The sequence below is a fragment of the Spongiactinospora sp. 9N601 genome (assembly GCF_044326295.1).
GTDB lineage: Bacteria > Actinomycetota > Actinomycetes > Streptosporangiales > Streptosporangiaceae > Spongiactinospora > Spongiactinospora gelatinilytica.
Window position 1 is genome coordinate 111451 of sequence record NZ_JBIRBB010000010.1, and the last position, 57671, is coordinate 169121.

Annotated in this window: 47 protein-coding genes and 1 tRNA gene; 15 read left to right on the top strand and 33 right to left on the bottom strand. The window is 72.3% G+C overall.

Annotation, left to right across the window (positions count from 1 at the left end; all coding sequences use genetic code 11):
- Nucleotides 1–150: 150 nt before the first annotated feature.
- Nucleotides 151–1452, top strand: coding sequence for an L-lysine 6-transaminase (gene lat / locus ACH34R_RS24520; RefSeq protein WP_397563853.1), 1302 nt, complete (start codon nt 151–153; stop codon nt 1450–1452).
- Between the two features lie 30 nt (nt 1453–1482).
- On the opposite strand, the gene ACH34R_RS24525 is transcribed toward lat, so the two are convergent.
- From ACH34R_RS24525 to ACH34R_RS24560, 8 genes are all read right to left on the bottom strand, one after another.
- Nucleotides 1483–1740, bottom strand: a complete 258-nt coding sequence (locus ACH34R_RS24525; protein WP_397563854.1) for a LuxR C-terminal-related transcriptional regulator — start codon at nt 1738–1740, stop codon at nt 1483–1485.
- Between the two features lie 151 nt (nt 1741–1891).
- Nucleotides 1892–1969: transfer RNA gene (locus ACH34R_RS24530), tRNA-His, on the bottom strand.
- Between the two features lie 135 nt (nt 1970–2104).
- Nucleotides 2105–2701 carry an oligoribonuclease gene (gene orn, locus ACH34R_RS24535; protein ID WP_397563855.1) on the bottom strand — a complete coding sequence of 199 codons (597 nt, stop codon included), beginning with the start codon at nt 2699–2701 and terminating at the stop codon, nt 2105–2107.
- Between the two features lie 22 nt (nt 2702–2723).
- Nucleotides 2724–4136 carry a DUF2510 domain-containing protein gene (locus ACH34R_RS24540; RefSeq protein WP_397563856.1) on the bottom strand — a complete coding sequence of 471 codons (1413 nt, stop codon included), beginning with the start codon at nt 4134–4136 and terminating at the stop codon, nt 2724–2726.
- Nucleotides 4137–4219: 83 nt separating this feature from the next.
- Nucleotides 4220–5650, bottom strand: a complete 1431-nt coding sequence (locus ACH34R_RS24545; protein WP_397563857.1) for a hypothetical protein — start codon at nt 5648–5650, stop codon at nt 4220–4222.
- Between the two features lie 129 nt (nt 5651–5779).
- Complete coding sequence (locus tag ACH34R_RS24550; protein ID WP_397563858.1) at nt 5780–7639, bottom strand: protein kinase; 1860 nt, start codon at nt 7637–7639, stop codon at nt 5780–5782.
- A 110-nt stretch (nt 7640–7749) separates the two neighbouring features.
- Entirely contained in the window at nt 7750–9780 is a 2031-nt protein-coding gene (locus ACH34R_RS24555; protein ID WP_397563859.1) for a serine/threonine-protein kinase, read from the bottom strand.
- Between the two features lie 79 nt (nt 9781–9859).
- Nucleotides 9860–10534 carry a pyridoxamine 5'-phosphate oxidase family protein gene (locus tag ACH34R_RS24560; RefSeq protein WP_397563860.1) on the bottom strand — a complete coding sequence of 225 codons (675 nt, stop codon included), beginning with the start codon at nt 10532–10534 and terminating at the stop codon, nt 9860–9862.
- Between the two features lie 59 nt (nt 10535–10593).
- Between ACH34R_RS24560 and ACH34R_RS24565 the strand changes: the two genes are divergently transcribed.
- Nucleotides 10594–12063 carry a PLP-dependent aminotransferase family protein gene (locus ACH34R_RS24565; RefSeq protein WP_397563861.1) on the top strand — a complete coding sequence of 490 codons (1470 nt, stop codon included), beginning with the start codon at nt 10594–10596 and terminating at the stop codon, nt 12061–12063.
- Here the strand turns inward: ACH34R_RS24565 and ACH34R_RS24570 are convergent.
- From ACH34R_RS24570 to ACH34R_RS24585, 4 genes are all read right to left on the bottom strand, one after another.
- Nucleotides 11996–12382 (bottom strand): hypothetical protein, encoded by a 387-nt coding sequence (locus ACH34R_RS24570; protein WP_397563862.1) that lies wholly within the window; start codon nt 12380–12382, stop codon nt 11996–11998. The two genes, ACH34R_RS24565 and ACH34R_RS24570, sit on opposite strands and share 68 nt — an antisense overlap.
- Nucleotides 12382–16410 (bottom strand): glycosyltransferase, encoded by a 4029-nt coding sequence (locus tag ACH34R_RS24575; RefSeq protein WP_397563863.1) that lies wholly within the window; start codon nt 16408–16410, stop codon nt 12382–12384. The genes ACH34R_RS24570 and ACH34R_RS24575 overlap by 1 nt, the downstream gene beginning before the upstream one ends.
- 53 nt (nt 16411–16463) lie before the next feature.
- Nucleotides 16464–17579 (bottom strand): glycoside hydrolase family 26 protein, encoded by a 1116-nt coding sequence (locus tag ACH34R_RS24580; protein ID WP_397563864.1) that lies wholly within the window; start codon nt 17577–17579, stop codon nt 16464–16466.
- 92 nt (nt 17580–17671) lie between these two features.
- Nucleotides 17672–18895, bottom strand: coding sequence for a DegT/DnrJ/EryC1/StrS family aminotransferase (locus ACH34R_RS24585; protein ID WP_397563865.1), 1224 nt, complete (start codon nt 18893–18895; stop codon nt 17672–17674).
- Between the two features lie 146 nt (nt 18896–19041).
- On the opposite strand from ACH34R_RS24585, the gene ACH34R_RS24590 reads away from it, so the two are divergent.
- A complete protein-coding gene (locus ACH34R_RS24590; protein ID WP_397563866.1) occupies nt 19042–19983 on the top strand; it encodes a glycosyltransferase family 2 protein in 942 nt (313 codons plus the stop codon).
- Between the two features lie 2290 nt (nt 19984–22273).
- Here the strand turns inward: ACH34R_RS24590 and ACH34R_RS24595 are convergent.
- From ACH34R_RS24595 to ACH34R_RS24625, 7 genes are all read right to left on the bottom strand, one after another.
- Entirely contained in the window at nt 22274–23083 is an 810-nt protein-coding gene (locus tag ACH34R_RS24595; protein ID WP_397563867.1) for a polysaccharide deacetylase family protein, read from the bottom strand.
- Nucleotides 23080–24027 (bottom strand): glycosyltransferase family 2 protein, encoded by a 948-nt coding sequence (locus ACH34R_RS24600; RefSeq protein ID WP_397563868.1) that lies wholly within the window; start codon nt 24025–24027, stop codon nt 23080–23082. Before ACH34R_RS24600 ends, ACH34R_RS24595 begins: the two co-directional genes overlap by 4 nt.
- A 4-nt stretch (nt 24028–24031) precedes the next feature.
- Entirely contained in the window at nt 24032–24859 is an 828-nt protein-coding gene (locus ACH34R_RS24605; protein ID WP_397563869.1) for a glycosyltransferase family 2 protein, read from the bottom strand.
- Between the two features lie 242 nt (nt 24860–25101).
- Nucleotides 25102–26217, bottom strand: coding sequence for a GNAT family N-acetyltransferase (locus ACH34R_RS24610; protein WP_397563870.1), 1116 nt, complete (start codon nt 26215–26217; stop codon nt 25102–25104).
- Nucleotides 26218–26219: 2 nt separating this feature from the next.
- Nucleotides 26220–26603, bottom strand: coding sequence for a hypothetical protein (locus tag ACH34R_RS24615; RefSeq protein ID WP_397563871.1), 384 nt, complete (start codon nt 26601–26603; stop codon nt 26220–26222).
- Between the two features lie 253 nt (nt 26604–26856).
- On the bottom strand, nt 26857–28449 hold the full coding sequence (locus ACH34R_RS24620) for an RNA polymerase sigma factor (RefSeq protein ID WP_397563872.1): 1593 nt from the start codon (nt 28447–28449) through the stop codon (nt 26857–26859).
- Between the two features lie 183 nt (nt 28450–28632).
- Complete coding sequence (locus ACH34R_RS24625; RefSeq protein WP_397563873.1) at nt 28633–30435, bottom strand: substrate-binding and VWA domain-containing protein; 1803 nt, start codon at nt 30433–30435, stop codon at nt 28633–28635.
- Nucleotides 30436–30873: 438 nt separating this feature from the next.
- Between ACH34R_RS24625 and ACH34R_RS24630 the strand changes: the two genes are divergently transcribed.
- Nucleotides 30874–31695: a TrmH family RNA methyltransferase gene (locus tag ACH34R_RS24630; RefSeq protein WP_397563874.1), complete on the top strand. Its 822-nt coding sequence runs from the start codon at nt 30874–30876 to the stop codon at nt 31693–31695.
- Between the two features lie 41 nt (nt 31696–31736).
- Here ACH34R_RS24630 and ACH34R_RS24635 read toward each other — a convergent pair whose 3' ends face one another.
- The 4 genes from ACH34R_RS24635 to ACH34R_RS24650 all read right to left on the bottom strand — a co-directional run bounded on the left by ACH34R_RS24635 (nt 31737) and on the right by ACH34R_RS24650 (nt 35315).
- A complete protein-coding gene (locus ACH34R_RS24635; protein WP_397563875.1) occupies nt 31737–33308 on the bottom strand; it encodes a carbohydrate binding domain-containing protein in 1572 nt (523 codons plus the stop codon).
- A 79-nt stretch (nt 33309–33387) separates the two neighbouring features.
- Entirely contained in the window at nt 33388–33696 is a 309-nt protein-coding gene (locus ACH34R_RS24640) for a hypothetical protein (RefSeq protein WP_397563876.1), read from the bottom strand.
- Nucleotides 33697–33727: 31 nt separating this feature from the next.
- Nucleotides 33728–34714 carry a D-alanyl-D-alanine carboxypeptidase family protein gene (locus ACH34R_RS24645; RefSeq protein ID WP_397563877.1) on the bottom strand — a complete coding sequence of 329 codons (987 nt, stop codon included), beginning with the start codon at nt 34712–34714 and terminating at the stop codon, nt 33728–33730.
- A gap of 58 nt (nt 34715–34772) precedes the next feature.
- Complete coding sequence (locus tag ACH34R_RS24650; RefSeq protein ID WP_397563878.1) at nt 34773–35315, bottom strand: DedA family protein; 543 nt, start codon at nt 35313–35315, stop codon at nt 34773–34775.
- Between the two features lie 199 nt (nt 35316–35514).
- On the opposite strand from ACH34R_RS24650, the gene ACH34R_RS24655 reads away from it, so the two are divergent.
- Entirely contained in the window at nt 35515–36222 is a 708-nt protein-coding gene (locus ACH34R_RS24655; protein WP_397563879.1) for a hypothetical protein, read from the top strand.
- Between the two features lie 59 nt (nt 36223–36281).
- Here ACH34R_RS24655 and ACH34R_RS24660 read toward each other — a convergent pair whose 3' ends face one another.
- The 3 genes from ACH34R_RS24660 to ACH34R_RS24670 all read right to left on the bottom strand — a co-directional run bounded on the left by ACH34R_RS24660 (nt 36282) and on the right by ACH34R_RS24670 (nt 41830).
- Complete coding sequence (locus ACH34R_RS24660) at nt 36282–39674, bottom strand: BTAD domain-containing putative transcriptional regulator (protein WP_397563880.1); 3393 nt, start codon at nt 39672–39674, stop codon at nt 36282–36284.
- Between the two features lie 122 nt (nt 39675–39796).
- On the bottom strand, nt 39797–40939 hold the full coding sequence (locus ACH34R_RS24665) for a lysylphosphatidylglycerol synthase domain-containing protein (protein ID WP_397563881.1): 1143 nt from the start codon (nt 40937–40939) through the stop codon (nt 39797–39799).
- A gap of 66 nt (nt 40940–41005) precedes the next feature.
- Complete coding sequence (locus ACH34R_RS24670; RefSeq protein WP_397563882.1) at nt 41006–41830, bottom strand: PIG-L deacetylase family protein; 825 nt, start codon at nt 41828–41830, stop codon at nt 41006–41008.
- A 101-nt stretch (nt 41831–41931) separates the two neighbouring features.
- Between ACH34R_RS24670 and ACH34R_RS24675 the strand changes: the two genes are divergently transcribed.
- The gene (locus tag ACH34R_RS24675) at nt 41932–43038 is read left to right on the top strand and encodes a glycosyltransferase family 4 protein (RefSeq protein ID WP_397563883.1); all 1107 of its coding nucleotides are present in this window, start codon (nt 41932–41934) and stop codon (nt 43036–43038) included.
- Between the two features lie 3 nt (nt 43039–43041).
- Here ACH34R_RS24675 and ACH34R_RS24680 read toward each other — a convergent pair whose 3' ends face one another.
- The 3 genes from ACH34R_RS24680 to ACH34R_RS24690 form a co-directional block, all read right to left on the bottom strand.
- Entirely contained in the window at nt 43042–44547 is a 1506-nt protein-coding gene (locus ACH34R_RS24680) for a DUF2079 domain-containing protein (RefSeq protein WP_397564072.1), read from the bottom strand.
- 190 nt (nt 44548–44737) lie between these two features.
- On the bottom strand, nt 44738–45202 hold the full coding sequence (locus tag ACH34R_RS24685) for a hypothetical protein (RefSeq protein WP_397563884.1): 465 nt from the start codon (nt 45200–45202) through the stop codon (nt 44738–44740).
- 135 nt (nt 45203–45337) lie between these two features.
- Nucleotides 45338–46426 carry a M12 family metallopeptidase gene (locus ACH34R_RS24690; protein WP_397563885.1) on the bottom strand — a complete coding sequence of 363 codons (1089 nt, stop codon included), beginning with the start codon at nt 46424–46426 and terminating at the stop codon, nt 45338–45340.
- Between the two features lie 128 nt (nt 46427–46554).
- Between ACH34R_RS24690 and ACH34R_RS24695 the strand changes: the two genes are divergently transcribed.
- Entirely contained in the window at nt 46555–47286 is a 732-nt protein-coding gene (locus ACH34R_RS24695; RefSeq protein ID WP_397563886.1) for a DUF427 domain-containing protein, read from the top strand.
- Between the two features lie 183 nt (nt 47287–47469).
- Here the strand turns inward: ACH34R_RS24695 and ACH34R_RS24700 are convergent, their stop codons facing one another.
- Complete coding sequence (locus ACH34R_RS24700) at nt 47470–47775, bottom strand: hypothetical protein (RefSeq protein WP_111165955.1); 306 nt, start codon at nt 47773–47775, stop codon at nt 47470–47472.
- Nucleotides 47776–48008: 233 nt separating this feature from the next.
- Between ACH34R_RS24700 and ACH34R_RS24705 the strand changes: the two genes are divergently transcribed.
- The 8 genes from ACH34R_RS24705 (at nt 48009) to ACH34R_RS24740 (ending at nt 54942) form a co-directional block, all read left to right on the top strand.
- Nucleotides 48009–49508 carry a helix-turn-helix domain-containing protein gene (locus tag ACH34R_RS24705; RefSeq protein WP_397563887.1) on the top strand — a complete coding sequence of 500 codons (1500 nt, stop codon included), beginning with the start codon at nt 48009–48011 and terminating at the stop codon, nt 49506–49508.
- Nucleotides 49505–50446 carry a phosphotransferase enzyme family protein gene (locus tag ACH34R_RS24710; protein ID WP_397563888.1) on the top strand — a complete coding sequence of 314 codons (942 nt, stop codon included), beginning with the start codon at nt 49505–49507 and terminating at the stop codon, nt 50444–50446. The genes ACH34R_RS24705 and ACH34R_RS24710 overlap by 4 nt, the downstream gene beginning before the upstream one ends.
- Nucleotides 50447–50473: 27 nt before the next feature.
- Nucleotides 50474–51208, top strand: coding sequence for an IclR family transcriptional regulator (locus ACH34R_RS24715; RefSeq protein WP_397564073.1), 735 nt, complete (start codon nt 50474–50476; stop codon nt 51206–51208).
- A 77-nt stretch (nt 51209–51285) separates the two neighbouring features.
- Nucleotides 51286–52443, top strand: a complete 1158-nt coding sequence (locus ACH34R_RS24720; RefSeq protein ID WP_397563889.1) for a 4-hydroxybenzoate 3-monooxygenase — start codon at nt 51286–51288, stop codon at nt 52441–52443.
- Nucleotides 52437–53189, top strand: a complete 753-nt coding sequence (locus ACH34R_RS24725; protein ID WP_397563890.1) for a CoA transferase subunit A — start codon at nt 52437–52439, stop codon at nt 53187–53189. The genes ACH34R_RS24720 and ACH34R_RS24725 overlap by 7 nt, the downstream gene beginning before the upstream one ends.
- Complete coding sequence (locus tag ACH34R_RS24730) at nt 53173–53796, top strand: CoA transferase subunit B (RefSeq protein ID WP_397563891.1); 624 nt, start codon at nt 53173–53175, stop codon at nt 53794–53796. Before ACH34R_RS24725 ends, ACH34R_RS24730 begins: the two co-directional genes overlap by 17 nt.
- Before the next feature lie 19 nt (nt 53797–53815).
- Nucleotides 53816–54472 carry a protocatechuate 3,4-dioxygenase subunit beta gene (gene pcaH, locus ACH34R_RS24735; protein ID WP_113983126.1) on the top strand — a complete coding sequence of 219 codons (657 nt, stop codon included), beginning with the start codon at nt 53816–53818 and terminating at the stop codon, nt 54470–54472.
- On the top strand, nt 54472–54942 hold the full coding sequence (locus ACH34R_RS24740) for a protocatechuate 3,4-dioxygenase subunit alpha (protein WP_397563892.1): 471 nt from the start codon (nt 54472–54474) through the stop codon (nt 54940–54942). Before pcaH ends, ACH34R_RS24740 begins: the two co-directional genes overlap by 1 nt.
- A gap of 812 nt (nt 54943–55754) precedes the next feature.
- Here ACH34R_RS24740 and ACH34R_RS24745 read toward each other — a convergent pair.
- The 3 genes from ACH34R_RS24745 to ACH34R_RS24755 all read right to left on the bottom strand — a co-directional run bounded on the left by ACH34R_RS24745 (nt 55755) and on the right by ACH34R_RS24755 (nt 57415).
- Nucleotides 55755–56222 (bottom strand): NUDIX domain-containing protein, encoded by a 468-nt coding sequence (locus ACH34R_RS24745; protein WP_397563893.1) that lies wholly within the window; start codon nt 56220–56222, stop codon nt 55755–55757.
- Between the two features lie 233 nt (nt 56223–56455).
- Entirely contained in the window at nt 56456–56662 is a 207-nt protein-coding gene (locus tag ACH34R_RS24750; RefSeq protein ID WP_397563894.1) for a DUF397 domain-containing protein, read from the bottom strand.
- A 291-nt stretch (nt 56663–56953) separates the two neighbouring features.
- Nucleotides 56954–57415 carry an ATP-binding protein gene (locus ACH34R_RS24755; protein WP_397563895.1) on the bottom strand — a complete coding sequence of 154 codons (462 nt, stop codon included), beginning with the start codon at nt 57413–57415 and terminating at the stop codon, nt 56954–56956.
- Between the last annotated feature and the right edge of the window lie 256 nt (nt 57416–57671).

A 57671-nucleotide genomic window follows, 5' to 3' on the forward strand; every position in this document is an offset into this window, starting at 1 on the left:
CTTCCGGGGTAGTGGGCACCCCCGGTGTCGATCGGAGGGTAGCCGAATATCTTCCTACTCATGGGCTCGTCAACCGTAAATTTTCCGCATATGGTCGTATGTACCCGGGAATCATAAGGATCGCCGCCAAGGCGTGCTTCTGGAGGGGACATGGATCTACGCGACCGGCTATCCCGCCACCTGCTCACCGACGGGTTCCACCTGGAACCCGACCTCGACCGCAGCCAGGGCTCCTGGCTGCACGACGGCCGGACCGGCCGGCGGTTCCTCGACTTCTACACGTTCTTCGCCTCCGCGCCGCTCGGGATCAACCCCTTCGACGACGATCCGGAGTTCCTTGCGCTGCTCGGCAAGGTCGCGGCCAACAAGCCGGCCAACTCCGACCTCTACACCAGCTACCTGGCCGACTTCGCCGACACCTTCGCCCGCGTGCTGGGCGACCCTGAACTGCCGCACCTGTTCTTCGTCGAGGGTGGCGCGCTCGCCGTGGAGAACGCGCTCAAGACCGCCTTCGACTGGAAGAGCAGGCACAACGAGGCGCACGGGCGCTCACCGGCGCTCGGTACCAAGGTGCTGCACCTCACCCGCGCCTTCCACGGGCGCAGCGGCTACACCCTCTCGCTCACCAACACCGACCCGGTCAAGACCGAGCGGTTCCCCATCTTCGACTGGCCGCGCATCGAGGTGCCCGCGACCAACCTGTACCGGGACGCCCCCGGCGGAGTGGAGGCCGCCGAGCAGCGGGCGCTGGCCCAGGCGCGGGCCGCGTTCGAGGCCCACCCGCACGACATCGCCTGCTTCATCGCCGAGCCCATCCAGGGCGAGGGCGGCGACAACCACATGCGGGCCGAGTTCCTGCGCGCGATGCAGGACCTCTGCCATCGGCACGACGCGCTGTTCGTGCTCGACGAGGTGCAGACCGGGGCGGGCCTCACCGGCACGCCGTGGGCCTACCAGCAGCTCGGCCTCGCCCCCGACATCGTGGCCTTCGCCAAGAAGATCCAGGTCGGCGGGATCATGGCGGGCCGCAGGGTGGACGAGGTGACGGGGAACGTCTTCCAGATCAGCGGGCGGATCAACTCCACCTGGGGCGGCGGGCTGATCGACATGGTCAGGTCGCGGCGCATGCTGGAGATCATCGAGCGGGACGGCCTCATCCAGCGCGCCGCCGAACTCGGCGAACGCCTGCTGGCCGGCCTGCACAAGATCCAGGCCGACCGCCCCGACCTGGTCTCGGCGGCCCGAGGGCGCGGCCTGATGTGCGCCTTCGACCTGCCCGACACCGAGACCAGGAACACCGTGCTGGCCCGCGTGCGCGACGAGGGCGGCGTCCTGCTGCTCCCCTGCGGGGAGCGCTCGCTGCGCCTGCGCCCGGCGCTGTCGGTCACCGCGGCCGAGATCGAGCAGGGCCTGACCGCGATCTCCGGCGTCGTGGCGACCCACCCCTCCTGAAGGGGCGTCACGCCACCGGGACCGTGGGCGTCAGGATCGCTCCTCGCTGGACGTGGTACCGCGCCACAGGCCGATCGCGGTGCCCCGGGAGTCCACCCCGAGCTTGGCGTAGATGCGGTTGACGTGGTTCTTGACCGTTTTCTCGCTCAGGAACAGCCGCTGGGCGATCTCGCCGTTGGAGTGACCGGTCGCGATCAGCTCCATGACCTCTGTCTCACGCTTGCTCAAACCCGCGACGAGCCGCACGTCGGCGCGTTCGGCTCCGAAAGCGGGGTCTTCGACTCTCATCCGGCCTCCGGTGGCTCATCGGTCGCCGCGGCCCCCGCCCTTCCGGCGTATTAGTTGACAGCGAGCATAACTCCCAATATCAAACTTTGGGGGCGAAGTCGGTCAGGTAGCCCAAAAAACATTGGCGGCCGGTCCACCGGACCGGCCGCCATGGGGGTGAGCGATGGGACTTGAACCCACGACATCCAGGACCACAACCTGGCGCTCTGCCAACTGAGCTACGCCCACCATGTACGCCGCGGCGGGATCAGGCCCGCCGCGAAGGCACGCTAGAAGTGTAGCGGTTTTTCCCGGCGTTTCGTCCCGCCCGTTCCGGCGCGCCCGCACGGGCCTCCCGGAAGCGGTGGCCGGCCGGGAGCGGCGATCAGCGGGACATGATGATCTCGGCCACCTCGCGGGCGGTGCTGGAGTCGGGGCCGGGCTGCGGGACGAACACGGCGGCCCGGTAGTAGCGCAGCTCACGGATGCTCTCGGTGATGTCGGCCAAGGCCCGGTGGCCGCCCTGCTTCTCCGGTGAGGCGAAGTAGACCCGTGGGTACCAGCGCCGGACCAGTTCCTTGACCGAGGAGACGTCGATCATGCGATAGTGCAGGTACGCGTCCACCGCGGGCATGTCGCGCACCAGGAACGACCGGTCCGTCGCGATCGAGTTGCCGCACAGCGGAGCCCGTTTGGGCTCGGGCACGTGCCCCTTGATGTAGTCGAGCACCATGGCCTCCGCCTCGGCCAGCGTCACGCCCCCGCCCAGCTCCGGCAGCAGGCCGGAGGCGGTGTGCATCTCGCGCACGATCTCCGACATCTGCTCGACGGCCTCGGGCGGGGGTTTGATGACCACGTCGACGCCCTCGTCAAGCTGGTTGAGCTCACTGTCGGTGACGACACAGGCCACCTCGACGAGCGCGTCACGGCCGAGGTTGAGCCCGGTCATCTCACAGTCGATCCAGACCAGCAGCTCACTCATAGAGACAGACTAGTGCCCCCATTCAGGAGATCTTGAGCGAGTCGAGGACGTTCTTCACAACCGATGTGTCCAGGTTGTCCGGAATGGAGGTGTAGAGCAGGGACGGCGGGCCGCCGTTCCCCCGATCCACCAGCACCAGCGCGCCGCGTTCCTTCTTCCACTTCCAGCCCTGCGTCTTGGACTGCTCGGAGAAGTCCAGCTCGAACTCCAGCACCCAGCCCTGCTTGCCGCCGACCTCCATGGCCTCGCTGCGGATGACCTTCGTCTTGTGCGGGGGCTCGTAGAAGTTCTGGTGGAAGTACTGCCAGAGGGTTTCGGCCGAGAGCTTGAGCGTCGCCGGGCCCTGATAGGGGAAGTCCTTGTGCAGCACGCCCGCGTAGATGTTGCCGACCCAGTCCTTGCTGGCCTCGTAGCCCTTGTGCGACATCGCCTGGATGCCGCTGGACCACTTCTGCGCGTCGGGGTTGTCGGGGTTGTTGAGCTGCTCGGGGACCGTCCAGTCGGAGCCCTCGGGCACCTTGTAGGTGAATCCGGAGCCGGGATCGACGATCTCGCCGTTCTGCGGCTGAGGCAGCTCCTCGGAGCTGGTGGTGGGGCTGGGCGAGGGCGGCGGGCTCGGCGTGGTCTCCGAGGGGGAGGGCGTGGGCTCGACGGTCTCGGTGGGCGCGGTCGTCTCGTCTGCGACGGGACGACCGGCGCCGTTGTTCACGACCAGCACGACCACGGCGACGATGGCGATCACCACGAGCAGCGCGCCGCCGGCCGCGAACCACGGCCACGCCTTCCGCCCGGGCGGCGGGCCGCCGGGCGGCCCGAAGTCGGGGGAGGGGAGCTGGACGGTGGTGCCCCCCTGCGGGTTCCACGGCTGGGACCACGGGCCTGCCGAAGGCGCGGGTGAGACCCGGTCGGTCGGGGCGTCGGGGCCGTCGACCGGCGCGTACTGCGGTTGCGTGCCGTAGGAGGGCTGCCCGGCGTACGTGCCGTAGAGCGGCTGGGGTCCGCCCTGCGGCGGCTGGCCGGGCGGGCGGACCTCACCGCCGGTGAACGGCGGGGGCGGGCCGCCCCCGGGCCCCGGCTGCGGCCCGGACGGCCCACCGGCCCCCGGCCCCGGCTGGAACCCGCCCGGCGGCGCGTCCTGCGGCTCGGGCCGCTGCGGGCCGGACTGGGGGGCCGGCTGCGGGCCGGACTGAGGGGCGGACTGGGGCCCCGTGCCGGGCTGGAACGCCTCCTGAGGCGCGCCCTGGGGGCCGGTGCCCACCCCGGGCCCGGGCCCCGGCTGCGCCGTCTGAGGCCCGGTGTGCGTGCCCGCCGGAGCCCCCTGCGACGGAGGTTCCAGCGGGTGTGTCGCGTCGGTCCACTGGTTCCCGTCCCACCACCGGAGATTCGGTGACCCATAAGGGTCGGGGTACCAGCCTGCGGGGGTTTGCGTGGTCATGGCCGCCAGATTAGTCAGATCGCGGCCGGCCGCGCAGTGGCGGCGGCCTCCGGGTTGGCTCCGAACAGTGTCATCGGCACCTGTCACCGGCACCGGTAGGTGAAGGTCGCCTTGTCCTCCACACGTCCGCCCTCGGGCAACGGGGAGATCACCCGCAGGGTCGCGGTGCCCTTGAACGACCCCTCGCCCTTGACCGTCCACTTCAGGCTCACCGGGTAGGACGAGGTGCCCGACCGTACGTTCTCCAGTTGCTCGATCGGCTCGTCCCGGTCACTGCGCCGCCATTCGTACCGGACCTCGCCCGCGGACCCGTTGGTGACGATCGTGGCGTTGATCGTCACCGTCGTGTCGCAGCCCTGGGTCTTCTTGGGGGCCTTGACGTTCACCCCCTCCACCACGAGCGCGGGCCCGCCGGTGAACTGGAGCCAGGCCAGCACCGCCGCCGCGACGACCAGCGCGAACACCGACGTGCTCAGCGCCAGCCTGCGGCGTCTGCGCCCGGCCGCCGCCCGCTGGGCGCCGCGGCGTTCGGCGCCGTGCACGGTCTGCTGCCCGGACTGCCAGATCTTCTCGGCGGCGTTGCGGGGCGGCACGCCGGGCCCGAAGCGCACCTCGCTCCTGGCGTGCGTGCCGGCGGTCGGCTGGGCCGGATCATGCGTCTCCGGGGTGGGGAAGGCGTCGGCGGCGACGGGCGTCGGGACGCGCAGGAGGGTGACGATCTCGCCCTCGTCCCGCTCGGCCGAGCCGTACGGCCCGGTGCCCATGACGCCTTCGTCTCGCGCGAACCGCCACCGCCGTACCGCCTCGGCCAGCCGCTCGCGGCCCGCGTGCCCGCCGGGCAGGTGCTCAAGGCCGCTCAGCAGCACATCACGCCCCGCCGCGAGGCCCTGCGCGGTCGCGGTCGCCGCGGCCCGGTCCAGCAGCGCCGCGCCCGGCGCGGAGTGCGCCGCCCACACCGCCGCCAGCCCGCGCGCCAGCGCCGCCCACGCCATGACGTCCTGGGCGGGCGAGGGAGAACGGCCGCGCAGCGCGTCGGCGAGGCCGCGTTCGGCCAGCAGGGGCGCGCCGTCCTCGGCGATCACCACCGCGCCGGGCCGCACCGAGCCGTGCGCCAGCCCCGCCGCGTGTACGGCCAGCAGCGTCGCGGCCGACTCCACCAGCACCGCAGCCGCGCTCGCCGTGTCGAGCCCCGTCTCCATGGCGGGCTCGATCAGGTCGGTGAGGGTCGGACCGGCCGGATGCCCGGCCAGCAGCCACACCTCGTCGCCCGCCGCGACCAGGTCCAGCACCGGCATCAGCCCGCTCAGCCCGCCGGCGACCAGCCGCTGGTCGGAGGTGACCACGCTGACCAGCCGCTGCCGGGCCCAGCCCGCCGCCACCAGCCCGGCGTCGAACCGCAGCGCGCTCACCCGCCGCCCGTCCGGCGCGACGGCCTCCCAGAAGGTGCCGACCTCGCCCGGCCGCCCGCCCCCCGCCAGGCGGTGGCCGGCGATCTCATCCCTGTGCACGCTCATCGCCGAGTCCCCTTGCGTGTACCTTTCGCAACCCTCGAACCGCCCGGCACCGGCTCCGCTCCGAAGACGGTGGACCACCCTGGCGACCGGTCGGGAGAACGTCCGGCGACCACCGTCTCGGACGGGCGTCTACCGCCGCCTCCGATGCCGGCCCGCCACACCTCGCTTCACCGCAAGTGTGACCGGTACCGCGCCGGACGTCACCAGGCCGAGCGCCAGCAGGCCGCCCGGAAGCACGGCCAGGGCGCTCGCGGGGCTCTCGTCGGACGGGCCCGGCTCCTCGGTGGGCTCTTCGGTCGGCTTCGGCGGTTCACTGGTCTCGCCGTTGGAGGGGCCTTCGCCATCGTCGGTCCGCGTCGGCGGCGTCTGGGTCGGCGGAGTGCGCGTGGGCGGCGTCCGGGTCGGGGCCTGGCTGGTCGGCGTGGGGGTCGGCCGCGGCGACAGGCCGGGGCCGCGTGGGTTGGAACTGGCCGACGGGTCGAGGGTCGGCTCCCCATCGCCGGTCGGCTTGGCCGACGGCTTGGCGGTGGGCTTGCGCGTGGGTTTGGCGGTCGGCTTGGCCGACGGCTTGGGCTTGGCGGCCGGCGTCTTGGACCTGGCCGGCGAGGGGGACGCCTGCGGGGCCCGGCTCGGCGGCGGGGGCGGTACGGCGGAGCGGGTGTTCGCCGTGGGGGTCGGCTCGGGCGACGGCGTCTCCGCCTGCGGCTCCTCGGTGACCTCCTCGGTCGGTTCGGCGCTCGTCGTCTCCTCGGTCGGCACGGCGACCGGGCTGGCCGACACGGCGGGCGGCAGTGACGCGCTCTGCGCCTGGAGTTCCGGCTCGCCGCCGGCGCCGTTGATCAGGAAGGCCATCACGACGCCGATCCCGACGATGCAGCCGACGACGACGGTCATCTTCAGTCCCAGCCTGCGCAGCGGCGCGTTGCCGACCCGCCGGGGGAGATCGCGCGAGACGAGGTCGGGGTTCTTGCCGCTCCGGTCGTCCCGGCCGCGCCTGCCCGCGTCGGCCTGGCCGTCGCCGCCCTCGCCCCAGCCGCCGTCGCCGGCCTTGTCGCCGCCGCCGCCCAACTCGGTCTGGGCGAGCGAGCTGTCGGCCTCCGGCATCGGCTCGGCCCCGGGGAACTGCAACGCCAGCAGGCCCGCCAGCGCGGCCAGGCGGCGGCGTCCGCGGTTCTCCCAGTCGGCTCCGTAGGCGCCTTCGGCGACGGCCTCCAGGCGGCTCAGGAAGTCGGCGGCGGTGGGCGGGCGCTCGGCCGGCTGCTTGGCGAGGCCGCGCGCGACCAGATCGCGCAGCGGCGCCGGCACCTCCTCGACCGGGACCGGCGCGGTCTGGTGCTGGTGGGCCAGGGCGGCGGCGTTGGAGCCGCGGTACGGGCGGGTGCCGGTCAGGCACTCGAAGAACACGACCGTGGCCGCGTAGACATCGGTGGTGGGCGCGGCGGGAGCGCCCGCCCACTGCTCGGGGGCCATGTACGGCGGCGTGCCCGCCGGGTTCTCCCCGTCGCCGGAACGTACGGCGATGCCGAAGTCGACCAGCTTGCTGGAGCCGTCGTCTCCCACCACGACGTTCTCCGGCTTGAAGTCGCGGTGCACGACCCCGGCCGCGTGCGCGGCGGCCAGGCCCAGCAGCGCGCCCTTGAGCACGGTGAGCGCCGCCTCGGCCCCGGTCGGCCCCTGGGCGCGCAGCAGCGCGCGCAGCGCGACGCCGTCCACCAGCTCCATGATGATCGCGGCGCCGTCGGCGCTCTCGACGTACTGGTAGAGACGGGCCACCTGCGGGCTGTCCAGCGTCTCCAGCAGCCGTGCCTCGTGCCGGAAGCGAGCCACGAACCCGATGTCCGCGCGTAGTTCCTCGGAGAGGTACTTGATGGCGACCAGCACGCCGTCGGCGTTGTGCCGGGCCATCACCACGCGTCCGGACATGCCGGAGCCGAGCTCGCGCAACTCCGTGTATCCGGGGACCTGCCAAGGTGATGGCATCCCGAACATGCGGTCTCCTTATGCCTGGGCCCCCACCCGGATAAGACGGACGTAGCCTAGTCAGCCAGGGGTGTGAACAACACCTATATCACCAGATATTTCGTGCTTTTCTGCTGTGTTCATCTGATCACGGAATCATGGACGCCGATAGGATCTCGCGGGTTTTCCTCCGGCCGGTCCGCGGGCGGCGTGTCCACCTGAGGATCCTGAGGGTCCTCGGGGCCTTCGGTGGGCTCCTCCGGCTCGGCGGGCGGGCACGCCTCGGTCGTGCCCGAGGCGTCGGCCTGGCCGTTCGCCGCGCCGGGCGCGGTGGCCGCGGTCACCCGCCAGGCCGTACCGCAGGGCACGCGGCCCAGCGCCATGGACACCGTGCGGGTGTAGGACTCCTCCCCGGACAGCCGCAGCGTGCGGACCGCGCTGCGCTCGCCCGCGGTGAAGGTCACCTTCAGGGTGACCGCCCCTTCGCCGGTGGTCCGGACGGCCACGGTCGCCGTCGCGTCGCCCTTCGGCCCCACCGAGGCGCGCGGCACGCTCACCGACTCGACGGCGGGCGGGCAGGTCACCGGCACCCGGGCGGTCGCGGTGCGCTCGCCCGCGGCGACCCGGACCTCCACCGTGGTCCCGCAGGGCGGTTCGGCGAACGTGTGGGTGATCCGCCGCTCGTAGGAGGTGTCCCCGGTGAGCGTGGCCGTCCGGTCGGCCACCGTACGGCCCGCGGACACCACGTCGGCGCGCAGCGTCACCGGTGACTCGTTGTCGGCGGTCAGTGTCACCACGGCCCGCAGGTCACCGCCCGCCATCCGCGCGCTGACCTGGAGATCGGTGACCTTCGCGGGCACCGGGGTGGGCGTGGGCGTCGGTGTCGGGGTGCCCACGGGGGACGGCGGCCCCGTGGTGGCATCGCCCGGGGACGCCGACGGGTCGCTCACCACCGGCGGCTCGCTCGTGTCCAGGGAACCGCCGGGGTCGCCCGGCACGGGGTCCTCGTCCGGCGGTGCCGGTGGCAGGTCCTCCGCGCCGGTGGTGTCGGCGGGGGGCGAGACGAGCCCGGCGGGGCCGGGCTGGGCCGCCGTCTCGGTGGGCGCGGCGGCCACCACGCCGATCCGCTGCGCGGCGGGCTCACCGGCCAGCAGGTAGCCGGCCACCCCCGCGGCGATGGCCACGGCCACCACGCCTGCCGTCAGCCGTCCGGCGTTGCGGCGCGCGCTGTGCCATACGCCGTCGAGCACCGTGCGGAACAGCGTGCTGCCGCCGGACGGCGGCCCCTGCTCCCGGCCGGGGAACAGCGCCACGAGCAGCAGCGCCAGCTCGGCCAGCCGGCGGCGGCCACGGTCCTCCCAGTCTTCGCCGTAGGCGGCGCGGGCGGTCCGTTCCAGCTCGGCCACGAAGTGGGCGGCGGCGGCCGGGCGCGCCGCCGGGTCCTTGGCCAGGCCGGTGGCCAGCAGGCCGCGGACCGCCTCCGGGATCTCCGCGAGCGGGACCGGCGCGTGCTCGTGCTGGAAGCGCAGCACGTCCGGCGTGGTGGCCTGGAACGGCCGGTGCCCGGTCAGGCACTCGTAGAAGACGGCCGTCGCGGCGTAGACGTCGGAGGCGGGCGTGGCCGGCGCGCCCGCCCACTGCTCGGGGGCCATGTACGGCGGCGTGCCCGCCGCGCCCTCCCCGCCGCCGGAGCGCACCGCGATGCCGAAGTCGACCAGCTTGCTCGCGCCCTCGCCGGTGACGATGACGTTCTCCGGCTTGTAGTCGCGGTGGACGACCCCGAGCGCGTGCGCGCCGGCCAGTCCGAGCAGCGACCCCTTCAGCACGACCAGCGCCGCCTCGGGCCCGGTGGCGCCGTTCTCGCGCAGGAGGGCCCGCAGCGAGACGCCGTCCACCAGCTCCATCACGATCGCCGCGCCGCCGTCGCCCTGCACGTACTCGTACAGCCTGGCGATGTTCGGCTCCCCGTGCAGCCCGAACAGCAGCCGGGCCTCGTCCTGGAACCGGCCGAGGAAGCCGGGCTGGCCGCGCAGCCGCTCGGCGAGGTACTTGATCGCGACGTGCGTCCCGGTCTCCTCGTGGACGGCGAGCACGACCCTGCCGCCGCCGCCCGCGCCGAGATCGCGGACCTCCCGGTAGCCGGGCACGCTCCAGCCGCCGTCTGCCGCCATGACCGGCCTCCAGTCGCAGTGGTAACGGGGGGTTCCGCAGCAGGAGACGCCCAAGCCGGGCAGTCGGTTTACCGGTTTTTCAGATCTTTTGCGGCAAAGATCCCAACGGTGGCCGGGCCGCGACGTGCGCCGGAGTCCGGAGCCGCTCCGACAGCTCCGGATCGGGCTCCGGCTCGCCCCAGGACATCCGTACCGGCAGCACGCCCGCCCAGATCGGCAGCGCGTAGTCCTCCAGCTCGTCTCCGGGCGGGCCCTGCCGGGCCTTCACCGACGCCTCGGCCAGCGACAGCGCCAGCACCTCGGTGGCGGCCAGCTCCTTGCGGGTCGGCGGGCGCACGGCGTCCCACTGGCCGGGGGCGAGCTGTTCGGACAGGGCGCGCAGCCCGGCCAGGCGCTCGTCCGGGTCGGTCACCCGGCGCGCCCTGCCGTAGATCATGGCCGAGCGGTAGTTCACCGAGTGGTGGAAGATCGAGCGGGCCAGCACGATGCCGTCCAGGTGGGTCACGGTGACGCAGATCTCGTCCTCCAGCGCGCCGCGCAGCGACCGCGCTCCCGTGGAACCATGCAGGTAGAGCGTGTCATCGAGGCGGCCGTAGCCGGTGGGCACGACCATCGGCGCCCCGTCCACGACCACGCCGAGATGGCAGATGACTCCGGAGTCGAGGATGGCGTAGAGGTCTTCGCGCGCGCTCCTGCCGCGCTCCTTGGAGCGGTGCAGGGTGGTACGCGCCGTGGGCGAGAGCGATGCGGCCATATCTGCACTGTGCCGGAGAAGTGGACTGGAAGAATACAACCACTATGGGGGAAATATCGGTGACCACTTCTCGCCAGGGGCAGGTCCGCCGCACGCCGGACCTGCCGCTGGTCCTGGCCCGCGGTTCGGGGGTGTCCCTGGCGGTCCAGCTCGGCGACCAGTTGCGCGCGGCGATGCGGGCTCGGGTGCTGCCCGCGGGGGAGCGCCTGCCGTCCACGCGCGGCCTGGCGAGCCGGCTCGGCGTCAGCAGGACCGTGGTGACGGAGGCGTACCAGCAGCTCTACGCCGAAGGCTGGCTCGAAGGGCGGCACGGGTCCGGCACCTACGTCGCCGACCTGCCCGACGTGGCCGCGCCGCCGCTCGCCCCGGACCGGGCCGGGCCGCCCGGCGCGGCCGTCGCCTACGACTACCACCAGGCCGCGGACGGCGCGATCGACCTGCGCCCGGGCACCTCGTGGGTGCGCGACTTCGACCAGGCGGCCTGGCGGCGGGCCTGGCGCAGGGCCGCCGAGGTCCCGCTGTCCTCCCGCCCCGACCCGTACGGCTTGCCCCGCCTGCGCGACGCCCTCGCCACCCACCTGCGCAGATCCAGGGCGGTACCGGTGGACCCGGCCGACATCATGATCACCAGGGGCACCGGCAACGGCCTGGACCTGGTCGCCGCCACCCTGCTGCGCCCCGGCGACCGCGTCGGCGTGGAGGAGCCCGGCTACTCCAAGGCCCGCACGATCTTCGCCGCCCGCGGCGCGGAGATCGTGCCGTGCCCGGTGGACGAGGACGGGCTGATCGTCGATGACCTGCCCGGCGACCTGCGGCTCGTCTACACCACACCGGCCCACCAGTTCCCCTGCGGCGGGCGGCTGCCGATCTCGCGCAGGGAGCGGCTGCTGCACTGGGCCCGCCGTACCGGGGCGGTGATCGTCGAGGACGACTACGACGCCGAGTTCCGCTACGACGCGGCCCCGCTGCCCGCCCTGTACGGCCTGGACCCCGGTTCGGTGGTGCTGCTCGGCACGATGTCCAAGTCGCTCGCCTCCGACGTGGGCGTGGGCTGGCTGATGGCCTCGCCCGCGCTGCTGCGCGCTGTGGGCGAGACCCGCGCGCGGCTGTCGGACCGCACGCCGGGGCCGGTCCAGGCGGCGGTGGCGGTGCTCGTCGAACGCGGCGACCTCGACCGCCACCTGCGGCGGATGCGGCTGGAGTACGCCAGGCGGCGGGAGGCCATCGTGGCCGCCCTCGGCCCGCTGGTCCGCGGCGACACGGCGGGCCTGCACGTCATGGTGGAACTGCCCGGCCACGCCGTGGACCGGGTCACCGAGGGGGCGGCCCGGCGCGGCGTGCTCGTGGACACCACCGGCCGCCACCACCACGGGCCGGTCCGCGTACACGGCCTGGTCCTCGGCTACGGCTCGGCGTCGCTGCCCGACGTCAGGAAGGGCTGCGCCGTGATCGCCTCGCTCATCAAGGGCGCTCCCCCTGCCTGCGCCGCCCCGGCATCACCAGCGCCCCGAGCGCGGCCACCGTGGTGATCCCCGCCAGTGTCATCACCGCGCGCGGCATCGTGAACGCGCCGGTCATGTAGTAGCCCGCGGTGACCAGCATGCCGAGCGCGACGCTCACCGTCACCGTCAGCGCCACGCTCTCCATGGCGTCGCCGCTGTGGTCGCGCGGCCCGAGCAGCGGGCGGGCCAGTGCCAGCACCGCCGCCCCCGGGCACACCAGCAGGAACAGCACGGTCACCGCGACGCGCGGCGCCGATCCCGCCGCCTGCCCGGTGGACAGCAGGGCGAGCCATCCGGACGCCGCGAGCAGCAGCAGCGGCCAGCGGGCGGGCCTGCTCGCCTTCATCACTTCCCCGCCTTCGTCTGCGGCAGCAGCTCGTAGACCACGCCGCCGTCGTTGCCGAGCACCTGACGGAACCGGCCGGACCCCGAGATCTCCCGGATCAGCCGGTCGATCGTCCCCTTCGGGAAGATCCCCGCGGTCTCGGTCGCGGGCCGCTGCGCCCGGTTCAGCACGAGGTACGCCTTCGCGCCCGGCGGGACCGCGCCCATCAGGTCGATCAGCGCGGGCCTCGGCTCCTTCACGAACTCGGGCAGCGTGGGCACATGACCGGGCAGGTTCGGTACGGCGTCGCGCGACGGCGGCAACTCGTCCAGCCAGATGTGGTCATAGCGCTCGTACTGGTCGTAGGCGGCGGGCAGGAAGAAGGTCGGCGCCACGATCAGCGAGCGCTGCGGCGCGATCCGGTGGAGCGCCCTGACCAGGTGCACCTCGTCCGTGGTGAAGTAGTTGGACTGCTCCTTGCCGTAGTTTCCGAAGAAGAAACCGGTGACCATCAGCAGCAGGACGACCGGGAGGACCAGCGTCCGCACCCACGCCCGGCGGGCGGGCAGGAACAGCGCGGCGGCCAGCAGCGCGGTCAGCGGCAGCGCGAACAGGTAGACCCGGAAGATGATCTCGCCGCCGTAGCTGCCCCCGGCGAGGAAGGCCAGCGGCGCGACGCCGATCATCAGCAGCGGCAGGCCCGGACGGCGCAGCCAGCGGCGCCGCACGAACGCCCCGCACAGCGCCAGACCCCAGAGGCCGACCGACAGCGCGCGGTCGGCGTAGGCCACGATCACCTGGCCCGGCGACGCCGTGCCGAGCGCGATCAGCCCGGCGGAGAGGTTGCCGCCCGCGTCGCCCAGCGACTCCATGATGTCGCTGAACCGGCTCTCCAGCACCTGCCAGGCGATGATGACGTCCCACCCGGCGACCACCGCGGCGGTGACCACCAGCAGCCCCAGGTTTCGGTACCGCCTCAGCACGAACAGCGCGGTCAGCGCCCCGACCAGCATCAGCGGCGTGAGCTGGTGCGCCGAGGTGATCGCCACGATCGGCATCATCAGCAGCGTGGCCCAGATCAGCCGGTGGCGGGCCGAGGTGATCGGCGGCGGCTCGGCGGCCAGCTCGTCGGGGTCGGCCCCCGCCCTGATCGGCCCGCGCCGGAACCTGCGTACCATCACCGCCAGGATGGTGAGGTACATCACCAGCGTGGTGGCCTGCGGCGAGAAGTAGTCCTGGCCGACCCACGAGCACGAGAAGAAGACCCAGACCCCGCCCCACACGAGCTGCCGGTTGCGGGTCACCGTGCGGAACAGCAGCAGCAGCGGCAGCAAGGTCGCGATGTTGAAGGCCAGCGGTCCCCAGCTCGCGATGTCCAGCGCGTCGTCCAGGCCGGCCATCTGGGTCATCGTGGCGAAGAAGGAGAAGAACCCCGGCCACTGGTGGTAGGCCGACAGCGGTCCCGGGTCGGGGTCGGTCACGCCGTGCCTGATCAGGTAGTCGATGACCGAGACGTGCTTCCACGCCCAGGAGTAGCGCAGCGTCGGGTACAGCAGCGCGGGGGTGGCGTGCAGCACGGCGATCAGTACCAGCACGTAACCCGCGTGCCACAGCTCCAGCGCGAACTTGTCGCTCAGTAACGCGACGAACCCGGCGACCATGACGACGATCGCGGCCCAGAACGTCGCGGGCATGACCGTGATCAGGCCGAGGTCGGTCATCGCGTCCAGGTCCACCGAACGCAGCGACAGCCCCCAAAGGACGGTCGCCACCGGCAGCGCCGTGCGGGCGACGAACCAGGTCAGGGTGCTCGTCCGGCGGATCTCGTCGGTCCGGGTGGACTGCAGCCTGCCGTTCAGGTAGCCGACGGTGGTGGCGACCAGCGCCAGCAGCATCGCGGCCAGCGCGCGCCACGCCTTGACGTCGCGGGGGCCGGTCGCGGTCAGCGTGCGGAACACCGCGCGGGGCAGACCGGCCCGGATCGGGGCCAGGTGCGCGCCGAGCGCCGCCCTGCCCTGGGCGCGCTGGGGTACGGCGGCCAGCGACTTGCCCTCGGCCGCGCACCTGGACACCAGATGGCCGATGCCGCCGCGCCGGGCGGCCAGGCGCACCCGCAGCGTCGCCGCCGGCTGCTGCACCAGCTTGGCGCCGGGGGCGAGGTCGTGCAGCCGCAGCCGTAGCTCGGTCTTGGCGCCCGCGGGGGGCTCGGCGAGCATGCCGCCCGCCTGGTGGTCCAGGTCCTCCGGGAAGCCACCGGCCGCGAACAGGGTCTCGCGGCGGATGGACAGGCCGGCGCCGTACAGGTCGTCGATCGGCCCGCCGTCGTCGGGCGCGCCCGTGCAGGGCGCTCCGACCACCCAGGCCAGCTCGTTCGGGAACCAGTTGGGGCGGCCCGCCTCCCAGCGGATCGCCAACCGGCTGCGCACCGCGACCACCTCGGGGTCGGCGTACGCCTCCAGCAGCCGTTCGGTCCAGTCGGGGTCGGGCGCGGTCTCGTCGTCCAGGAAGGCCACCACGTCGCCACGCGCCGCGGCCAGCGCCCGGTTCCGCGCGGCGGCGGTGCCCCGGGTGCCCTCGTGGGCCAGTACCGTGACACCGTCGAACTCGGTGGCGGACCAGGCGGCCAGCTCCACATTGTGGTCGATGACGAGGATCACCTCATCGGGCGGCGTACGCTGCGCCCCGACCGCCCCCATCGTGTCCCGCAGCCGCTCCCACCCCTCCCGCGCCCCACCCACCACGACCACCGACAACGTCGGCCCCCCGACAACCGCCGGGGCCCCATCTGCCACACCCTCGCCGCCCGTCTCCGCCGACGAAGCGGCCCCCTCTACGGCGCTCCTGGCGGGCTCCTCGGTGGGATGTGGGTGGAGGGTGTCGCCTGTCGTGTCCCCCGACGGGACGGACATGCCTGCGGCGCCCTTGGCGGGCTCCTCGTTGTCTGTGGTGTTCTTGGCGGGCTTTTCGGTGTTCGGGTGCGTGGTGTCCGTCGGTGAGGTGGGCCCGTCTGCCGGGCTCTCGCCGTCCGTGTCCGCCGGCGAAGTGGCCCCCTCTACGACGCTCCTGGCGGGCTCCTCGTTGTCTGTGGTGCTCTTAGCGGCTTTCCCGGTGCTCGGGTGCGGGGTGTCCGCCGGTGAGGTGGGTCCGTCTGCCGCGTTCTTGGTGGGCTTTTCGGGGGCGTCGGTGGTGACGGCTTCGCCCACCACCACCTCACCGTCGCCCTCTGCCTCGGCCGCCGTGGTGTCGGCGGTGATGGCTTTGAATGCGGTGGTCTCGCGGTCGCCTTCTGCTTCTTCGGCCCCGGCCGCACCTGTCCCGTCGATAGGGGCGGGGGTCTCGGCTTCGGCTTGCGGCCCGGCCGCCGTGGGCGCGGGGGCGGGGGCCTGTCCCTCCGATTGTGGCTCGCCCTCCTCGGCCGCCGCGCTCTCCCCGGTTTCGGTGTCGAGGGTGATGGCTTTGAATGCGGTGGTTTCGCGGTCGGCTTCCGGCTCGTCGGCCTCGGCTGTGCCCGTGGTCGGGTCGGAGGCGGTGCCTTCGCCCCCGGCCTGCGGCCTGGTCGCCTCGGTCGCCGGGCTTTCGCCCGCGCCGGTGGCGGGTGCAGGGGTGCCGGGTTCGTCGGCAGTGGCCTGCTCCTCGTCCGCCTCGGTTGGGCCGGGGGTGGCGGCCTTGCCTTCGGCCTGCGGCCCCGCTGCACTGGGCACGGTGTTCTCCGGCGTGCCGGCGGTGGGCGGCTCGGGGGTCTCGGCAGTCGGGCCTTCGGTGGATTCCTCGAAGAGGCGGGCGAAGGCGCCCTTGGGGGGCGCCGGGGTGGTGGGGCGGCGGTCGGCGAAGGCGCCCGTGGTGCGGGGCGGGGCCGCCTGGGGGGAGGGGGCGCCGGGGGCCGCCGGTGGCTTCTTCGCGGCCAGTGCGGCGACCTCGGCGGCGCTGAAGACCACGACGGTACCGCCGGCCGCGTCAGGCCGGGGGTCTGCCTGGGCGGGGGGTGTGGCGGGTACTTCCGGCCCGGTGCCCGACGCGTCGTGCCCCTCGTCGGTGTTGCTGCCCTCCACGTCCGCCCTTCCTTGATCCCCCGTCCGATGCCTTTGTGCGACTGTACTCGTCTTCAGGAGCCGCTCTTGGGAAGATCCTGGTTGAGGTAGGGGTCCCTGCCCGCTCCCGAGAAGGCGGGGAGCACCCCGGGCCCTTCGAGCCGGAAGTCGCAGCCCGCCGCGTCCACCGCGTTCCACTGGAGCACGGCCTTGATCCTCGGCAGCCGCTTCAGCACCTCGGGCACCTCGTTGTACCACTCCCCGCGCGCCCCCGGCCGGTCCGGATCGGTCTCGGTGCCGTACTCACTGATCACGAACGGCTTGTCGCCGAACCCGTTGCGGACGAACCAGTCGTGCGCGGGCCTGACCGTCTCCTCGAACGTCTGCCACCCGGCGTTCCGGCAGCGCGCGAAGTTGTACGGGTCGTAGCTGATCCAGTCCACGTACGTGTCACCCGGATAGAACGCCTTCCACTGATCCCGGTAGTCGAGGTATCCGGTGACCCCCCACACCCACGCCACGTTGTCCACCCCGAGCGCCCGGAACCGGTCCACGATGTGCCGGTACGCGGCCACGTACTCCTCCGGGCTCCCGCTGTCCTCCCGAAGCTCCATCTCCCCGTCGAACCCGATGAGCACCGGCCTGCCGTACTCCTTGATCCGCTGCGCCTGCGGATCGATCACCGTCCGATCCACCGCCCCCGAGGCGATGTCCCGCCACGGGATGTTCCGCCCGGAGTCCCACAGCTCGGACTCCCAGCCGAGCAGCAGCAGCCGGTCGCGCCCGATCTCGGGCTCGTCGCCGCGCAGTAGCCGGCCGTTCTCCGTGGTGGACATGTCGTGATAGGCGAAGACGATGTCGAACCTGCGCCCCACACCGCCCTCCAGTGCGTCGAGCGAGGCCAGCAGGCTGTCACCGCGCGGCGGGACGTAGACGCCGAACCACGCGCCGCACTCGGGCCCCTGCTTCAGCGTGGGGGCCGCGGTGCAGTCCCCCTTGGGCGGGGCCGGGACCCGGCCGGTCTCCAGGGGCCGCGCCGAGGTGAACAAGGGACCGACCTCCGCACGGAAGTACAGGGCTCCGCCACCGCCGACGAGCATGATCAACGCGGCGACCGGAACCAGGATTCGCTTGCCGCTCCACCCGCGGGTGCGGGGACGAGCGTGCTTGCGCGGGGAGGGGGCGGGCATGGGGGCGACTCCGAGACGTGTTCGATTGATTTCGGTCCGAGGCCGGAGAAGTTTAAGGCCGCCCGTATAAAGATGATATATACGTGCGGTATCTACGGGTGTACAGCCGGTACCAACCGGCGCAGGATCGGCAGCGCCCGGGCGGCCTGTAGCGGATCGACCGGCAGCGCGTGCCGGGCCCACCAGCGGGCGATCTGCGGGGTCGGACCGGGTTCGGCCAGGCCGGGGCCGAAGTCGTCGTCGAGCGGCGGGGTGTACAGGCAGGTGGTGATGACCCCGCGGCGCTCCAGCGCCGCCCTGGCCGCGTCGCGGTCCGCCACCAGCAGCGGGACACGGAACAGCGGCTGATCGGCGAACGCCGCGACGCCGGTGGCGGCCGTCGGCAGGGCGCTCAGCACCCGCACCCCGGCCAGCCGCCGCCGCCTCGCCCGCCGGCCGTCCACCAGGCGTACCCGCCGGGCCACCGCGCCGCGCAGCAGTCTGCTGTGCGCCACCCGGTAGCCGCCCGCGCCCACCGACATCCACCGGTCGAAGCGGGTCAGGTCGAGATCGTCGGTGTCATCGGCCGCCGCGGCGAGGTCGCGGACCCTGGCCTCGTCGTTCTCGTGCGAGACCTCGATCCGCAGCGCCTTCGCCGCCCGCCAGGCGGGCCCGCTGAGCCGCAGCGCGAAGACCGCGTCGCGGACCAGGGGAGCGATCACGGCGGGAAGCTCGCGGCCCACGGCGGGCGCGGTGAGCAGTTCGTCACGGGCCTTCGCCAGCCGCTCGGCGACGTCGTCGTCCACCGCGAGCAGCCCGCCGCCGCCCGCCCTCGGGTGCTTGGCCAGGCTGAACACCCCGGCCGCGCCGAACGTGCCGACGTGCCGCCGCTCTCCGCCGGGGCCGGTGACCTCGGTCTGGAAGGCGTGCGCGCAGTCCTCCACCAGCACCGCGCCCCTGCGCTCGCACTCGGCGGCCAGCCGTCCGATCTCGCCGGGCAGGCCGTACAGGTGGGTGGCGACGACCGCGCCGATGCCGTCCCAGTCGATCCGGCCCACGTCGATCGTGCCGTCGGCGGGGGAGACCGGGGCCATCACCGGCCGCAGGCCCGCCGCGACCGCGGCGAACATCACGGTCTCGCAGTTGACCGGGGACATCAGCACCCTCGTGCCGGGCGGCACCAGGCCGCGCAGGGCCAGGTACAGGCCGAGCCGGGCGGACGGCATGTACAGGCAGCGGCGGCCGATCCGGCGCTCGGCCGGCCCCTCGGTGGACCTGGCGGCGGGCCTCTCGCCGGACAGGGGCACCGGCCTGCCGCCGGTCGCCGACGTATTCATCTCGCGGTCCCTCCACGTGCTTCGCTCCGCGCGTTGTACCCTCAGCCAGGGTAGATCCCCCGCGTCGCGGCATATCGCCGAAACCCCTGGGACGGCGCTCGGCGGGACCCGCGAGATTTCGACGCGCAGAGAGTTGTTGGTGTTCCATGGCACAGTCCGCCGCCTGGCCGGAGATCGGGGTCGTCGTCTGCACGCGGGGCGACCGCCCAGAGATGATCGAGGAGGCCATCGCCGGGATCACCGGTCAGGACTACCCCGGCAGGGTCACCACGATGATCGTCTTCGACGGGTCCGAGCCGGACGCGGCCATGGCGTCGGATGACCCGCGCCGCCCGGTCAGGCTCACCACCAACACCCGCACCCGCGGCCTGCCCGGCGCGCGCAACAGCGGCGTCCTCGCGCTCGGCGACGCCGTGGAGTGGGTCGCGTTCTGCGACGACGACGACACCTGGCTGTCCACGAAGCTGACCGCGCAGGTCCAGGCCGTACGCGAGCACCCCGACGCCACCTTCTGCACCTGCGGCTCCCAGATCGTGCACGCCGACTGGACCAGGCACATCCGCCTGGAAAAGCCGCGCGTGCCGTTCGCCGATCTGCTGGACGGCAGGCAGCCCGCGATGCACCCGTCCGGGTTCATGGCCCGCCGCGACGCGCTGACCGGCGACGCGATCGGGCTGTTCTCCGAGGTGATCCCCAAGGGCTACGGCGAGGACTACGAGATGCTGCTGCGCGCCGCGCGCAGCGCGCCGATCGTGCACGTCCCCGAGCCGCACCTGCGGGTCCGCATGCACGCGCAGTCGCACTTCGCGGGCCGCTGGGACGTGATCGCCGAGGCCCTGCTGTGGCTGCTGGAGCGCTACCCGGAGATCCGCCGGTCGCGCCGGGGCTTCGCGCGGCTGGCCGGGCAGGTCGCGTTCACCCGCGTGGCGGTGGCCCGCAGGGGCGAGGCGCTGCGCTGGGCGCTACGCGCTTTTCTGACCGACCCCCGGGAGGTCCGGTCCTACGGCGTCGCCGTGGTCGCGCTCTTCCGGCTGAACCCCGCCTGGGTCGTCCGGACGATGGAGGCGCGCGGGCTCGGCGCGCCCTGACCGCCCCCCGGCCGGCCCGGCCGGGAAGACCGCGTACGCCGCCAGCAGCGCCGCGAACGGCGCGGCCAGTGTCAGCACCGACGCCAGCGGGATCTCCACCGCCCCGGTCGCGGCCGGCACGGCCAGCGGCAGGCACGCCAGCGCCAGCACGCACGCCGTACGGTCGGACAGGCCGCGCCGGACCCTGCGCAGCACACCGGCCAGGCACAGCGCCGCCACGGCGGCGGTGGCCCACAGCAGCGGCGCGGGGGCCGGCGTGCCCCCGCCCGGTGGCAGGGCCGCCGGCAGGCCCGCGAGCAGCGCGGCCAGTGCCCCCAGTGCGACCGGCCACCCGCCGGGCCACTCCCCGCCGAGCCTGCGCACCGCCACCAGGCCGAGCGCGGCCGTCAGCATGAGCACGGGCCCCAGCGGGTGCAGGGCCGCCGCGGTCAGGGCGAGCCCGATCAGCAGCACGGTGACCGTCACCCGGTCGGCGCGGCTGGCGGTGGACCGCAGCTCCCCGGGGACCAGCCAGGGCACCGGCCCCCGCGGGAGCCCCGGCGTGCGCCGGAACGGCTCGATCAGCTCGGCCGCCGCCACGGTGACCAGCCAGCGGGTCGTGACGGCCGCCCAGGTGACCCAGGCGAGCAGCAGCAGGTGCAGCGCGGGTGAGGCCGGGGCCAGCGCCCAGTGCGCCGCCACGAAGAGCACCAGGGCCGGCGACTCGGCCCCGGGCCCCGCGCCGAGCCTGCGGAACAGCAGCGACAGCGGCGGCAGGCAGACCAGCGCCACGGCGAGCGGCAGCCATGGGTACAGCGCGGCGGCGTCCGGCAGGCCGAGCGCCCCGGCCGCCATGTCCAGGGCCGCCGCCGAGCCGATGCCGCCGAGCGGCGGCCCGCCCGCACCCAGGTGCAGCGCCACGGCCAGCGCGAGGGCGGGAAGCCACCGCAGTGCGAAGGCGAGCGCGCGGGAGCGTTCGCCCGGCCGTCCGATGATCTTGCGGAGGCCGGGCAGCACGGCCAGCGCGACCACGGTCTGACCGCCGAGGACGGCCATCCCGACGCCGGTGATCCCGTACTTCGGCAGCAGCACCTGCGTGCCGCCGATCGCCAGCGTCGCCATGGCCGCCTGGACGACCACGATCGTCCGCGCCCGGCGCTGCGCCCGCAGCGCGCCCAGGTACAGCTCGACGATCGCCCGGGGCAGCGCGGCCAGCGCGATCAGCCGCATCAGCGTGGTGGCGTGCTCGGCGTAGCCGCCGCCGTAGAGCATCAGCGCGACCGGCGCGAACACCGCCGCGCCCAGCACCAGCGGGGTCAGGATGACGAACGTGCGGCGCAGCGCCCGGCGGCAGTTGTCGCCCAGCTTGGCCGCGTCGAACGCGCCCTCGACGGTCAGCGAGGAGGCCATCGTGTAGCTCAGCATCTCCAGCATCGCGCCGAGCGTGATGGTCAGCCCGTAGTAGGCGTTCATCTCCTGGGTGACCTGGGCGGCCACGAGTACGGGCAGCCCGTAGTTCAGCAGCAGCGTGAAGATCGAGCCGGTGTAGTCGCCGGCCAGGAAACGCCCGATCTGGCGCACCGTGAGGTTCCTGCCGACGCCGGTCCGCTTGGCGTGCTCGGGGACCAGCCTGCGGAAGATCAGGAAGTTCACCCACACCGCGACCGCGAGCCCCGGCGCGATCCAGGCCAGGAACACCGCCCACGAGACCGCCGCGCCGCCGGACCGCAGCACCACCGCCGCGCCGACCAGCACGCCGAACCGGACGACCCAGAAGACCAGGTTCGCGATCGGGACCAGCGGGGCCCGGCGCAGGGCGGTCAGCACGACGTCCTGGAGCGTGCAGACGCTCCAGACGATCACCATTGCGGTGAACACCACGCCCGCGCCGAAGCCGGACAGCAGGCCGTACGTCGGGCCCCAGATGTCCAGGGTGAGCAAGAAGATCAGGCAGCCGAGCAGCGCCAGGCCCGCGCCGACCGTGTAGACGAGCACGATGAACTGCCCGCTGCGCCGCCCCGTCTGCGGGATAAACCGGGTCAGCGTGCCGACGAACCCGAACGACGTGATCGCCGCCAGCAGCCGCATCGCGGCCAGGATGGCCAGGGCCACGCCGACGTCCCGCTCGTCGAAGACCCGGGCGGTCACCGCCCAGTAGGCCAGGCCGATGATCGCGCCCGCGCCCGCGTTGAGCATCAGGGCGTAGGCGCTGCGCAGCAGCGGGTCGGAAAGGTCGGACGGCAGGCGGTCGCGCATCCGCGACCAAAGCCCGCCCGCGCGGGTCGCCTGCCCCCCGGCGAGACCCCCGCGCTCACTCACCGTGCGCTACCTGCCGCACCTGCCGCACCGCGTACCGTGTCCTCCTCACCACCGCGTATCCCTTGGTCAGCAGGCGCTCCCTGAGGTAGATCAGCGGAACCGCGTTGCCCTCCACGGCGTTGCGGAACCTGCCCATCCCCGTGCCCCGGCTCACCGTCAGCCGGGGCAGCGCCAGCACGTCGTGCCGCTCAGTGGTCATCGCGTTGCCCACCGCACAGGCCGCGAGATACCCCGCCGCGCGCGTCTCCACGCGCACCCGCGCGCTGGAGTAACCGAACGGATAGGCCATCGTGGTGACCGGACGCCCGAGCCGGTCCTCCAGCAGCGCCTTGTTGCGCCGCAGCTCCTGCCGCAGCGCCGGGCCGGGCAGCTGGTCGAGCTGCGGATGGCTGTGGCTGTGCCCGCCGATCTCGATGCCGCTGTCGGCCGCCTCCCTGGCCTGGCCCCAGCTCAGCATGGTGTCCAGCGGGCGGCCCGCGGCGTCGGGCCCGGCGTCGCGCAGCCACCCGCTGGTCAGGAAGACCGTCGCGGGCACGCCGAACCGGGTCAGGATCGGCAGCGCCTCGCGGTGGAAGTCGGCGTAGCCGTCGTCGAAGGTGATCACGACGGGCCTTGTGGGCGGCTTCCGGCCGTTTCCGTGCAGGGCGGCGGCCAGGTCGCCGAAGGTGATCGGCGTGAAGCCGCGGTCCTTGAGATAGCCGAGCTGGTCGGCGAAGTCGCCCGGCCGTACGGCCAGCGGGCGCGTCTCGGCGGTCGGCGTGTCGGTGATCGAGTGGTACATCAGGATCGGCACACGCGTCACGACGGGCCGCCGTGCAGTTTCAGGCGTACCGTGCCCACCACATAACCCCACGTCGTCCAGGCCAGCCCGACGACGATCGCGCCCGCCCGGCCCAGTCCCCCGAGATCGCCGCGCAGCGCCGCGCCGAGGCCGCGCAGCACGCCGAGCGGCAGGGTCCTGGTCGCGTAGGAGCGTTCGCTGGACAACCCGTCGCCGGCGCCGACGCTGGCCGCCACCAGCGCCTTGGACAGGCCCTCCGCGTAGCAGCGCGTCCGCAGGTAGGCGAACCGGGACCGCTGCGCGGAGACCTTGTGGCCGATCAGCGCGGCGGGCTCGTACCAGATCACCGCCTCCGGGCTGCGCTGCGTCAGCCGGATGCAGAACTCCGTCTCCTCGCAGCCCAGCGGGCGGCTCTTGCGCCCCTGCACGCTGCGGCCGATGCCGGAGCGGAACCCTCCGGCATCGGTCACCGCCTCCCTGCGGAAGGCGGCGTTGCCGCCCATCACGTTGCGCACCCGGGCCCGGCGGGCGGGCATCCCGGTATAGGAGCACCCGACCGTCCAGTCGAACTCGTGCGGGAACCACCGCGGGCGCCGTCCGGTCGCCCACAGTGGTGACGTGCGCCCGCCGACGCCGACCGTGCCCGGTTGCTGGAAGCCCTCCTCCAACGCCTCCAGCCAGCCCGGGGCCGCGACGGCGTCGTCGTCCAGGTAGGCGACGATGTCGCCGGTGGCGATCTCGGCGCCGGTGTTCTTGCCGCCCGAGAGCCCCTGGTCGTGCGCGTTCGCCACGACGATCGCGTCCGGGTACTCGTGCTTCAGTTTGAGCCGTAGATCCGGATTGTGGTCCACCACCAGGATCAGCTCGTGCGGCGCGCGCCGCTGGGCCCGGACGGACTCGACCGCCTCACGGATGTCGTCCCATCGCTCCTCCGTGTATACGCAGATGACGACACTGCTCTTCATCGGGCTACGCGGCGCCCTGGTCGGCCGCGCGGGTGGTGGTGGGTTCGGGAGCGGGCAGGGGCCGGCGCCACTCGCGCAGAATGGTGCGAAGCACGCGGATGCCGTCCCTGGTGACCTTCAGATTGCTCGTGCCGTGCACCCGGACCCGCTCGTGGCTCGGTACCTCCACGACCCGCAGCCCGGCCCGGTGGGCGCGGATGTTCATCAGCGTCTCCACCTCGAAGCCGTCGCAGTCCACGGCGAGCGTGTCGAGGTGACGGGCCCAGAACGCGTTGTAGCCGTAGCAGAGATCGCTGAAGCGGGCCCGATACAGCAGGTTGACCAGCCAGGTCAGCGCCTTGTTGCCGAGGTGCCTGCCATGGGTGAGGTCATCGCTGCCGCCGCCGTTGAGGTTGCGCGACCCCTTGACGAAGTCGGCCCCGGTGACGAGCGCCCCGACGAATCGGACGATCTCCCGGCCGTCGGTGGAGCCGTCGGCGTCGATCATCACGATGATGTCGCCCGTGCAGGCGGCGAAGCCCGCGGCCAGGGCGTCGCCCTTGCCCTTGCCCTGCTGGGTGACGATCCGGATGCTGGGCCGCAGCCGCCGGGCGACGGCGACCGTCTCGTCCACGGAGTTGCCGTCCACCAGGACGACCTCGTTGATCCAGTTCGGTAGCGTGGCGAACACGTGCGGGAGGTTCTCCGCCTCGTTCAGTGCGGGTACCACCACGCTCACGGTGGGAGTGATCGCGATATGCGGCGTCACCGGAGTGAAACGCTCCAGCGGCGGTGGCGGTCGCAGGGGCGTCACGTGGGCATGGCCGTTGTGCTTGGTGGTATCGGGACTCATCGTGAGGGATTTCCTTCCGGGTGATCGGTCGCCGGCGCAGACCGCCAGACGGACCCGGGCCTCGTGCGCGAGCCGGCCAGTGAAAATATGCGATTCCAGTTATGGATCATCAACTATCCTGCGGCGCTGGTGACTGAGGGTGCGGTGCAGTGCTGTTTCGGTGCGGTGATGCAGCTGTGCGGCCTTGCGGTGAGCTGTGGTGCTGATTGTCGTGCCTGATCAGGGAGCGATTTGCGCGCTCCCTAGGGTTTCACGGGTTTTTGTGACCTCGCCGGTGGACGGCCGCCCGCGCGCAGCCGGCCCGCGGCCTTGAGCACGCGATCCGCCAGCCGGTACAGCTCCGGCCTGTCGGTCACGATGGTTCTCGCCTTGTTCACCGGGGTCCTGCCGATCCAGTGGATCATGGCCGTGGCGGACGGCCGGGCGATCCGGCCCTCCGCCACCAGCAGGACCCCGCTCTTCAACCAGTCCTTGTACTCCCGGCCGCCCTTGCCCATGTCGACCTGGTGCAGCCCGGCCCCGGCGGCGTGCTCCGCCATCAGCAGGTGATGCACGATGCCGGGGGAGTAACGCGCGTACTCAGGGTCGTAGGCGGGGAACCAGCCGACCAGCGAGGTGGCCGTGCGCAGCCCGAAGTGGCCCGCCACGGGCACGTCTCCGGCGTAGAGCATGGTCAGCACCCCGGCGAAGTCCGGAGTCGCGGCGGCGTGCATCTCCTCGGTCAGCCGGACGATCCACGGTTGGGCGAACCGGTCCACGCGGCCGGTGTCGCGGTACTGGCGCGACTTCCACGCGAGCAGCGTGCGCAGCAGGGCCGGGTCGGGCGAGGCCCACTCCAGCCGCACGTCCCCGTGCTCGCGGCCGAGCTTGCGCTGCTTGTAGCGCACGGTCTTGTAGTTCTTCGGCGAGTTGGCGCGCACCTGCTCGGCGTAGGCGTCGAAGCCCGCTGTGAGGTCCATCACAGGGGCCGGTCGTACGTCGGCCTCATGGGGGGCGAAGGTCGGCTGGCCCGCCACCATGTGGTCGAACTCCAGCACGTTCAGCCGGCAGGCCCGCAGCAACTCGCGGGCGTTGAGCTTCAGCTCGGGCACCGAGATCAGGCCGTGACAGGTGGTCAGGAACCCGCCGAGCGGCTTGCCGACGCCGAAGCCGTGCCGCTCGTAGGGGAAGAACCCGGCGATCCGCCCGCCGTCCTCGATGACGGCGACTCGGACGTAATCGCGGAGCCGGCCCATGGCCAGGGCGAACTCCACCGACAGGAACGCGTTGTCCAGGGCCGGATCGGCCTGCTGGAGGGCACGCCACCGCTCGGTCTCGGCAGGACCGAGGTCCGTGGGCCGGACGATCGTTATGGACATGCTCAACGTGCCCCCATCCCCTCTGCCGAGCTCACATTCCGGCGCATCCCCGTATCGCCTCGATGCAGGAAGCGCAGCACGTACAGGAACCCCCCGAGTGCGCCGATCGTCGCCACGGCCGCACGGGGGGACCACGCATCCCAAATGAGCATCCCCTGCGCGAGCAGCACATTGACCAGGAGGCTCGCGCTCGTACCAAAGGTTAGTGCCGAGATGCCATCGCGATCCCGCAGTAGGCCGATTGCCGCCACTGCGGGGACCACGAGCAGGTAAAGGGGGGTCAAGACGAAGCGCAGCGGGGTGTCGATGTCCGCGAGCGCGATCAGGGCGCCCACGGCGCACGCGAGCGTGAGCGCCCACGTGAGAAGTCGCCGGTACGTGCGCATCAAGGCTCCCGCAAGCTGAGTCAGGGCATGGTAGATCGTCCTGTTCAATGGACTGACCCGTTCATAGGATCAACTCCACCATTGACCGTCAATGGCGACGCGTTCCACCAGGACATGGTTTACCTGATCAGGCCGTCGTAGCGTAGCGTTATTCCATACATACCCCCCGCCGATCTTACAAGAGTGAAATACCCTATCGTATGGGGAGTTCCGGACAGCCTGCGCCTTGACTTTGGGAGGGCCGGAGCCGTGCTCAGTCGCTCTGCGTGACTCCTCCATCCTGGGGCGAGGGGGCGGGTGCCGACTCGGACGGCTCGGGGCCGGGCGGCTCCGGCGTGTCGCGGGGCGGTTCGGGGGCCTCGACGTCCTGTCCGGGCCAGGAGACCGCGCACGTCCTGCCGCCGCCGTTGGAACTGATCGACACCTGGCCGTCACCCGGCGCGCCGGGATCATCGACGGTGATCCACACGCTCGCGCCCTTCCCGGCGGCCAGCCTGCCGCGGCGGGCCGAAAGGCCCATCTCGCCGGACACCGACGCGTTCCAGGAGACGGCCGAACCGCGTGCGGCGAGCTGGATCAGGCCCGCGCCGGACGTGCCGAGGTCGGCGGGGCAGGAGACGGCCAGCCGGGCGCTCACCGCCGGGGGCCTGCGTGAGGTCCTGGGGCGGGCCGTGGCGGGGCGGGTGGTACGGCGCGGGGTGGGCGTAGCGGTGGGCACGGTGACGGGGGCGGTGGCGGATGTGGAGGGCGTGGGCGGCTCCTCGGTCTCTTCTTCGAGGGGATCGCCGGGAGCCTGGTCCGCCGCGGTGGGCTCCGTGCCGGGGGTGAACACGGACGGGCCGCCGGGGGCGGGCGCGGCGCGTACACCGGCCGGCTCGGCCGTGCCGTACACCACGACCACCGCGCTCGCCGCGGCCAGTACGCACGAGGCCGCGATGACCAGCGCCGTGAGCCGGCGCGGCCGGCGGCGGGAACGGCGTTCGGCGGGCATCGGGAACCCGGCCTTGTCCAGCCGCTCGGTGCGCTTCGCGATCGCCTGCCTGGTCTGCTCGCGGTCCGGGCTCACGCAGGTGTCGATCATCCGGCGGCGCAGCGAGAGCGGCGGGTAGGCGATCGGCACCGCCTCCAGCAGCCGCTCGGCCGACACGTGCCGGTGGCGCAGTTCGTGGCAGACCTCGCAGCCGCCGATGTGCGCGGACAGCCGCTTGCGCAGCAGCGGCGGGAGCGGGCCCTCCAGGGAGTCGACCATGGCGGAGAGGTCGGGGCAGTGCGCCCGGCCGACCCTGGCCAGCACCACCGCGGCGGCGGCCAGCTCCAGCAGGTCGCGGGCGCGGCCGAGCCTGGCCCCGATCTGGCGGGTGGTCAGGCCCAGCACGGCCGCGACCTCGGCGTCGTCGAGCGCGTGCCGTACGGCCAGCTCCAGGGCCTCCCGCTCGCCTGGGGCCAGTTCGCCGAGCACCTCGAAGACCAGATCGGCCAGCTCGGTGTCGTCGATCTCGTCTTCGGGGTCGTCGTCGTGGTCGCCGGGCACCGGGGCGCTCAGCGGCGGGGTGCCGCCGCCGCGGCGGCGCGACCGCGCGGCGCACTGGTGGCGGGTCAGCGCGTACACCCAGGCGCGCAGCCGCCTGGAATCGCCCAGCCGGTCGGCCGCCTCGTGCGCGGTGACCAGCGCGTCGTGTACCGCCTCGGCCGCCGCCTCCGGGCGGGGGAGCTGGGAGCAGGCGTAGTCGTAGAGACGTTCGCCGTAGGCGTCGTACAGGTCGGCGGGCGCGTGCGCGTCCGCGCGCCGCAGCGCCTCGGCCAGAAGGTGGTCATCGCTACGACCGGTGTTGGGCCATCCGGGCACAGATCTTCCTCCACGCAGAACGGGCACGTCCGCGGGTCTCGTTCACCTGCCCGCGCCAGGGCCCCACGTGCGTTGGACGCCTACGTCCCGGGGGTGGGTTGTCCTGGCGAGAAATGTATGGTCCTGGCATAGCAAGAAGGCATATTCCCTGCGGAATGTCCGCCTCCATGCTGCGGGGCGGGATCAGTCCTCGCAGTGCGGGGCGCAGATGCGGCGCTTCATGCTCTCCACGAAGATCTTCCGTACCTGCAACACGTCCTTGACGATGAACAGTTCGCCGCCGGTCGCCGAGGCGATGGCGTCCATGCGCGCCCGGCCCTTGGGGGCGTCCGGGCCGAAGGCGATGATCAGGATGCTGACCGGTTTGGCCGGGTCGTACTGCTCCTTGAGCTTTCGCACGACCTCCTCGTCGGACAGGCCGCCGTCCGGGTCGTCGTTGCCCGCCCCGTCCGTGAGGACGAGGATCGTGTTGATCTTGTCGGCCCGGTAGTCCTCGGTCATCAGCTCGTAGGCGGCGGCGATCGTGTCGTTCAGGCCGGTGTCGCCGGTGGGCCGGGCACGTACCTCCGCCAGCCGGCCGGCCAGCAGGTCCTTGCGCAGCACCCCGCCGACCTTCTCGGCGAGCGGGCCGACCGGCACCATCTCGCGGTGGTCGGTGCCCTGCCCGTCCAGGTGCGTGGAGAACTCCCAGACGCCGATCTCGCTGTCCGGCGGGAACAGCCGCAGCCCCTCGGTGCCGATCCGCGAGATCACCCGCATCCGGTCGGCCCCCGCGCCCGGTACCGGCAGCGCCATCGTGCCCGACACGTCGAACAGCGCCAGCAGGCGGGTGCCCAGGTTGAGGCGCGACCACGACTGCGTGAGCGCGGCGGCGGCCTTGGCGTCCGGGGCGGCGAGCGCTTTCGGCGGCTCGGCCGCGAACCCGGCGTCCTCCGCCAGGGCCGCGCCGCCCTTCCCGTCCGGGGTGCGGAACCCGTGGTCGCGGATGATCTTCTGGCCCGCCGCCCCGCTCAACTCCGCCGCGAACTTCTTGGCCGCGCCCTTCGTGGCCGCGTCGGTGGCGGTGAAGACCAGCGGGTAGTCCAGGCTGACGGTCCCTTCCTGCGGATACAGGGGCACGACCGGGGAGGCCGGTTTCTGCCGGGTGTTGAAGTTCCAGACGCCCTGCTCGGTGGCGACGCCGACCGGCGCTCTGCGCGACTTGACGTCCAGGCTGGCCAGCAGGGACTCGGGCGAGCCCGCCAGCGACCGGGAGAGCTGCTTGAGCGCGCCGATCAGCCGGTCCTCCTTGCCGCCCGCGCGCAGCACTCCGGCGGCGGCCAGGGCCGCGCCGAGGCCGGCCGCGTTCTGGCGGGGGTCCAGGGTGACCACGCGCACCTGTTTGGCCAGGCCGTCGGGGTCGGTGACGTCGGCGGCGGCGGCCACCTGCGCCCAGCTCGGCTCGCCCAGCGTGCGCCGCAGGCCCCCGACCACGTCCTGGGAGGCGGCCAGCACGACCGGCGAGGCCGCGATCGAATCCTCGGCCGCCGGCGGCTTCGCGCCGCGTGCCCGCATCAGGTCCAGCCACATGCGCGAGTCCGGGATCCACAGGTCCGCGTCGGTCCGCCCGGCCGTCAGTCCGCTCCCGGCGAGCGCGTTCGCCACCCTGGGCGCGGACTGCGCCTGCACGCCGACCCGCACGCACTTGCCGCCCGCGGCGGGCTTGGCGGCGTTGTACTTCTGCGCGACCGCGCTCACCGCCGGCGCGATGTCCGGCGCGGCCACCACCCGTACGGCCAGCTCACCGCCCGCGCACCCCTGGGCCTGGCCCTGGCCCTTGCCGTCGTCGCGGTTGACGATCACGAAGGCCGCCACGCCCAGCAGTACGGCGAGCGCGACGGAACCGGCGAGCGGCACGAGCACGCGCCCGGCGCTCGTCCGTCGGCGCGGCGGCCGGTACCCGTAGTCGCCCGCGCCGGAGTCGTCTGTGCGGTGGCGTCCGCCCACGGTGTCCTCTTCTTGATCCTTATTGAGCCGTTCGGTGGATGCGGGGGGACACCCTATCCAGAGACAGGTGGCAATGTTCCTGAAACCCTACTTGCTGCGCTTATTGTGGCAAAACAGCGCTAAAGGTGCAGAAGGGCCGCCTCTAAAGGAGCAGAATCGCGCGCGGGACCGCGTTCGCGTCAGGCGCGTCCGGATGGTTCACGGGGATGGTTCAGGGGGAGCGCCGCAGTCGCGGCCGAAAGCGGGAGAGGGCTGCTGACGCGGCCGGGAGCGGGCGAACACGCTGGTCAGGCACCGTGACCTCCTGTCCGCCCGCTCTCGGCCGCCGACAGCGCTAAGTACCCTACCCACCACATCGCGTCACTGATTTTAGGCAGCGCAAAGAACCGGTTACCGCTGGACCCGTTTCCACCATGCGTCACATGGGAGGATGCGGGGATGTTCCAGCTCGTGGAGGTGACCGACCCCGCCGATGCCCGCCTGGCCGACTACACCCGGCTGCGCGACGTCGAGTTGCGCAAGAACCTTGAGGCCGAACGCGGCCTGTTCATCGCCGAGGGGGAAAAGGTCATCAGGCGCGCGATCGCCACCGGCCATCCGGTCAAGTCGGTGCTCACCACCCGGCGCAGGCTCGACGCCCTGGCCGACGCCCTGGGCGAGACCACGGTGTTCGTGGCGTCCGACGAGATCATCCGCAACGTGGCGGGCTTCCAGGTCCACCGCGGCGCGCTCGCCGCGATGCGCCGCCTCCCGCTGCCCGCGGTCCGCGACCTGCTCGCCCCGCCCACGCGCAGCGTGGTCGTACTGGAGGATCTGGTCGACCACGGCAACGTCGGCGCCATCTTCCGCTGCGCCGCCGCGCTCGGCGTCGGCGCGATCATCCTGTCCCCCCGCTGCGCCGACCCGCTCTACCGCCGCGCGGTCAAGGTCTCCATGGGCGCGGTCTTCTCCATCCCGTACGCCCGCATGGACGACTGGTACGACGGCCTGTCCCAGTTGCGCCGTTCGGGCTTCCGCACCCTGGCGCTGACCCCCGACCAGCAGGCCACCCCCCTGGCCACGATCCCCCCGGCGGACCGGATCGCACTGCTGCTCGGCTCCGAGGGCGACGGCCTGTCCTCCCACTGGCTGAAAGAGGCCGACGAGGCCGTCTGCATCCCGATGAGCCCCGAGGCCATGTCCGCAGGCGTCGACTCCCTCAACGTCGTCGCAGCCGCCGCCATCGCCTGCCACGAACTCACCCGCGCCGTGCGGGGGTGAGGGGCCGCCGCGAGCGCCCGGGGCGGCCCCTCACATTCGCGTCAGCGGCCCTGGAGGGACTTGACGTTGTTGCCGAAGGACCAGCTCTTGGAGCCGTCCCAGTTGATGGACCAGGTCATCAGGCCCTTGAGCTGGCCGTTGAAGGCGTTCCATGCCTGGCTGACCAGGCCGGGGCTCATGTAGCCGCCGCCCGCGCCGGGCTGGGCCGGGAGACCGGGGACCTGCTTGTCATAGGGAACCTTGATCGTGGTGCCCTGGATGGTGAGGCCGTTGTTCAGGCAGGTGGTCTGGACGGTGAAGCCCTGCACGGTGCCGGCCGAGTAGGAGTCGCCGGAGCAGCCGTACATGCTGCCGTTGTAGTACTGCATGTTCAGCCACCACAGGCGGCCGTTGTCGGCGTACTTCTTGATGATCGGCAGGTACGCGCCCCAGATCGAGCCGTAGGTGACGCTGCCGCCGGTGACGTACGCCGTCTCCGGGGCCATGGTCAGGCCGAAGTTGGACGGCATCTGGGCGAGCACGCCGTCGATGATCCGGATGAGGTTGGACTGCGAGGCCGACAACTGGTTGATGTTGCCGCTGCCGGTGAGGCCGGTCTCGATGTCGATGTCGATGCCGTCGAAGTTGTACTTCTTCAGGATCGGCACGACCGTCTCGACGAAGCGGTCGGCGACGGAGGCGGAGCTGAGGTCGATGCCGGCCGCCGCGCCGCCGATGGACATCAGGATCGTGGCGCCCGCGGCCTTGGCCGCGCACATCTCGGCCGGGGTGGAGACCTTGACGGTGACGTCCATGCCGTCCTCCCACAGCACGGTGCCGTCGGAGCGGATCACCGGGAAGGCGGCGTTGATCACGTTGTAGCCGCGCTGGGCGATCACGGGATTGTTGATCGGGGTCCAGCCGAACGGCGGGTGGACGCCGTTGATCGCGCCGTCCCAGTTCTCCCAGTAACCCTGGAGGACCTTGCCCGCGGGGCGGCTCTTGACCGGGCAGGTGGCGTCGCCGGTGGGTGTGACCGTCGGGGTCACGGTGGGGGTCACCGTCGGGGTGACGGTGGGGGTGACGGTCGGCGTCACCGTGGGGGTCACGGTCGGAGTGACCGTGGGCGTCGGGCCGCCGGGGCCGTCGAAGGTGACGTCGTCGGCGTAGTAGGTGCCCTGGCCGTACCAGCCGTGCAGGTAGACCACGGCGGAGGTCTGGTTCGCGCCGGAGGTGAAGGAGATGTTGATCTGAGTGTAGCCGTTCGCCGAGGAGGCCCAGCGGGACTGGCCGCCGTTCACGCCGAAGTAGACGTAGTTGCCTCGGACCCAGGCGCTCAGGTTGTAGGTGGTGCCGGGTCGTACGCTCACCGTCTGGCTGCACCGGGCGATCTCGGAGCCGTTGACCGCGCCGGAGAGCGCGGCGCTGCCGGTCCTCGCCGGGGTGTTGACCACCGAGCCGGCGTTGCCCGTGCAGGTCCAGGGGGACAGGCTGCCGGACTCGAACCCGGGGTTGGAGAGCAGGTTGTCGGCGTAGGCCACCGACCTCTGGGTGATCATTACGACGGCCGCCAGCAGCAGCGAGGAAAGCAGCGCCAGCAGGCGGAGGGTGGTGCGCTTGATGGGGGGTGTCATGGGGGGTACAGCCCTTCTGCCGCCCGGCGGGGGGTGATGCCGGGCCACGGTGACGGGGGCCAGGGAGGAGCGGCGTGGGTCAGCCTCTGGTGGTGACCCACACGTTGACGATGGTGTGCGGTGTGATGTTGGTGGAGGAGGTGGACCCCACGGGGGTCCATGGGCCCAGGATCAGGATCGGTCCCACGTCGGGCAGGAAGTGCTTCTGCAGTACGTGGACGCGGTGCTCGCCGGTGCCGCCCGAGCAGTAGCTGCTCGCCGTGAGGCCGCTGACCTGGGCGGAGCAGCCTGTGGGGGTGGCGGACGCGCTGGAGGCGGTGCCGATGACGACGCCGGCGGTGAGTAACGCGGTGGCCGAAGCGCCGGATAACCACTTGCGTGCGCGCATGGGGGGCTCCCTGGGGCGGCGGAGTTTATCTTTAGTAAACTTTCCTAAAGATATGAGCACGATCACGGACCGTCAATAGCGCGCTCTCCGGGGCCGTTTCGGCAGCGTAGTCCAGCAACCGGCCGGCCGTGCCGAACCGGCGGGCGGACTGCGGGTCGCCGAGCACCACGCCGACCAGCAGCCGGTCGTCCCGCTCGGCGGCGAAGAGCAGACAGTAACCGGCCGCGCGGGTGTATCCGGTCTTCACGCCGAGCACGCCGGTGCCCTCGCCCAGCAGCTTGTTGGTGTTGCGGAAGGTGTGCGCCCCGTGTACGGCGGTGCGCGGCACGGTGTGCCGCCGGGTGGAGGAGATCTGCCGGAAGACGGGGTCGCGCAGCACGGTCTCGGCCAGCCGTACCTGGTCCTCGGCGGTGGAGTGGCCGCCGCCCCCGGGGGAGGGCAGGCCGTCGGCGTTGGTGTAACGGGTGCCGGCCAGGCCGAGCGAGCGGGCGGCGGCGTTCATCTTGGCCACGAAGGCGGCGTTGCCGGGGCCGTAGCGGCGGGCGAGCGCGTGGGTGGCGTCCGCGCCGGAGGGCAGCATCGCCCCGTACAGCAGGTCGCGTACGGTGAACCGCTCGGCCTTGCGCAGCCCGGCCGAGGTGGCGCCGTTGGCGATGGCGTGCCGTACGTCGGCGGCGGTGATCGTCACGACGTCGCCGAGGTCGGCCTCCTTGAGCACCACGTAGGCCGTCATGACCTTGGCCAGGCTGGCCACCGGCATCCGGCGGGCCGCCTGCTTTTCGTACAGCGCGGTGCCGGTCGAGGCGTCGATGACGTACGCCGCCCGCGCGGCGACCGCGGGCGCGTCACGCCACGCGGCGCCGGCCGCTCCCATACCGGCCGAATGGGATGTGCCCGCTATGGCCGTCGTGCGGGTGGCCGTCGTCTCCATGGGCGGCGGAGCCGCCGCGATCGCGGTCGCGGCCAGTGCCGCGGTACTGACGAGAAGTAGGATGCCCCGGTTGTCCATGTCGGCCATAGTCGCATGTCAGCGGAGTAAAGTGTCCTGAACTCCGCGCATTGTGGCGGGGATGCGACTAGGGCCGGGGCGAGGCGATCAGGTCGGGCTCGCCGGTGGCGCGGCGCCGCCGGCGGCGTACCAGGACCACCGCGGCGATCACCGCGGCCAGGGCGACGGCGGCTCCGGCGGCGGCGAGCGGGGAGCGGGTGGCGAGCGCCAGCCAGCCCCAGATGACCGTGTAGAGGCCGAACATCGTGACCGGCACCCAGGTCAGGCAGCCGAGGGCGCTGGCCACCACGTACCAGGGATAGGAGACGCGCAGCACGCCCGCCACCCAGGGCAGCGTGTGACGCAGCATGGGCACCCAGAAGCACGCGTAGACGGCGAGCGCGCCCCAGCGGGCGACGACCTTCTCCACCTTCTGGATGCGCCCGCGGCCGAGCCGCGCGCCGACGCGTGACTCGTACAGCTTCTCGCCGAGCCGGCGGCCGACCCAGTAGTAGACCTGGAACGCTCCGAAGAGCGCCGCGCCGCCGACCAGGGTGACGAGCCACAGGGGAAGGCCGAACAGTGACGCCTGGGTCGGCGAGGGGATGAAGGACGCCGCGAGTGTGTCCATGACCCGCCACCACCGCCCTGTGTCCGGTCCGCCCAAGTTTGCAGGTTATTAGGCTAGCCTAACCTGCCTATCCATTATGTGGCATGGGCCTTCTCGTGGTGTGGCCGGGGCGCGGAACGATCGGTTGCAAGTCATCGGCAACCAGGGCTAAAGCCGCTTGTCGTACACCTTGGGTGTGAACGAGAAGGGGGTGCCGGCCATGAGCCCGCGGAGCGGTCTGGTGGGGGTACTGGCGAGCGGGGCCGCGACCGCGGCCCGGCTGCTGGCCGCCACGCTGGCCTTCACCGGTGCGTACGTGGGGGTGGAGGCGCCCGGCGCCTCCGTCGGCGCCCGGAGCACGGCCGGAACCGGCACCCCGCACACCACGACGGTGACGCTCTCCGCCCAGACCATGCCGCTCACCACGCCCCTGAAGCGCCCCGAAGGGCTCACCATCGAGCCGATGAAGGCGGCCGGGCCCGCGTCCGCCGGCATGGCCAAGCCCGCCGAGTCCGTCACCCTGCCGAAGGCCGCGAGCGCGGCCAAGCCCGCCGAGTCCGCCACCTTGCCGGAGGCCGCCGCGAGGGCGGCCGGAACGGCCAAGGCGGAGGTGGGGGCGGTCACGGTCGGGATCGGGGCCGGGGGGCGGCCCTGTGCGGTGCGGCTGGACGCGCGCGGCCTGATCGACGGCGCCGAGCCCACCGCCACCGTCCTGTACGGCTGGCGGCTCCAGCGCTGGAGCGCGTCAGCGCGGGCCTGGAAGTCCTACGCCACCGCCGCGGCCGGTTTCACCGGCGGCCGGTTCGAGGCCCGCTGGGCGCCCGATGTCGTGAACAACCCCGGCTGGTACCGCGTGGAGCTGACCGTCGAGAACGGCGGGCGCCCGGCCAAGGCCGCGCTCAGCGAGCGGTTCCAGCTCAGTTGCTGAAGAGCCGCGCCCCCGGCGGTCCCCATGTGGGGTGGGGACCGCCGGGCGAGGCGCACCGGCTACAGGTTCGCGGCGAGCGCCTGCCTGGACGCCTCCACCCACCGCGACACCCCGACGCGCTCGGCGACCGCCACGGCCTTCTGGTAGTGCGCCCTGGCGGCGTCCGGGAGACCGAGCCGTACCGCCAGATCGCCCAGCGTGAGCGCGACCGGCCACAGGGCCACCACACCCGTGCCCGCGCCCGCGATCCGGTCGGAGAACGGCGTCAGCGTGTCGTAGGACTCCTGCATCCGCATGCGGTCCTCCAGCAGCATCCCCGTCAGCGCCCGCCAGGTCATCGCCAGCTCGTACAGGAAGTCGAGACGGACGGGCGTGCGCACGGCGGCCACCGCGCGGGCGTCGCGCTGGTGCCCGGCCGAGGCCAGCGCCAGCGCGTAGGCGTCGAGGGTCCACTTAGCGCCGCGCTGGTGGGCCTCGGCCAGCGGCTCGACCATGTCGGCCGCCCTGCCGTCCACCAGGTGCAGGCAGAACGAGGTGATCAGCGGGAGGTCCTGGCGGCCTTCGAGCATGCCCGCCCGCGCGGTCTGCCTGGCCGCGTCGCGGTAGGCCCGCTCCGCGCCCGCGTAGTCACCGCTGATCATCCGGCGCTGCCCCGCGTACCACGCGCCGACCGCGGCGGGCGCCGGCAGGTCGTACTGCCTGGCCAGCCGCTCGGCCGTGGCCACCTCGGCGTCGGCGGTGGCGAAGTCGCCGCGCGCCGCCGCGCACTCCATCAGCACCAGGTGGGCCAGCGCCTGCACGGCGACCTGCCCGGACGCCTCGCCCACCGAGAGCAGCTCGCGCCCGATCGCCTCCCGCTCGCCCACCGCCGGAATGCCGTAGGACTGCCGCAGCCGCCCGCTGAGAGCCACCGCGAGCAGCGCCGGGTCGCCGCTCATCCGGGCCAGCTCCTCGGCCTCCAGGGACGCCTCGTGCCCCCTGCCGCCGGCCGACCCCTCCAGTTCCAGGGCCAGCGTGGCGAGCAGGCTGGCGCGCAGCGCCTGCTCCTCGGCGGGGAGTTCGATCAACGCCCTCTCGGTGACGTCGACGATCTCCCAGGCGGTGCGGGTGAAGTCGCGGGCCATGCCCTTGTGCGGCACCGCCAGCGACGCGGCGACCCTGGCGGTCAGCTCCAGGTCGCCGAGCGGCAGCGCGGCGTCCATGGCCGCGCGGCGCTGCCTGCGGGCGGCGGCCATGTCGCCGCACAGCCCGAGGGCCTTGATCAGCCGTAGCGACAGGCGCAGCCGCTCGCGTACGCGCTGCTCGTCGTCGGACCGCCCGGCCCGGTCGAACGCGTCGATGGCCTGCTGCCACAGGTCGGCCGCCTCCCGGTGGGCGAACCTGCGTTCGGCCTGGTCGGCGGCCAGGCTGGCGTAGTGGACGGCCTTGGCGGCGGTCTCCGCCGTGCCCGCCGCGTCGAAGTGGTGGGCGAGGGCCGCGACGTCGCCGGGGGTGCGGCGTTCGACGGCGGCGGCCACCGCCGCGTGCAGCCGGGTGCGGCGCAGCCGCGAGGCGTCGGAGTAGAGCGTGCCGCGTACCAGGTCGTGGTCGAACCGGAGCATCCCCGGCCCCGGCTCGGTGACCAGCCCGGCGAGCAGCGCGGCCTCCACGGCCTCCACCACCGCGTCCTCGTCGCCCGCCACATCGACCAGCAGGTCCACATCGACGTCCCGGCCGATCACCGCGGCCTGGAGCAGGATCTGCTGGGCCGGGCCGGGCAGCCGGGCGATCCGGCGGCGCAGCACGTCGCGCACGCCCGAAGGGACGCCGGTCAGCACCTCGGCCGAGGTGGTGCGCCCCCTGGTGTACTCCGAGTCCAGCAGCCGGACGGTCTCCCGCACGAAGAAGGGGTTGCCGCCGGTGCGTTCGGCGATCGTGCTGACCGCGTCCTCGTCGACCTCGCGCACGCAGGTGGCGCGGACCAGCTCGGCCACGCTCTTGGCGTCGAGCCCGGAAAGGCCCACCCGGACCGGGCCGAGCCTGGCCAGGGCGGCCAGCACGTCGGCCTGCTCGCCGGTGATCTCGCTCTCCCTGGCGGTGACCACGAGCAGCACCCGGCTGGTGGCCAGCAGGCTGGGCAGCGCCCGCAGCAGCGCGAGGGTCTGCGCGTCGGCCCAGTGCAGGTCCTCCAGGATGATGACGAGCGGGCACTCCTTGGCGATGCCCGCCAGGTAGCCGCCGACCGCGCGGTGCAGCCGGAAGCCGCCGGAGGCGATGTCGTCGTCGGGGACGGGCGCGGTGTCGTCCAGCAGCGGGGCGAGCAACTGGCCGTACTCCCCGGGGCCGATGCCCGACACCAGCGTGCGCAAGATCTCCACCCAGGCCCAGCCGGGCGGCGTGGCGCTGCTGTCCGGGCAGGCCCCGGCGGCGGTGATCCAGCCGTCCGCGGCGAGCGTCAGCGCGAGCCTGCGCACCAGCGTGGACTTGCCCTCGCCCGCGTCGCCGCTGACCACCGCGACGGTGAAGTGGCCGGTACGGCTCGCCGCGGTGACCAGCCTGGCCAGCTCCGCCTCCCGGCCGACGAACGGCTCCGGCTCCAGCGGGGGCAGGTCGGGGGGCGTGGACGTCGGCCGCGGCGGCCAGGTGTCGCCCACCGCCGGGACGTGGCGGCCCTGCCGCTGCGGCGGCCCGGCGAGCTCCAGATCGGGCGACTGGGCCAGGATGTCGGACTCCAGCTTGCGCAGCGCGGGCCCGGGGTCGATGCCCAGCTCGTCGGCCAGGATCGTGCGGGCGCGGCGGAGCGCGGCGAGCGCGTCGCCCTGCCGCCCGCTGCGGTAGAGGCCGAGGGCCAGCAGCCGCCAGCCCTCCTCGCGCAGCGGGTGCTCCGCGGTCAGCGCCTCAAGGTCGGGCACGGTCTCGGCGGGCATGCCGAGCCGCAGGCCGGTGTCGGCGTGCCGTTCCCTGGCCACCAGCCGCAGCTCGGTGAGCCGGTTGACCTCGGCCTCGGCCCACGGCTGGTCGGCGAAGTCGGAGTAGGGGGTGCCCCGCCAAAGGCCCAGGGCCTTGGTCAGCCTCGCCCGCGCCGCCCCCGGGTCGTCGGCCTCCAGGTTCTCGCCCGCGGTGCGCACCATCTCCTCGAAGCGCAGCGCGTCCACCTGGTCGGGGGTGACCCGCAGCGCGTAGCCCGAGGCCACGGTGACCAGCAGCCGGTTGGGGCCGCCGCGCGGCCTGCCGGGTTCGAGCACCCGGCGCAGCCGGGAGATGTAGACCTGAAGGCCCGACTGGGCGCCCTTGGCGGCGTCGTCGTCCCACAGGTCGTACAGCAGTGAGTCGACGGGCACGACCTGCCCGCGTGCGACGAGTAACCGGGCGAGCACGGCGCGTTGCCGAAGCCCGCCGAGGTCGAGCTCGTCATCGCCGTCGTACGCCTCGACCGGCCCAAGAACCCGGAACGCCACCATGTCAGCCGCCACGCTATGCGTGCTCGCGAAGGGGGCACAAGCCGTACCGCCGCATTGCGGTACGGGCGTGGCCTGCGACGCCCATGTGATGGAAAGCCGGTATGGGGACGAGGGCGGGCCGCCGGGACGGCACACTACTCTCGCGCCGCGGCGCCGTCACCGTGGACCTCGCCGTGAACCTCACTGTGGACCTCACCGCGGGCCTCAATGTGGGCCGCCTCCTCGACCTTCCGACCTGCCTGCCGATCCGCTCCGCCGTTGCGCCTGCGCAGCAGTGCCCATGCGCCGAGCGCGAGCCCGCCGACGGGGATTTCGATAGTGTAGGTCCAGAAGCCGAAGAGCAGTGCGGCGGCCGTCGCTGCGGGCAGCGGCACACCGAAGGCGTTCAGCAGCGCGAGCACCCCGAGTTCCATGATCCCGGCACCGCTCGGGGTGACCAGAGCCGTGGTGAGCACGCGCGAGAGGGCGAACACCGCGATCGACTCGGCCAGCCCGGGATAGGCCCCGGTGGCGTGCATGCAGCAGAGCATGATGAGCCACTGGAAGCCCAGGAAGGCGATCATGCCGAGGCTCAGCCCGGCCCAGCGCCGCCGCACGATCGCGGCGATGTCCGTGCGCAGCCGGGTCAGCGCCTCGGAGGCCGCGTGCTCGCGAGGGCGGATCCGGTGCGGCGCCAGCCGGACCACGCCGTCCAGCCCGCGGCCCAGCACGGCCGCCGCGCGGTCCCAGTACAGCGCGGCGGCGGCCACCGCCACCAGCGCCAGGATCGACAGCGCTCCCACCCAGCCGGCCTGCGCGATCCGCTGGTCGGGCACCCGCCCGGCGAGCAGCAGCGACACGATGCCCACCGCGGGCAGGATGAACCGGAACAGGTTGTTCCACACCCCGGTCGTCAGCGTGGACACCACGACCGCGCGGAACGGGAACCCCCAGCCCTTCGTCATGGCGAACGTCAGCGCCACGCCGAGCGCGCCGCCGAACGGCAGCAGGTTGCTGGCCGCGCTGCTGCCCGCGTTGAGCGTCAGGGCCTGTAGGTGCGTCAGGCCGGGCAGCGACCGGGTGAGCACCACCGTGTACGCGCCCAGGCTGGCCATCCACGCGACCGTCATCAGCCCGACCATGAGCGGGCTCATCTGCGCGAACTCCGCGCCGATCTGGGCCCAGGAGACCTCTTTGTCGGTCAGCGCGCCGACGACCTGCGGCAAGAAGACGATCAGCGAGCCCGCGAGCCCCAGCGAGACGACGGAAAGCAGGATCTGTATCCGGGTGTTCTTCATGACGGCCCTAGTCTGCCGTGCCCTCCCGGTCGCCGTGCTCCTCCTTTCGGACGAGCCGCCCCTTACTCAGGCCCTCGGGGGGTTGTCGAAGGGGTGTTTCAGGCGGGTGCCGAGCGGGACGTCACGCCTGACGTACCACTCGGTGCCGAAGATCAGCCGGTACAGCGGGCCGGGGATCTTCAGCATCATGCCGAGGGTCCGGTCGCCGTCGCCGCCGGTGGCCTGCGAGGCGTGCGCCGCCATGCTGGCGCGCTTCTGCCGGGCGAAGCGGCGGACGCTCACCCGGTGGGTGATCGCCTCGCCGGGGGAGTACGCCCGCTCGAAGGTGCGCAGATCGAACTCCGGCGGGAAGGTGTAGAACCGGCCCGCCAGGCGCAGCGCGCGCAGCAGCAGGTCACGGTCGACCGTGGCCTCCAGCACGATCGGCGTGCCCGCGATCTCGGCGGCCCGCCTGCCCACCCGGTGGACCTGCACGTGGTCGGGGTGCCCGTAGCCGCCCGCCGGGTCGTAGATCGTCACCAGGTCGGCGGACTCCTCCTTGAGCACCTCGGCCAGCCGCTGCGCGGCCTCCTCGGTGTCGGCGTCGATGAACGCGTCGTCCGGCCGGTCGTCCGCCACGCCGCCGGCGCTGCCCAGGCCCGAGTCGGCGTAGCCGAGCTTGACCACCCGGGCGCAGCCGAGCAGCGCGGCCGAGCGGTACAGCTCCGACATCCGTGCCTCGCCCAGCGCCTCGCCCGGCGCGAGGTCGGCCAGGCCGCGCTCGCCCGCGGTGGCCACCACCAGCACCACCCGGTGCCCCTGCGCCGCGAGCATGGCCATGGTCCCGGCGGTGAGCAGGGCCTCATCGTCGGGGTGGGCATGGAAGAAGACTGCTGTGCTTATGGCGCTCATCTCCGTTCCCGCGGCTCACCGGCGTCTCGGGGGGTATGAGCAAACCCTATCCCGCCGCCCGCCCGGAGAACGCGAGGCGTCAACCGCCGTAGGCTGAGACGGTGAGGATCCTCCACGTCAGCGACTGCTACCTTCCCCGGCTCGGCGGCATCGAAGTGCAGGTGGCCGACCTCACCGCGACGCAGGCGAAAGCCGGTCACGAGGTCGAGGTGGCCACCGCGACACCGGGCGAGGCCCTGCCGGGCGTCCACCGGGTGGTCGCGCCGATGCCGTTCGACCTGCCGGTCCACCCGTTCGGCGTCGGGCACATGCTGCGGCTGCTGGCGGCGCGCCGGCCCGACGTGGTCCACGTCCACGCGGGCGCGATCTCGCCGTTCGCCTGGATGGCGGCGCGGGCCGCGGCGCGGGCCAGGATGCCGCTGGTGGTGACCGTGCACAGCATGTGGGACCCGGTCACCAAGGGCGTGTACGGCCTGCTGGGCGAGGCCACGGGATGGCGGCGCTGGGGCCTGGTGGGCACGGCGGTCAGCGAGGCGGCGGCCCGCCCCATCCGGGCGGTCGCCGGGCGCGGGGTGCCGGTCCACGTGGTCTCCAACGGCCTGGACATCTCCGGCTGGCGTCCCACCGGCCCGGTACGACGGGCGGCCCCCGGCGGGCCGGTCCATGTCGTCGCCGTCGGCCGGCTGGCCCCCCGCAAGCACCCCGTACGACTGCTGAAGCTCCTCCAGATCGCCGCCCGGCGGGCTCCCGGCCTGCGGGCCACCATCGTCGGCGACGGACCGGCCAAGGCGGCCATGGAACGGCACGTGCGCGGCCACGGCATGTCCGGGTGGGTGGCGCTGCCCGGCAGGCAGTCCCGCGAGCAGATCCGCGACCTGCTGGCCGAGGCCGACATCTTCGTCGCCCCCGCCCCGCGCGAGTCCTTCGGCCTGGCCGCCCTGGAGGCCAGGGCGGCCGGGGTGCCGGTGGTCGCGCGGGCGCAGAGCGGGGTGGCCGACTTCGTCCGGCCGCACAAGGAGGGGCTGCTCGGCCGCGACGTGGACGAGATGGCCGCCTGCGTCGCCAAACTGGCCACCGACCACGAGCTGCGCGAGCAGATCGCCGCGCACAACCGCGAGACCGAGCCCGTCCAGTGCTCCTGGCCCGCCGTCCTTTCGGGCTTCGAGCGCTGCTACGCCCAGGCCCGCGAACGCGCGCCCCGCCGCTAGGCGCTAGCGGTTGAGCACGACGACGCCCTCGCGGTCGTAGACCTTGCGGTAGCCGATGAGGATCAGGCCCTCGACCCGCTTCCGCTGGTCGTCGGCCGAGCCGAAGGGGAACTCCGCGCGCGACACGTCGGCCACGACCCAGGGGGCGTTCCGCGGCCTGTGGTCGAACAGCAGCACGGTGGTCCGGGCGCTCAGCGCGGGGCCGAGCGAGTTGCCCGCCTCCACGACGACGCCGGAGGGCACCATGGCCACCGCTTCGGCCGCCGCCACCGCCCGCGCGTCGCGCTGGTAGAAGGTGGGATGGACGAGCTGGTCGAACCCGAACCGCGGCAGCAGCGTGATCGCCACCGCGCACACCCCCACCGACCACGCCAGGACCAGCCCCCGGTCCTCCCGCCGCTTCAGCCACCCGAGCACGCGTACCAGCCCGTCCACCCCGGCGCAGAAGAGGATCACCACGGTGAACGCGCTGTGGTGGAAGTCGGTGATCCACCAGTGCAGCCGGTCCGACAGCATCCGCTCCAGGATGTGCGGCACGGCCATCAGGGTGAGCGGCGAGCACAGGCACAGCAGCAGCGTCGGCCACATCATCAGGGCCATCGTGTCGAACTTGTCCTCGGGCGTCAGCAGTGTGCCGATCACCCGGAACGTCTCGGTGGCCATGGTCTTCACCAGCCCGGGGACGTCCTGCGCGAGGTGGTTGTAGGCCCAGTACATCTTCGGGTCGCCGCCGACGGCGGGGATCAGGAACTCCCTGGCCAGCACCGTCCAGCCCAGGCCCATCAGGATGAAGCTGCCGCCTTCCAGACGCTGCCGGGTGAGGAACACGTACGCGCCGAAGCCCGCGACCAGCAGCCCCATGTCCTCCTTGACCAGCAGCAGCGCGATCGCGGCCACGGCGCAGGTGCGCAGCCGGCCCGCCTGGTAGCGCTCGATCATGACGGCGATGAGCAGCGGGGCGAAGGCGACCTCGTGGAAGTCGAACTCGGCGGCCTCGGCGATCGGCCAGGACAGCGCGTAGGCGGTGGAGACCAGGTAGGCGGCGGGGACGCCGAGCCGCCGCCGGGTGAAGGCCCACAGGAACGGGATGGCCAGGGCGAACAGCACCGCCTGGGCGACGATCAGGGTGCCCGGGCCGTCGTGGATCCAGTAGAAGGGCGCCAGCAGTGCCAGGATGGGCGAGAAGTGCTCGCCGAGCTGGACGAACTGCATGCCCTGGTCCAGGGTGATGCCGCGCGCGGCGCTGGTGGGCGCGGCGAACCGGGAGAAGCCACGTACCGCCTGGTCGAAGATGACCAGGTCGAAGCTGGTGGCCCGGAAGGTGTGCAGGCGGACCAGGCCGAGGGTGGCGTAGACGGTGGCGGCGGCCACGACCAGGAGTCCGACCTTGGGGCGGTGTCCGCGCAGGGCCCAGGCGATCATCCGGGCCAGGGGCGCGGGTAACGCCTGCGCCAGGCCACGCCGTCCGGACGCCGCCCCGGCGGAGGTGTCGTCGTCGGTGAGGGTCACGGCGGACAACACTAGAAGATGAATCGCTTTTCACGGGGAGGGAGTAGCCGCGCCGGCCACCGCGCCAGTGCCGGCACGGCTACTCGATCACGCCTGCGGGGGCCGCCGCACCCGTGTGCGGCCCGCGGCCCCCGTGGCGGCTCAACTGTTTGTTACTCGGTCGTACTCGGGCTCGCTCGAATGGCCCGGCCTACTTGGCGCAGGCGTCGCCCAGCTTGGTGGCCCCCTCGGTCGCCTTCTTCATCGCGTCCTGCATGGAGGACGGGTCAGTGGCGTCGATCTTGAACTTGCTGTAGGTGTCGGCCAGGTCGTTCAGCGCGGACGCCATCTCGGGCTTGGCCTTGCCGGCCAGCTCCTTGAGCTTGGTGGAGAGGTCGTTCATCACCTTGTCGTAGGAGTTGACGTCGGCCTTGGCCAGGTTCGTGCTGAAGTCCGTGAGGACCTTCGTGGCCTCCATGCAGACGGCGAGGTTGTCGTTGCCGCCCGAGGAGGAACCCGAGTCGCTGGAGGAGGTGCTCGCCTCGGCCGCCGGAGCGCTCGCCTCGGCCGCGGTGTTGCCACCACCGGAGGACCCGCCGCAGGCGGCGAGGCTGAGGGCGGTGAGAACCGAAGCCGCGAGGACGCTGATTCGGCGAATCGTGAGGACGCTAGACATTCATCAGCCTTTGTGAGATTTGAGGTCTATGTTGCAATTGCGACGCAGGGTACCGTAGGGACCGCACCTTGCGAGCGACTTTCATCTCGCTTACAGGCGATGCGATTGCGCGTGAAAACCGCCTCCCGGCCCCGGCTACCAGTACATGACCGCCGTCTGGTTCGACTCCCACGAGGTGTAGAGGCGGACCCGCACCACGTAGTCGCGCCCCTTGAACAGCCGCACCTTCAGCTCGGCGTTGCGCGCCTGGCCCGCGTCGTCGTCGCCCGCCAGGTACCGCAGGTCGCCGTCCACATCCTCGAACAGCACCGTCACCATGTCGGCGGGCCCGAAGGTCCGCACGGTGTACTCCCGGCTCGCGTCCGGCTCGATCAGGAAGTCCGCCTGCTGGCCCGGCCGCAGGGCCAGCGGTCGGGACTCGAACGGCTTGAGCGTCGGCGCGTCGCCCGGGTCGAGCGGCGGGTACCACTCGCGGATGTAGGCGGCGTCGAGGTCGGAGATCGTGCCCGGCGGGTTGATGCCCGAGGTGCCGAACTCCGGCGGAGAGACGATCAGCCCCGGCCGGAACGGGTAGTGCATCACCGACTTGGCGTCCCACACCGAACCGGCCACGCCCTCCAGCTTGCGGATGATGTTGTGGAACGTCTTCTCCCTGTCCCAGAAGTTGGGCGGCCCGGCCAACTCGGCGTAGACGGCCTCCTCGTTCCACACGATCCCGGCGAACGGGTTCTGGTGCTCGTGCATCATGCCGAGCGTGTGCCCGATCTCGTGCAGCGCGGTCCGCCGCGCCCCCGGTGAGGTCAGGTCCCAGCCGAAGTTCATCGTGCGCTCACCGGTCCCGATGCCGAGCACGTCGCGCCCGACGTACGACCAGGACCCGTCGCCCCGCATGAAGCCGATCCGCACCTCGGCCTCGTTGCGGTCGTAGACCTCGGTGAAGTCCAGGCCGATGCCGAGCGCCTTCCACTCGGCGAAGCTCTGGCGCACGGCGTCCTGCTGCTCCTTGCCGCCGACCCAGGTGACGAACTCGACGGTGCCGTCGGGAAGCACGACCCTGCTGCCGTCGGTCTCGGCGTCGAAGAAGTAGTAGCGCAGGGTGGTGCCGTTCACCCACTTGTCGCCCAGTTCGATGATCGCGTCCAGCCGGTTCCTGGACAGCCCGTCGGGGACGACGCGGACGGGTGCGGGGGCCAGCCCGCACAGGGGCACGATGTTCTCGGTCATGGGGGTCCCTCCTGAATGACCGTCTGAGTGCCCCACGACTCTGCGTCCCGTACGTTCTCGCGCGCATGAGTACCCCGCTACTCATGTGAGATGGGAACACCGGTCCCGCCCGCGAGGTTGTCGGCCATATGGGTGATGAGAAACGCGGCCGCCTCCGGCTGGAGCCGTCGGCCAAGAGGGTGCGGGTCTATCTCGGCGGGCGCCCGGTGGTGGACACCGTGCGCGCGCTGCTGGTCTGGGAGAGTCCTTATTACCCGACCTACTACATTCCGCTCGGCGACGTACAGGACGGCCTGCTCAAGCCGACCGGCGAGACCAGGCATTCGCCCAGCAGGGGCGAGGGCCTGGTCCATTCGGCGGGCGACCGGGAGGGGGCCGCGCTGATCTACGCCGACTCCCCGATCGAGGAACTGCGCGACCGGGTGCGCCTGGAGTGGGACGCCATGGACGCCTGGTTCGAGGAGGACGAGGAGGTCTTCGTCCACGCCCGCGACCCGGGCACGAGGGTCGAGGTGCTGCCCAGCTCCCGGCACGTGCGGGTGGAGGTGGACGGCGTGACCGTGGCCGACTCCCGCAGCCCGCGCATCCTGTACGAGACCCACCTGCCGGCCCGCTACTACCTGCCCAAGACCGATGTGCGGCTGGATCTGCTGACGCCGACCGAGACGGTCACCCGCTGCCCCTACAAGGGCTGGGCGGGCTACTGGTCGGTGGCCGGGCACGACGACTACGCCTGGTCGTACCGCACCCCGCTGCCGGAGAGCCAGAAGATCGCGGGCCTCATCTCCTTCTACAACGAGAAGGTGGACATCTATCTCGACGGCGTCCTGCAGGAGCGCCCCAAAAGCCCGTTCAGCTGACGGCGGGCGGATCAGGCGGGCGGATCATCAGTAGGGCAACCGGCGGCCCGACGGGGTGCGCAGGTCAAGGGGCCGCTCCTGGTGCGCGGGCCGGGGCCGGCGCACGAGCACGCGGTTTCTTCTCATCGTCCTCTCCTCTCCGCCGAGCACTGTCCGGTTACCCGGGGGCCCGCGATCTATGTGTCACCGCTCCGGGTGCCGGATGACGTGCATGACGCTCGCGACGCGCTCCGCCGCGGTCGCGACGTCCTCGGCCGGCCCGATGCGCCCGGCCCAGGAGAGCCAGAACCACCATTCGCCGTCCTCCTCGTGGGCGGCGAACACGTCCTCGGTCCTGGCCGGGGCGACCGGATTGATCACATGCAGCCGGGGGGAGGGGCCGCCCCGCGACTCCACCTCGGCCTGGAACGCGTGCGCCTCCAACTGGAGGGCGAGTCGCTGGAGGTGGTCCACGGCGTCCGCCGCGACCACCACGCCTTCTGATCTCATGCAGAACACTCCTGCCTGGGGAGGGGTCCGCCTACCCCGGCAGGTTGCGTCCATCACCGGGGCACCGGCAATCGTCAAGTTTCCGCGAGTTCGGCGCAAGGCAGCGGAAAGTGACGCCAATTCCGTGGAAAATACGCGATTTCCGGGAACAGAGAACGCGAAACCGATTGTGGCGCACTACGCCATTATTAACATGGACGTAATACCAACGGGGAACGGTTGGGGGGCGGGCCATGGCCCGAGGCGAGCATTCGCCGGCGTGCGCACGTCGCTGGCGCGAACAGGCTGCCACCCGGCAGTGGAGCCTGTGGCAGACCGCGCAGGCGATCAACGGTTGCTGCGGGGTCAGCCTCCTCAAGGCGCACCGGCAGGCCAGGGGCTGGTCGGCGCGGCAGGCGATCGAGGAGCTGGAGGAACTGTGCGCCCGGCAGGGCCTCGGCGAGCCGCGGGCCAGCATCGACCTGCTGAACGCCTGGGAGAACAACCGGGCCAGGCCCCGCCCGCAGACCATCGACCTGCTGGCCAGGCTCTACCAGGGCAACGCGGTCCGGCTGGGGCTGGCCGGCGACTACACCGAGGGGCCCGGCGATGGCAAGATCGTCGTGGTCGCCGCGGAGCAGGGGGAGGCGCGTCCCGCGCCGCCGGGGCGCCTGGCGTACGTCGAGCCGGTCCCGGCCGTCACCGACATCACCGTGGACGACGACACCGAGCGGCGGGCGCTGTTCCACCACGCGCTGCTGCGCCCCGAACTCGGTCTGAACGGCCGGATGCTGGCCGAGGTCGAGCGCACCCGCCAGGGCCTGGACCGCACGCTCGCCGCCGCGACCGTCACAGAAGACCAGCTCGACATGCTCGACGAGCAGGTGGTCCGCTACCGCAGGGAGTACATCACCAGCGCCCCGCTGCCGATGCTGTACCGGCTGATGCTGGAGCTGGCCGACGTGCGCAGGCTCAGCGCCGTCCGCCAGCCCGCCGCCGCCCAGCGCCGGCTGCTCAACGCCACCACCATGCTCGCCCTGCTGTCGGCCGACGCGCTGATGAAGCTCGGCGACACCCGCCAGGCCCACGCCTGGTACGGCACCGCCCGCACCGCCTCCGACGACATGGGCGACCTGCGGTTGCGCGCCCTCGTCCGCGCCCAGCAGGCGATGCTGCCCTATTACTACGGCGATCTCGGCGAGACCGTGCGCCTGGCCCGCGAGGCGCGGATGCTCGCCGGTACCGCGCCCAGTTCCCCGGCCGCGCTCGGCGCGGCGGCCGAGGCCCGCGCGCTGGCCAGGATGGGCGAGCACAAGGCGGCCAGGATCGCGCTGGCCGAGGCCGAGCAGATCTTCTCCCGGATGCCCAGGGAGGGCGGTGAGCACCTGGCCTTCCACTTCTCCGAGCGGCGGCTGCGCTTTTATCGCACCTGCACGCTGATCGAACTGGGCGAGGCCGACCAGGTGGACGACTGGGCGACCGGTGCGAGCGGCCCCTACACCATCGACCCGGCGCTGATCATGCTGGACCACGCCACCAGGCTGGCCCGCGAGGGCAACGTCCGCGACGCCTGCGCGCTCGCGGAGAAGGCGCTGGCCGACGTACCGCCCGAGCACCGCACCTCGATCGTGGTCAACCGGGCCCGGGCGCTGCTCGCCGACGTGCCGCCCGACCAGCACGGGCTGGCCTCGGTGCGGCACCTCAACGCCATGATCGAGGGCGCGGGGCCGCCGCTCGCGCTGGTGTGCCGGTGAAGTCCCTGGCCGCGCCGCCGGTGCCGGTGCCGGCGCAGCGCGACACGCTCGCCGCCGAGGCGGCCCATGTGCTCCGCGGGGTGTGCGCGGGCCTCGGTATCGACGCCAGGGGCGCGACGTTGCTGCGGGTGCGCAGCAACGCCGTGTTCAAGCTGCGCGATCAGATCATCGTGCGGATCGCGACGGCCCCCGACGCGGGCACCCGGCTGCCCGTGGTGCTGGCGGTGGCCCGCTGGCTGGCCGACCGTGGCTTTCCTACCGTGCGCCCGGCCGACGAGGTGGGCGAGCAGCCGGTGGTGCACGCGGGGCGGGTGGTCACCTTCTGGCGGTACGTCCCGGCCAGCGGCACCCCGACCACGGGCCAGCTCGGGGCCGTGCTGCGCGACCTGCACCGGCTGCCGGCCCCGCCGTTCGCCCTCAAACGGCTCGCCGACCCGCTGGCCGAGGTGCGCAGGAACGTGGACCGCACGGCGGCCGGCGCGGTGCTCACCCCGCGCCAGCGCGCCTGGCTGCGCGACCGGGTGGCCGAGCTGACCGCCCGCTGGGCCGACCTGGACGACGTCGGGCCGCCGGTGCTGCTGCACGGCGACGCCTGGATCGGCAACCTGCTCCGCCGCACCGACGGTGACGTGGTGCTGTGCGACTGGGACGGCGTGGCCCTCGGCCCCCGCCAGTGGGACCTGGTGCACACCTACCACGGCCAGCGCAGGTTCGGCCTGACCGCGGGCGAGGTGGACGCCTTCGCCGCCGCCTACGGCCGCGACCTGCGCGCCTGGCCCGGATACTCCACGTTGATGGAGATCAGGGACATGTACGCGGTCGGCGTCCACATCCGCAACGCGCCCGGTGACCCGTTCTCCCGCCGCGAGCTGCCGCGCCGCCTCGATTCGCTGACCAAGGGCGACGGGCACGCCAGGTGGTACATGTCGCCCGCCTGAGGTCCGCGTAGGGTGACGTCCGTGAGCATGAGCGTCGCGGCCAAGGTGACGGCGGTCCTCGGCGCCTTCCTGCCGGGCGACGTACGACTGACGCTCACCGAGATCTGCCGCCGGGCCGGTCTGCCGCTGACCACCGGGCACCGGCTGGTCGGCGAGCTGACCGCGCGAGGCTTCCTGGAACGCCTGCCCGAGGGCTCCTACCGGGTTGGCCGGCTGCTGTGGCGGATCGGCGCGCAGGCCGCCGAGCCGCGGGAGCTGCGCGAGCTGGCCCTGCCGTACATGGCCGAGCTGTACGCGACGACCAGGGAGAACGTCCAGCTCGCGGTGCTCGGCGAGGGCCGCGTGCTGTGCCTGGAACGGCTGCGCGGGCCGCACTCGGTGCCGGTGTTCTCGCGGGTCGCGGGCGAACTCCCGCTGCACGCGACCGGCGTCGGCAAGGTGCTGCTCGCCTTCGCCGCCGAGGAGACCGTGGAACGCGTGCTGGCCGCCCCGCTCGCCGCGGTCACCCCCAACACGATCACCGACCCGGGACGGCTGCGCGCCGAACTGGCCGAGGTCCGCCGTACCGGCCTGGCCCACACCCAGGAGGAGATGTCGATCGGCACGCTGTCGGCGGCGGCCCCGGTGCGCGACGGCGATGACCGCGTGGTGGCCGCGCTGTCGGTCGTGGTGTGGCGGCACAGCGCCGACCTGCGCCGCCTGGACCCGGCCGTACTGGGCGCGGCCAGGGCGCTGTCCCGCGACCTCGCCGCCATCTCCTGAAAGCTCTTGAGGCGGGGTCTTCCGCTCAGCGGAAGACCCCGGGGTGCGGGCATGATCGAACAGAGCATGCTCGACTCATGCGAACTCAGGTCGGGATCGTCGGCGCGGGCCCCGCGGGACTGCTGCTGTCCCATCTGCTGCACCTGCGCGGCATCGACTCGGTCGTCCTCGAACTGCGCGACCGCGACCACTGCGAGCGCCGGGTCAGGGCGGGCGTGCTCGAACAGGGCACGGTGGACGTCCTGACCGCCGCCGGGGTCGGCGACCGGCTGCGCCGCGAGGGCCTGCCGCACCACGGCATCGAGCTGCGGTACGGCGGGGCGGGCCACCGCATCGCGTTCGAGGAACTGGTCCCCGGCCGGAGCATCACCGTCTACGGGCAGCAGGAGGTCGTCAAGGACCTGATCGCCGCCCGGCTCGCGGCCGGCGGGAAGATCCTGTTCGACGTGCCGGACGTCAAGCCGCACGACCTCACCGGCTCGCCGTACCTGACCTTCGGCGGCGAGGTGCTGGAGTGCGACGTGATCGCCGGCTGCGACGGCTTCCACGGGGTGACCCGCGCCGCCGTGCCGCAGGGCGAGCTGACCACGTTCGAGCGCGACTACCCCTTCGCCTGGCTGGGCGTGCTGGCCCGGGTGGCGCCGTCCGCCGAGGAGCTGATCTACGCCAGGACCCCGCGCGGCTTCGCCCTGCACAGCATGCGCTCGCCCGAGATCAGCCGGTTCTACCTCCAGGTGCCCAAGGACGAGCGCGAGGACGCGTGGCCGGACGAGCGGATCTGGTCCGAACTGGCCGCCCGCCTTGAGACCGTGCCCGGCTTCGCGCTGAAGACCGGCCCGGTCATCGAGAAGTCGGTCACCCCGATGCGGTCGTTCGTCACCGAGCCGATGCGATACGGCAATCTCTACCTGGCCGGCGACGCCGCCCACATCGTGCCGCCCACCGGGGCCAAGGGGCTCAACCTGGCCGTCGCCGACGTGACCATGCTGACCGACGCGCTGGCCCGGTGGTACGAGACCGGCTCGGCCGAAGGGCTGGACGCCTACTCGGCGACCTGCCTGCGCCGGGTCTGGCGCGCTCAGCACTTCTCGTGGTGGATGACGAACCTGCTGCACACCTTCGCGGATGAGGACCCCTATGGCGAAAGGTTGCAAACCGCCTATCTAGACTACGTGACCTCGTCAACAGCGGCTGCGACCACGCTCGCCGAGAACTATGTGGGGATGGTGTGGTGAACAAACTAGTCGGATCGGCCGCGGAGGCGGTGGCGGACGTCTTTCCCGGGGCCTCGCTCGCGGTCGGCGGTTTCGGCCTGTGCGGAGTGCCCACGGTGCTCATCGACGCGCTGCACGAACAGGGCGCCGGAGACCTGTCGGTGGTGTCCAACAACTGCGGCGTGGACGGCGGCGGCCTCGGCCTGCTGCTCGCCGCCGGGCGGATCTCCCGCGCCACCGGGTCCTACATCGGGGAGAACAAGGAGTTCGCCCGCCGGTACATGGCCGGTGAGATCGAGGTGGAACTGATCCCCCAGGGCACGCTCGCCGAGCGGCTGCGGGCCGGGGGCTGCGGCATTCCCGCCTTCTACAGTCCCGCGGGGGTCGGCACGATGGTGGCCGAGGGCGGCATGCCCTTGCGCTACAACGCGGACGGCAGCGTGGCCGTCGCCTCCCCGCCCAGGGAGACGCGGGTGTTCGGCGGGCGGGAGTACGTGCTGGAGGAGAGCATCACGACCGACTTCGCGCTGGTCCGCGCGGCCAAGGGCGACCGGCACGGCAACCTCCACTTCGCCAAGTCGGCGCGCAACTTCAACCCGCTGTGCGCGATGGCGGGCCGGGTGGCGATCGCCGAGGTCGAGGAACTGACCGACCTGGCCCCCGAGGACGTCCACCTGCCCGGGATCTTCGTGCAGCGGGTGCTGCACGTCGGACAGGTGGAAAAGCACATCGAGAAGCGGAGGACCCGCCGTGCCCTGGACGCGTGACCAGATCGCCGCGCGGGCGGCGGCCGAACTCAGCCCCGGCGACTACGTCAACCTCGGCATCGGCCTGCCCACGCTGCTGGCCGACCACGCGCCGGACGGCGTGTGGCTGCAATCGGAGAACGGCGTGCTCGGCGTCGGCCCCTACCCGGCCGAGGACGAGATCGACCCCGACCTGATCAACGCGGGCAAGGAGACCATCACGGTGCTGCCCGGCGCGTCGTACTTCGACTCCTCGCTGTCGTTCGGCATGATCCGCGGCGGCCACGTGGACCTCGCCGTACTCGGCGCCATGCAGGTGTCGGCGCGCGGCGACCTGGCCAACTGGGCGATCCCCGGAAAGATGATCAAGGGCATGGGCGGCGCGATGGACCTGATCCACGGCGCCCGGCGGGTGCTGGTGCTGATGGAGCACACCGCCAAGGACGGCAGCCCCAAGATCGTCAAGGAGTGCTCGCTGCCGCTCACCGGCGCGGCCTGCGTGCACCGCATCATCACCGACCTCGGGGTGCTCGACGTCACCGGCGACGGCCTGCGCCTGGTGGAGACCGCCCCCGGCGTGAGCGGAGACGAGATCCGCGAACGCACGGAGGCACCCGTACTGATCTGACCATTTGAAGGGACATGTCGTGATCAGCGATCCGCACCCGCCCTATCTGCACCCCCCATACGCCAGCACCGTGCTGCGCGCTCCCTCCCAGCACCTGGTGGCGGCCAAGCTCGACCCCGAGGCCGTCGAACTGGTCGACCCGGTCTACGGCCACCAGACGGTCGCCGACCTGGACCACGACCTGACCAGGCGGCACGAGGGCGAGCCGCTGGGGGAGCGGATCATCGTGACCGGGCGCGTGCTGGACGAGGACGGCCGTCCCGTACGGCGGGCGCTGGTCGAGGTCTGGCAGGCCAACGCGGCCGGCCGCTACTCCCACGACCTCGACCGGCACCCCGCCCCCCTCGACCCCAACTTCACCGGATTCGGCCGGTGCCTGACCGACGACGAGGGCCGGTACCGGTTCGTCACGATCAAGCCGGGCGCCTACCCGTGGCGCAACCACCCCAACGCCTGGCGTCCCGCGCACATCCACTTCTCGGTGTTCGGCACGCAGTTCGTGCAGCGGCTGGTCACCCAGATGTACTTCCCCGGCGACCCGCTCTTCGCGCACGACCCGATCATGGGCTCGGTGCCCGACCCCTCGTCGCTGATCGCGACGTTCGACCTCGCGACCACCGAACCGGAATGGGCGCTCGGCTACCAGTGGGACATCGTGCTCAGGAGAGAGGCGTGATGGGCGCTCAGGAGGGAGGCGTGCTGGCGGGCACGCCGACGCCGTCGCAGACCGTGGGGCCGTTCTTCGGGCACGCCCTGCCGTACCCGGAGGGGCCGTGGGCCGTCCCCGAGGACCACCCCGACGCGATCGAGCTGCGCGGGCGGGTCCTCGACGGCGCGGGCGCGCCCGTGCCGGACGCGCTGCTGGAGATCTGCCAGCCCGGGATCTTCGGGCGCTGCCCGACCGACCCCGAGGGCCGGTACCTCTTCCGCACCGCCCGCCCCGCCACCTACATCTCGATGCTGGTGTTCGCCAGGGGCCTGCTCAAGCCGGTGTGGACCCGCGTCTACCTGAACGCCGACGACCCGTTCCTGGCCACCCTCGACGAGCCACGGCGTGCGACGCTCGTGGCCCGCCGGGAGGATGGGGTCTACCACTTCGACGTGCGCCTGCAAGGTGACGGCGAGACGGTGTTCCTGGCCGTCTAGCCCTATTGCTCGATGGTGGACATGTTCGCGTAGCGGGCGCCGCGGGCGGCGCCCGCCGGTACGGCCTTCTCCAGGGCCGCGAGCTGGTCCGGCGTCAGCGCGATGTCGGCGGCGGCGGTGTTCTCCTCCAGATAGCATCGCCTTCGCTTCGCTCAGCCGCTCTTCCCCTGCCGGGCTCCGCCCGGCGCTCATGGCCCGCTCCGCCCGCCCGCGCCGCTCCTTGATCCATTACGGCGGAGCCCAGTCCCCGCCGCCCGCCGTCGCCAGTAACGCCCTTGCGCCCGGCGTTCCCCGTGTGCTGTGGTACCCGCCGTTCAGCACCGACTAGAACGGCCCCTCCCAAACCGCCGCCACGCCTCCGCCGGGCCCGCGCGCACAATCGCCTTCGCTTCGCTCAGTCGCCCTTTTCCGTGCCGGGCTTCGCCCGGCGCTCGTGGTCCGGTACGACCGCCCGTGCCGCTCCTTGATCCAGTACGGCAGAGCCCAGTACCCACCGCCCGCCGTCGCCTGTAGCGCCCTTGCGCCCGGCGTTCCCCGTGTGCCGTGGTACCCGCCGTTGCAGCACCGGCTGGCCCGGCAATTTCCAGCCCCCGCTGTCCGATGCCCTCCCACCGTCACTCACACAAACCCCCGTCACCCCTCCGTGGTGCCGCCCCGCCTCCGGCGGGCCTGCGCGCTCCGCGCGCCCGATCGTCTTCGCTTCGCTCAGCCGCGCTTTCGATGCCGGGCTTCGCCCGGCGTAATCGGTTGCGCTCTTGTGCTCGGCGTTTCCCGTGCGCTGTGGTGGTGACCCGCAGCACGGCTTCACAGCGTCAGTCCACGTGCGGGTACCGGCCGTTCAGATAGTCATTGAGTTGCCGCCACTGCGTCGGGTGGATGTCCAGGTCCTTCAAATCCTCTTGAGCGAACCAGCGGGCATCGCTGGCTTCGTCGTTCGCCCCGGGAACACCGGAGACCGGGCGGGCGAGCAACATCACCTCGTACTCCTGGCGGATCTCACCATCCGAATAGGCGACGATATGACCTGGATCGGAGTAGACGCCGAGAAGGCCGACCGGCTCGACCAGAACGCCCGTCTCCTCCTCCGTCTCCCGGACGGCGCACTGTGAAGGGGTCTCCCCGATCTCCATCTTCCCGATCGGCAGCGCCCACTGCCCCGTGTCCCTCCGGCGCTGCAACAGAATCCGCCCCTGATCATCAACGGCCACCGTTCCACAGGCGGGCACGAGGCTGTTGGCCTGCGGCGCATGCTCGTCGTTCCAGTATTCGACTCGTCCCACCAGGGCTCCTGCACCTCGTTGCCCGACCACGGCATGGCCAGGAACCGTACCCGCTCGAACGACGCCAGGTCATGATCGCTGATTGTCCCGCACGCCGATGCCCGCTATGCCCTCTGTCTGGCGTTTCGTGAGGCTATGGCCGCGCCTACGGTGAGACCGTGGCCACAGCATGCTTGCGCCCCTACCGGGAACGGCAGGGGCACGGTCAAGTGATCGAATACAACGACAATGGGCTATGGAGCCGGGGTTTCGCCGCGCGCAACTGCACCTGTGAACGCTCGCCAGTCCTCAGTGGGGAAGATCAAGACGGGACCGTCAGGGTTCTTGCTGTCGCGTACCGCAACGTGCTGGTGGAGCGTGGCAGCCTCAACGCACGCTCCATTCTGCTGCGAGCGGCTGCTCTTACGCCACACTGCATCCGACAGGTCAAATCGGGTCATCGCCACCTCCTGGTGCCTGGCGGCCAGAGCTCTGCGAGCTGCGATAAGCGTAGCGTTCACAACAGCTCGTTACCGTGGCCCGCACGGAACCCGAGGTAAGGTCGTTGCTGTCCGTCGAGCGTTGGGGCACGTGCGGGCCGTATACGCCGTACTGGAACTCCGCTCGCGGGCACTGTGGTGGTGGGATCTTCTTCTGGGTGGCGCTCACCCAGGCCAAGCCGTGGGTGTAGGAGATGGCGCGCACGAGTTGGGCGTCACACAGCGCACAGGTGATGGCGGTGGGTCGGTCGTTCACATGGCCGCCTTCTCGAACCACACGAGCGCCCCACCAGAGGCGGTCATCGTCACACCCCAACGATCAACGTACGCCCGCACGACATACAGCCCGCGGCCTCCCTCCTCGTCAGGACCGGGTTCCTTGAGGTGAGGCTTTGTGTCCCCGCCATAGTCCGTGACCACGCCCCTGATCAGGCCACCGTCGTGCCGTTGGAGCGTAAGCGTGATCGGCCCGGAGGCGTGGCGCAGCGCGTTCGTCACCAACTCGGAGACCACGACGGTCACGTCGTCGATGATCGATGCCATGCCCCACTCGCCCAGGATCTCCTCGACCAATCGCCTGGCCTTGCCGACGACGGCCTCTTCTGCCGGAAGCGCATAGGTGACCTCCATGGAGGCTGTCGGATTCTCCGGATGGGTGGGGTAATGCCGAGACATGTCCAGAATGGCGTCTTGCGGGGCCATAGGGTTGGTCATGGGTCAGGACCTCGCTTCCTGATCAAGCCCTCGGGCGGGTGGTGGAGTCACCGCGCCCGGGGGCGAAGCCGTTGAAGATCAAGTGCCGTGCCGTCGGCTAGTTTCAAGGTGTCGGGTGACGCCAGCCGAGCAGTTCAAGGCACCGGCGGCGCCACTTCTCCAGCGCTAGTGCTTCGCTTTGGTGGATCTATGTCGGGCTGCCGCACAGGGCTCGCTCGGCCACGTGGGCGGTCTCATTCGATCGTCGATAACAGTC

Coding starts and splice junctions, on each gene's coding strand:
- ACH34R_RS24645 (WP_397563877.1), bottom strand. CDS start 34,714: ATGGCCGACATGGACAACCGGGGCATCCTACTTCTCGTCAGTACCGCG.
- ACH34R_RS24695 (WP_397563886.1), top strand. CDS start 46,555: ATGGGTGATGAGAAACGCGGCCGCCTCCGGCTGGAGCCGTCGGCCAAG.
- ACH34R_RS24740 (WP_397563892.1), top strand. CDS start 54,472: ATGGGCGCTCAGGAGGGAGGCGTGCTGGCGGGCACGCCGACGCCGTCG.
- ACH34R_RS24560 (WP_397563860.1), bottom strand. CDS start 10,534: ATGGCCGCATCGCTCTCGCCCACGGCGCGTACCACCCTGCACCGCTCC.
- lat (WP_397563853.1), top strand. CDS start 151: ATGGATCTACGCGACCGGCTATCCCGCCACCTGCTCACCGACGGGTTC.
- ACH34R_RS24600 (WP_397563868.1), bottom strand. CDS start 24,027: ATGAAGAGCAGTGTCGTCATCTGCGTATACACGGAGGAGCGATGGGAC.
- ACH34R_RS24640 (WP_397563876.1), bottom strand. CDS start 33,696: ATGCGCGCACGCAAGTGGTTATCCGGCGCTTCGGCCACCGCGTTACTC.
- ACH34R_RS24605 (WP_397563869.1), bottom strand. CDS start 24,859: ATGAGTCCCGATACCACCAAGCACAACGGCCATGCCCACGTGACGCCC.
- ACH34R_RS24720 (WP_397563889.1), top strand. CDS start 51,286: ATGCGAACTCAGGTCGGGATCGTCGGCGCGGGCCCCGCGGGACTGCTG.
- ACH34R_RS24670 (WP_397563882.1), bottom strand. CDS start 41,830: ATGAGCGCCATAAGCACAGCAGTCTTCTTCCATGCCCACCCCGACGAT.
- ACH34R_RS24540 (WP_397563856.1), bottom strand. CDS start 4,136: ATGACCACGCAAACCCCCGCAGGCTGGTACCCCGACCCTTATGGGTCA.
- orn (WP_397563855.1), bottom strand. CDS start 2,701: ATGAGTGAGCTGCTGGTCTGGATCGACTGTGAGATGACCGGGCTCAAC.
- ACH34R_RS24580 (WP_397563864.1), bottom strand. CDS start 17,579: ATGCCCGCCCCCTCCCCGCGCAAGCACGCTCGTCCCCGCACCCGCGGG.
- ACH34R_RS24590 (WP_397563866.1), top strand. CDS start 19,042: ATGGCACAGTCCGCCGCCTGGCCGGAGATCGGGGTCGTCGTCTGCACG.
- ACH34R_RS24630 (WP_397563874.1), top strand. CDS start 30,874: ATGTTCCAGCTCGTGGAGGTGACCGACCCCGCCGATGCCCGCCTGGCC.
- ACH34R_RS24610 (WP_397563870.1), bottom strand. CDS start 26,217: ATGTCCATAACGATCGTCCGGCCCACGGACCTCGGTCCTGCCGAGACC.
- ACH34R_RS24550 (WP_397563858.1), bottom strand. CDS start 7,639: ATGTTCGGGATGCCATCACCTTGGCAGGTCCCCGGATACACGGAGTTG.
- ACH34R_RS24555 (WP_397563859.1), bottom strand. CDS start 9,780: ATGGCGGCAGACGGCGGCTGGAGCGTGCCCGGCTACCGGGAGGTCCGC.
- ACH34R_RS24585 (WP_397563865.1), bottom strand. CDS start 18,895: ATGAATACGTCGGCGACCGGCGGCAGGCCGGTGCCCCTGTCCGGCGAG.
- ACH34R_RS24705 (WP_397563887.1), top strand. CDS start 48,009: ATGGCCCGAGGCGAGCATTCGCCGGCGTGCGCACGTCGCTGGCGCGAA.
- ACH34R_RS24570 (WP_397563862.1), bottom strand. CDS start 12,382: ATGAAGGCGAGCAGGCCCGCCCGCTGGCCGCTGCTGCTGCTCGCGGCG.
- ACH34R_RS24665 (WP_397563881.1), bottom strand. CDS start 40,939: ATGAAGAACACCCGGATACAGATCCTGCTTTCCGTCGTCTCGCTGGGG.
- ACH34R_RS24755 (WP_397563895.1), bottom strand. CDS start 57,415: ATGACCAACCCTATGGCCCCGCAAGACGCCATTCTGGACATGTCTCGG.
- ACH34R_RS24545 (WP_397563857.1), bottom strand. CDS start 5,650: ATGAGCGTGCACAGGGATGAGATCGCCGGCCACCGCCTGGCGGGGGGC.
- ACH34R_RS24685 (WP_397563884.1), bottom strand. CDS start 45,202: ATGTCTAGCGTCCTCACGATTCGCCGAATCAGCGTCCTCGCGGCTTCG.
- ACH34R_RS24635 (WP_397563875.1), bottom strand. CDS start 33,308: ATGACACCCCCCATCAAGCGCACCACCCTCCGCCTGCTGGCGCTGCTT.
- ACH34R_RS24615 (WP_397563871.1), bottom strand. CDS start 26,603: ATGCGCACGTACCGGCGACTTCTCACGTGGGCGCTCACGCTCGCGTGC.
- ACH34R_RS24650 (WP_397563878.1), bottom strand. CDS start 35,315: ATGGACACACTCGCGGCGTCCTTCATCCCCTCGCCGACCCAGGCGTCA.
- ACH34R_RS24750 (WP_397563894.1), bottom strand. CDS start 56,662: ATGACCCGATTTGACCTGTCGGATGCAGTGTGGCGTAAGAGCAGCCGC.
- ACH34R_RS24525 (WP_397563854.1), bottom strand. CDS start 1,740: ATGAGAGTCGAAGACCCCGCTTTCGGAGCCGAACGCGCCGACGTGCGG.
- ACH34R_RS24700 (WP_111165955.1), bottom strand. CDS start 47,775: ATGAGATCAGAAGGCGTGGTGGTCGCGGCGGACGCCGTGGACCACCTC.
- ACH34R_RS24690 (WP_397563885.1), bottom strand. CDS start 46,426: ATGACCGAGAACATCGTGCCCCTGTGCGGGCTGGCCCCCGCACCCGTC.
- ACH34R_RS24655 (WP_397563879.1), top strand. CDS start 35,515: ATGAGCCCGCGGAGCGGTCTGGTGGGGGTACTGGCGAGCGGGGCCGCG.
- ACH34R_RS24715 (WP_397564073.1), top strand. CDS start 50,474: ATGAGCGTCGCGGCCAAGGTGACGGCGGTCCTCGGCGCCTTCCTGCCG.